Below are 53,056 nucleotides of genomic sequence, written 5' to 3' on the forward strand. Positions count from 1 at the left end.
TTGTGATCGGCGTGTCCCTCCTCGTGATCGTGGCCGTGGCTGTGGTCATCCTCGTGGCCCTCGCCGTCGTCGTGACCCTCCTCGACGCGATCGGATTCGCTCCCGTCGCGACCGGTCAGGTACACGTCGACGGTCGTCGAGGAAATGCCGCACTTGACCGTCTCGTCGATCCGGTACTCCACCTCGAGGGCGTCCGTGACGGTCTCGAGAACGGTCGGGTCGGCACCGGCGTCGAGCAACGCGGCGAGGATCATGTCGCCGCTTGCGCCCATGCGGCCGTCGAATGCGAGGATGCTCATAGGAGTACTGTCGGACGGAACGATTTACAGGTTTTCGTCCGTGCCGACGGTCGCGTAGCCAGTCGTTGGAGAGACCCCTCTCGTCCGTCGACTGCTCGCCTGTCGGTACCACCAAAACCCACCGATGCCGGTACATCTATGTAGCTTCCTGTCGCAGATTCATGTGGTAGCATCTAGCACAGGCAACGACGTGGGCTAGCAAAAAACCTATCCGCTCACGAAGCGGAGTAATTGACATCACCGTCTACCCCGAATCATGAATGAAGTTCAACTGGAGGTTGCGAAGGCATACCCGAACGACTCGGGTCGTGGTATCGCCCGACTCGACCCGGACACGCTGTTGCATCTCAAGCTGAGTCCGGGCGACATCATCGAAATCGAAGGTGCAGACACCACCGCGGCGAAGGTGTGGCGCGCCGACCGGCAGGACTGGAACACGGATACGGTCCGCATCGACGGCTTCACCCGGCAAAACGCCGATGTGGGGATCGGCGAACGGGTGACGATCCGGAAAGCCGAAGCGACCAAAGCGGACAAACTCGTCCTCGCACCACCGGAAGAAGCGTCGGTCCAGTTCGGTTCCGACGCGGCTGGCATGGTCAAACGCCAGATCCTCAAACGGCCGGTCGTCGGCCGCGACATCGTGCCCGTGATGTCCTCGACGAACCATCCGTTCATGCGGTCGCCGGGGCAGGCGATCCCCCTGATCGCCGTCGAAACCGAACCCGAAGGGGTGGTTCTCATCACCGAAGATACCGACGTCGAACTCCGCGAAGAGCCCATCTCGGGCTTCGAGAAGACCGGAGGCGGGATCACGTACGAGGACATCGGCGGTCTCCAGGGCGAGATCCAGCGCGTCCGGGAGATGGTCGAACTCCCGATGAAACACCCGCAGATCTTCAAGAAGCTGGGGATCGAGCCGCCACAGGGCGTCTTGCTTCACGGGCCGCCCGGCACGGGGAAGACCCTTCTGGCGAAAGCCGTCGCCAACGAAACCTCCGCGAGTTTCTTCTCCATCGCGGGGCCGGAGATCATCTCGAAGTACTACGGCGAGTCCGAACAGCAACTCCGAGAGATTTTCGAGGACGCGAGCGAGGAGTCGCCGTCGATCATCTTCATCGACGAACTCGACTCCATCGCACCGAAACGGGAGGACGTCACCGGCGAAGTCGAACGCCGCGTCGTCGCCCAGCTGCTGACGATGATGGACGGCCTCGAGGCGCGGGGCCAAGTTATCGTCATCGCGGCGACCAACCGCGTCGACAGCGTCGACCCCGCCCTGCGTCGACCGGGCCGGTTCGACCGCGAGATCGAGATCGGCGTTCCCGACGAGGTGGGTCGCGAGGAGATCCTCCAGATTCACACGCGCGGGATGCCCCTCTCGGACGACGTCAAGCTCGGCCACCTCGCCGACGAGACCCACGGCTTCGTCGGTGCCGACATCGAGTCGCTGACCAAAGAGGCCGCGATGAAGGCCCTGCGTCGGTACCTTCCGGAGATCGATCTCGACGAGGAGGATATCCCGCCGAGCCTGATCGACCGGATGATCGTCAAGCGCCAGGACTTCCGCGGCGCGTTGAACGAGGTCGAACCCTCGGCGATGCGGGAGGTGCTCGTCGAGTTGCCGAAGATCTCCTGGAACGACGTCGGCGGCCTCCACGACGCCAAAGAGCAGGTTCAGGAGTCCGTCGAGTGGCCGTTGAACAACCCCGAGCGCTTCGAACGGCTCGGGGTCGATCCGCCGTCCGGCGTGTTGCTCTACGGACCGCCCGGGACCGGAAAGACGCTGATGGCGAAGGCCGTCGCCAACGAGACCAACGCGAACTTCATCTCGGTGCGCGGCCCGCAACTGCTTAGCAAGTGGGTCGGCGAGTCCGAGAAGGCCATCAGACAGACCTTCCGCAAGGCGCGGCAGGTCTCGCCGACGGTGATCTTCTTCGACGAACTCGACGCGCTGGCACCGGGCCGGGGCAGCGACACTGGCTCGAACGTCTCCGAACGGGTCGTCAATCAGCTCCTCACGGAACTCGACGGGCTCGAGGAGATGGAGAACGTGATGGTCATTGGCGCGACCAACCGGCCGGACATGATCGATCCCGCGCTGTTGCGCTCGGGTCGGTTCGATCGCCTCGTCATGATCGGCCAGCCCGACGTCGACGGCCGCGAGCGAATCCTCGACATTCACACGGAGGAGACGCCGCTGGCCGCCGACGTCACGCTCCGCGAGATCGCCGAGATCACGGACGGCTACGTCGGCAGCGACCTCGAGTCGATCGCCCGCGAGTCGGCGATCGAGGCGCTGCGCGAGGACCACGAGGCCGACATCGTCGAGATGCGCCACTTCCGTCAGGCCATGGAGAACGTCCGACCGACGATCACCGACGACATCCTCGAGTACTACGAGCAGATCGAAGAGGAGTTCCAGGGTGGCGCCTCGGGTGGACCGGGTCCGGCGGGCCGTCGCGGCAGTCGGATCGGTTTCCAGTAACCGCTCGCCGATCGTCCGTTTCGGCTCTCGGTACTGTCACGGATCTTATTTGAAGGCCGCGTCTTCCGGCGGGTAATCATTGTTTTCCGGCAGTATCCATCGATTAGCGGCGCACTATCCTCGACGAACGGGTGACGGTGAGACGGCCGCTCGGCGACGAAAATCGCGACCTATCGGTTCAGACTCCCTAGTTGCGGTGAATCGTCCGCAACCGACTGAAACGGTCGCATCGATATATGCGCGGGGATAGTGATCCATGAAACACAGTTGACTAATTCGATGTCGAACCCGCCTTCCGCTCACGATCAGGACGCGACTGCCCGCGAGACGGCCGACGGACAGGAGAATGTCGACGGAGCGCTCGAAACCGTGGCGCCGACGCTCGCCGGACCGATTCGAATGGCGGGCTTTTGGGGAGCGATCGCGTTGCCGATTCTGTACCTTCCAGTGCTTGCGAACGGCCTTTCAACGTCGTTCGAGGCCGGACTCTTTCTCGGACTCATCCTCCTGAACCTCGTCGCGTTGTACGTCGGACACGCCCACCACCGTCGCCAGTAGCTCGCGCGTCGGCCATTGCCGCCAGTCAGGGGATTTCGCTCACTCGCTCGAGGTGCGTCGTCGAACGTACCCGAACTCCTCGCGCAGCGCTTTGCGCTTGACGAGGACGAAACCGGCGGCGATGAATCCGAATCCGATGGCGGTCGTTACGTCGATGACCTCCCCCAGATAGAGCCAGCCAACCAGCGCGGCGAAGATCGGCGCGACGTAGGAGACCATGTTGATCTCGACGGCACCGAGTCGCTCGAGCAGATCGAAGTAGAGGAGAAAGCCGATCGCGCTCGCGACGACCGCGAGATAGCCGAGCGCTCCGAGCGCTTCGGGATGGGTCCAGGCCGACGGCTCGATCGGCTCGGCCAGCGCGAAACTCACACCGTGCATCAGGAGGGCACCGCCGAGCATCGACCACGCTTCCATCGTCTCGATCGGGATCGCGGCGTCGATACGGCGGGTGAGGACGCCGCCGAGTGCGAACGCGGTTGCCGCAGCAAAGACCAGCGCCGTCGCGATGACGTCCGTCGTCAGCAGGTTCGACGGATCGGGTTGGGCGATCACGCCGACGCCGACCAGACCGAGGAGGAGGCCGGCGACGCCGACGGTCGACAGCGCGTCGGACGGGACGAGTACTCGAGCGAAACCGGTCGTCAGAACGGGTGACAGGCTCACGACGATCGCGGCCGCGGCTGCCGTCGTGTTCTGCTGACCGACGAACAGGAAGGCGTGATAGGCCGCGATCAACAGCGTCGCCCCGACGGCGACCAGCAGCCACTCGTCACGGCCGCTCGGATACCAGTCGTCGACGGCGGCGGCCGCGTACGCGAGCATGAGGACGCCCGCGATGTCGTAGCGCAACGCTGCAAACAGTACCGGTGGAAAGTACTCGAGACCCGCGCTGATTGCGACGAACGCAGTGCCCCAGATGCCTGCGAGGGCCACGAAGAGTGCGAGATTCCGATACCGACTCATATCGAACGTCTCGCCAGTGCGCTTCTACATGTTTCGATTTAAAATTCGATCGACGGCTCGCTGGAAGCGGTGCCGCTTCGGTTTCGCCGTTCGAAACGGCGGGCGGAATCGATGGAGTAGTGCTGATCGCGGATACGGGTAAAAACGACGGGCGCCGGAGGAACCGGCTCAGAGCGACGGCAGCTGGCGGATTTCGGGGTCTTCCTCGGTCTGTTTGAACTGCTCCAATAGCGGCTTGATGTCGTCGAACCCGTTCGCGAGGACGACGTCGCCGCTTCGCAGATCGTACTCGATGATGCCGTAATCCTCGAGTCGCGGCAGGTGGTTGTGAACCAGCGAGACGTAAAGCCGCTGCCTGGTCTCCTTGTCGATGTGAGACGGACGCACGTCGTATTCCCAGGCGGCGATCTGGGCCACGACGTCCTCGAGGTTCGTCTCTCGGTGTTCCGCCAGTTGATAGAGCAGGTACCGACGCTCGGATTCCGCGAGGAGAGAGCAGGCTGCTTCCATCCGGGTGGCGTTTGCGTCGTTCATACTCGTTCATGGCACCCGGCCATATTACACCTGCTGCCAACACAGATTGGTTTCGTAATCCGAACGGTCGCCCTTTGTTACTCGTAAATGCGTTAATTCCGGGCGTTACAGCGAGTCTAACGGGGTTCGTTAAAAAGAGCCGTCGGTCTCCGCTCGCCCCGGTTTAACTTCTATCTGTTATGTCTGCGAGTCCGGTTCGCCGGTCTTTCCATGGAGGTGGTAAACGGCCGGGTGAGATCCATCCGCGAGATCCGGATTGGAGCCGTCGACTTCCGGCGGCGTCGGTTTGGACAGTGGAGAACCGAACCCACTCAGGACGTCGGTTATACTATCCATGTTGTCGACGGCGGAGTCCATCGACTGTCGAAATTCCAGACTGTCGAACGGCTCGACCTCGTTTTTCATCGGCAGGAAAATGGTGCGGAACGACGTCACTTCCAGACTCGGGCGTCGTCGGGTTCTACGTCTCGACGCCGTTAGGTTGGACTTAGTCGATGAAGGTTGTCTCGTCGGCCAGCAACGAACTTACGCGACCGGAGTCGGAACGTTCGCCTTCGAAGATCAGCTCCTCGAGGTCCGGGACGTCGCCCAGTTGCCTCGGTAAGTTCACCAACGTACGTCGATAGATACTCTGGTTGACAGCACCTTTCATATCCCGTAGAATGCCAGATGATTGGTTGCAGATATTGGGGTCTAGCGGCCGTTATACAGTGGTCCACACACTAAGGTACGATTCCGTACGTCGAACCCACAGTATAAATCATCCGTCGGTCTGTCGCACGGACCGATTTCTGGCATAACTTTAAGAAACCTACGACTCGTACTACGAGTATGGCCGCTCACGGCCGGTCCGCACTGCGTGACCTGTTCGACGAGTCGCCCACACCACATATCGCCCACCCCCCACACACCCATCATCGTGACTTCTACGTCGCTACTGATGGGTCGTTTCGGGAGTCGGGCGGTGGACTGGGCGCCGTCATCGAAACGCGCGACGGCACTCGCGTTGCCCGCGTCGCGACGGCGGATACCCCGCCCGACAACAACGTGGCCGAGTATCGAGCCCTCCACCTCGGACTCGACGTACTGGCCGCTCGCGCTCCGCGAGACGCCTGCGTCGGTGTCCTCATCGATCACGACGCACTCGCCAGCAACGTTAACGCCACCATTCTCGCGACGAATCACCCGGACGGGAAAGCGCCGCGACCCGTTTCGGTTCCCGCCGCAACGCGTCATCACTGGCGCGGGATTCAGGCCCGACTCAACGGCTTCGCCGAGGTCCGGGCCGCACGCATCGACAGCGACCAGAACCCTGCACACCCGCTTGCGAACACGCCCGAACACTACCAGCACGTCAACCGGGAATCCGACCGCTGCGTCCTCTCCGAGACGCCGGACCCGGCCGCAGCGGAGTTCCCACCGCCGTCCCGGGCCAACCGCAACGGCGGCGGACGCGCCTCGGACTGACGACCGCGTCGAGTCCGACCTCGAGTCACGTCTGCGAGGGACGTCGCAGAGTCGGCCGTTTCGGCGACCGGAACCGCCATCGTTATTTCGTCGTTCCGGCGATGCATAGTCGATGAGCCTTCGCGTCGCGGTCGCCGCCCCGTTCATCCAGAACGGTACCGAGTCCCTGCAGGAAAACGAATTCGTCGTCGCGCTCTCGCTCGATCGCGACTGGTTCTCGCCCGACCAGTCCAAGCGCCTGATCGACGTCGCGACGCGGGACGGCCTGCTCGAGCGAACCGACGACGGTCTCGAGGTGACGTTCGATCCCGCCGCGGTCACCGTTCCCGAGGAGTTCGTTCCCGACGAGGACCTCCTGCGGGAACGCTCCGCGTTCGAACGCGTCCTCGACGCGCTCGTCGCCGACGGTGTGGAGAAACACGAGGCGGTCGGCGCGATCAATACGCTCCAGCAGGAACTCGGGCTGACGATCGAGGTCGCCGCCGTCGTCTACGCCCGCCGGGAGGGAGTCGACGTAACCGACCTCGTCCCCATCGCTCGCTCGGCGTTGGACGGGAGCGATTCCGAAGCCGAAGGGCGTTAGTCTCCGGCCGACCGACCGGCACGTATGGTCGAGGAGCGCATCACCGACGGTCGCCGAATCGCCGAGTTACTCGCGTCCGAACTCGACGGCCGCGAGGACGGTCTACTCGAGTTCGTGCGCGTCACTAACGCCGATCGCGACGTCGAGCCGACGGCCGACGGATCGCGCGCGTACGACGTAACGTTCCGTGACGACCGAATCGCGCAGGCGTTCGTCCACGAGGACCGAGTCCGCCTCGAGTTCGAGAGGGGACAGGACGTCGCAGCCGAGACGGGCGACGAACTCGAGTTACGCGTACGGCCGAAAGCGACCCGGCCGCCACGAACGCTCGTTTTCGCCGAGAGCGGCGCGGCCGTCAAACGAGTGACGGACGTGGTCGTAGCCGTGAGCCGGTCGCTGTAGTCGCTTCGCTTCGTCGTCGTTCGCCTCAGCAGTCGTCGGACGGTACGCGGCCGGAACAGGCGTCGCCGAGCGGGGAACTCGAACGACGTGCCGTCTACCCTCTCAGTCGTCGGCGTCGTGCCACGGCATGTCTCCTTTCCACTCGTCGCCGGTCGCGCCGGCGCGCGGATAGCGGCTGAGGTACGACTGTTTGTCGTCGACGATCGCCCCGGCCGGCCCCTCGACGGTGACGTCGACGAGCAGCGTGTCGAACTCCCAGGCGTGGCGGCCGTCGACGAGGCGGCCAGCAGCGCGGGTGCCGTCGTCGCTGACCCACGTGCAGTCGTCTTCGATGGCCGCGCCGTTGTACGTCGACGGCTCGATGGGACCGTCCTCGATTTCGAAGTAGTAGTCGGTCGGCTCGTCCTCGCCCTCGGCGACGAATTCGTACGTGTGTTCGAACTCGCGTTCGTCCGCGCCGTCAACATCGTCATCGGCGTGCCACGGCATATCGCCCTTCCACTCGTCACCGGTCGCGCCGGGGAGGGGGTACCGATCGAGGTTCGACTGGACGTCGTCGACGATCGCCCCGGCCGGCCCCTCGACGGTGACGTCGACGAGTAGCGTGTCGAACTCCCAGGCGTGGCGGCCGTCGACGAGGCGGCCGGCAGCGCGGGTGCCGTCGTCGCTGGTCCACATGTAGTCGTCTTCGATGGCCGCGCCGTTGTACGTCGACGGCTCGATGGGACCGTCCTCGATTTCGAAGTAGTAGTCGGTCGGCTCGTCCTCGCCCTCGGCGACGAACTCGTACGTGTGGCGAAGGTCCTCGTGGTCGCCTCGAGCAGTGCTCGAACCACCGGAGCCGCCGGAAGCGGCCGCTTCGGGTGACGTTGGAACGCCGTCGGGGATCGAGAGATCCGGGTCGCTCGAGACGGCGCTGCCGACGGTGACGGTCGAACCGCTCGTGCGACGGATGTTGCCCCGGATCCCGCCGCTCTCGAAGGTGGCGCGTCCGGGGGAGCCGTTCGCTCCGGCGACGATCGCGGACGGATAGGGACCGTCGGCGAAGTGGGAGTCGCGGATCGTCACGGTGCCGCCGTTCCAGACCCAGACCGGGCGACCGTTCGTTTCGGAGTAGCCGCCGTAGCCGCGCCCGTAGTCGGTGTCATCGTTGTACGCGACGCAGCCGACGATCGCGTCGTCGGCGCTCGCACAGCGGAAGGTCGTCACGCCGTTGTTCTTGCCGAAGCAGTGCTCGAATCGGACGCTGCCGCCGTGGGCGGTGTTTGAACAGTAGAACCCGTTGTTCGGCCATCCCTGGACGTTGCAGTGGCGAAACGTCACGTCCGCGCTGTTGTTTCGGTGCATGAAAACCGCACCGGGTCCGTGGACGAAACTTTCCCCCTCCTTCGTCGAGCCGTCGCCGAGGTAGACGTTCTCGACGAGGATATCGCCGTACCCGGCGTCGATCGAGATCATGAACCCGTCGCCGCGGTGGAGTCCCTCGAACCCGATATTTCGGATCGTCGAGTTCGTTCCGGTCACGTACAACAACACCGAGTTGCCGTTCGTGAGGTCGATCAGTTTGTTCTCGAACGTCTCTCCCTGCCCGATCCGAATGGTCTGTCCCCGCGCCGTGATCACGTCGTAGTCCTCACCGGCGGCGCTCGCCGTCGATGCGAAGCCCGACGCCGCTGCGACACCGCCTGCGAATTTGAGGTACGAACGCCGATCGAAACGAGTGCGTACGGCCTCGCTCGAGGCGTCGCTTGCGTTGTTCACCGCTTCGTTCCCGTCATCCGTCGCTGCAGAATCGCGTGCCATGCGATCGTGTAATTCTGTTTTTCCTATATAAGCTTTCCCCAATTTTTGAATGAAATAACGAGATAGTCATACTATCCTGAACAAATGGTGAATTATAACGCTTAAATATCATTATACTTTATACGACGAAACGGCGCACATTCCAGGCTGACGGCGTGCGTTCGGTAGCGGCGGCGATCCGATCGCTCCGCTCGTCGGATGGCGGTCCGATCTAACGTTTACGAGCGTCTACAGAGCGGACCAGATCGATTTCTCGAGGCGTAGGAGGAAATTTGCTGGCAGCGTTGGAGGACACGCAGACGAACGAACGCACAAGAATCGAGTCCGCTTCTCACGTCCCGTTGCAGTACCGGGATGCGACGAGTGACGGAATTTTCGCCGCGACGTCGGCCTGGTGGACGTGGGCGACGGCACGCGGGTCGGGGTCGGGGCCGTCCTCGAGCAACACCTGTATGGCCTCCAGTCCGGCGTTCGTCGCGCCGTAGATGTCTGCTTCGACCTCGTCGCCGACGTAGATCGCGTCCTCGCGGTCGATGTCGAGTTCGCGGAGGATCGCGTCGAAGGCGCGACGGTCCGGTTTGCCGGCCTCGAGTTCGCCCGTCACGAGCGCGGCGTCGAAGGCGCGTTCCCAGCCGAGCGTGGTGATCTTGTCCCGCTGGGCGCGGACGGGACCGTTGGTGAGCAAGCCGACGCGATACTCGCGTCTGAGGTCCTCGAGCATGGATTCGACACCCGGTAAGGGCTCGAGCGACGCCGCGATCGTTTCGCGGTAGGCGTCGGCGACCGTCGCCGGATCGGCGTCCGTCTCCCGCCCCTCGAGCAGATCGGCGAAAATCGGTTCGCGCGTCTCGCGGGTGAGGTTCTGGCGATGGGCCTCGAGGTACTCCTCGCGGGTGAGCGCCGGCGCATCGGCGGCGGCGGTTGCCGCCTGCAGAATCGTCGCGCGGTCCTGCGTAGGCACGGCGAGCGTGTAGTCGAGGTCAAAGACGACCGCCCGTGGCATGGGTGTCCCCGGGGGCTCGAGGGGGTTGAAGCTATCCCTTTTCGCTCGCGGGCCGACGCGAGACGATCACGACCGTGAAACCCGAAGACGGCGCTCTTGCGATCAGTCGTCGCCCGGCTGTGGCGACGGCTCGGACCGTGACTCGAGCACCGGGACGACGGCGGCCTCGATCCTGTCGGAGTACTGCATGAGCGTCGTTCCGAGGATGCTCATGAACAGGACGTAGCCGACGGCGAAGGCGTAGAGGTCGTTCGCGACGCCCTCCGTGAGGCCGGTTCCCGCGCCGGCGAGAGCGAGACTCGCGATGATGAGCGAGAACTCGCCGCGGGTGACCATCCCGAGTCCGACGCGAAGCGAGCGGCGCTCGTCTAAGTCGTAAACTCGGCCGCCGATGTAGCCGCTGATCAGCTTCGTCGGTGTCGTGAACAAGACGGCGGCCGCGATGATCCAGAGGACGTCGTAGAACAGCGTCGGATCCGTGATCATGCCGATCCAGAAGAAGAACACGGCGGCGAACGTATCGCGGACCGGTTCGAGCAGGTTCTCGAGATCGTGGACGTGATCCGTCGAGGAAAAGGCCATCCCGACGAAGAACGCGGCCACGGCTTCGCTGACCCCGAGCGCGAGCGCCGCACCCGAAACGAGCACCGTGATTCCAAGCGCCCGGAGGACGATGAACTCGTGGGAGTCGGTCTCGAGGCTGCGCTGGAACCACGCGGTACCGAAGTACACCAGCAGGAGTAACCCGAGGATAAAGCCGACCGCGATCCCGATCTGACCCAGCGCCTCGCCGACGTCGCCGCCGCCGAAGACGAGCGCCGAAGCGATCGCCAGATAGACCGCGATGAACAGGTCCTCGTAGACCAACGTCCCGAGCATCGGGTTGGACTCGTCGTTTGCGATCCAGCCCAGATCGATCAGCGACTTCGTGATGATCGCGCTCGAGGAGATGTAGACGATCCCGGCGGTGAGGAAGGCAGCGAGGAACTCGCCGAACAGGAGCCAGCCGAGCGCGAACCCGATTCCGAAGTTGATCCCGAGATCCCACGTTCCGGCCGTCCCGATCTTCTTTTTGGCCGCGATCAGGCGATCGAGGTTGAACTCGAGGCCGAGGAAGAACAGGAGCAGGACGATCCCGAGTTCGGCACCGACGTAGATGAAGTCGGTTTCGACGAGCGCCAGCTCCGAGCCGTGCGGGATGGCCCCGTCGCCGAGCAGGGCCGGGAAATCGACTCGGCCGAGGACGTACGGACTGAGTATCATCCCGATAACGATGTAGAACGGAATCACCGACTGGTTGATCCGATTCGCGAGGAGTCCGGCGAGGCCGACGGCCGCAAAGAGGATCCCGAGATCGATCAGCGTGGTTTCAGTCGCCACTCTCGCTCACCTCCAGCGATGCCAGCATCGAGCGGTCAGGCCCCACTCTCGTCGCCGAGCAGTTTTTCGAACTCGGTACAGTCCTCGCGATCGCCGACGACGACGAGCGTGTCGCCGGGTTCGATGACGGTCTCCGGCGTCGGCGGCGTGATGAGTTCGTCGTCGCGCTGGACCGCGATGATCGAGATACCGACGCGCTCCCGAATTCGAGCGTCGCCGATGGTTTGACCGGCGATCTCGGCGGCTTCAGTGACGCCGTACCACTCGATGAACGTGTTATCCGAGAGCATCGTCTCCACCCGATCGGTCTGGACCGGTTGGAAGTACGCCCCCTCGAGAATCGTGCCGACCTTGCGTGCGAGTCGATCGGACACTTCGAACAGTTTCTCGCTGTCGGCGTCGGCGTCCGCTTTCTTGTAGACTTCCCGCTTCCCGGTGTTGTGGGTCACGATGACGAGCCGTTCGCCGCCCTCGAGTTCGACCTCGAATTTCTTCCCGACGCCGGGGAGGTCGCTCTCGTAAATAGTCATACGTGAAGATCCGGAGGCATCGCTAATAAATTGCGTGACACACCTCGTGTCGGTGAGCGCAGTGTATTACCGGCAAGCGGTGTGGATCGGTCGCTCGATGTCGACGCGGACGGCGGGGCATACGGTCTGCTGTAAGTCGTTTCCGGTACAGCCGGGACCCGTCATGCGGTTGTACCGGTAAATCGTTACAGCAGACCGTATCAGTCGGCGAGGCCTTCGATCAGGAACTCCGCGGACGCGAGGTTCGTCGCCAGCGCGGTGTCGTGAACGTCACAGATCCGGAGCAGTGCCGAGATGTCGGGCTCGTGGGGCTGGGCGCGCAGCGGGTCCCGGAGAAACACGACCCCGTCGAGACGGTCCTCCGCGATCTCGGAACCGATCATCAGATCACCGCCCAGCGGACCCGACTTCTTGCGCTCGATTTCGAGGTCTGTTTCCGCCATCAGGCGCTTGCCCGTCGTTCCGGTTGCGATCAACTCGTAGGCTCGCAGTTGTGATTCGTGGGCCCGTGCGAACTCGATGAGATCCGGCTTCTTCTCGTCGTGGGCAATGAGCGCGACGCGAGTCATACGCGGACTATCGACCGCCGGGGAAATATACTGTCGGGCGGCGAGATTCGCGCGGCGGTCGCCCTCGAGCGGAGCCGAATGGTTTTCCCGTCTGCTCTGACGATCACGTGGTATGACCGCCTCGACACTCAGCGCCCACCACGTCGGTATCACCGTCAACGACCTCGAGGAACTCCTGGCGTTCTACCGGGACGTCCTCGGACTGACAGTCGTCGACCGGTTCGCTGTCGGCGGCGACGCGTTCGCCGATGCCGTCGGCGTCGAGGAGGGACGGGCCGAGTTCGCCCACCTCGAAGCGGGCGGGATCCGAATCGAACTCGTCGAGTACGACCCCGAAGCGCGAGGCTCGCCGGCCGCGGGGCTCAACCAGCCCGGCGCGACACACGTCGGACTCGCGGTCGACGATCTCGAGGCCTTCTACGCGGATCTGCCCGAGTCAGTGTCGACGATCAGCGAGCCGCGGACGACCGAAAGCGGCACGTCGATCCTGTTCCTTCGCGATCCGGAGTCGAACCTGATCGAAGTGCTCGAGAGCTGATCTCGAGGACCGAACCCTGACGCGTGAACCGAACGCCCGAAAGGGTGCTGACGAGAGGAGACGGCGAGACGATCAGCAATCGGCTAGGATCGCATTACGGACGACTCGAGCGTCGACCGAACTTCCTCGACGGTGTCGTCACACGTCGAACAGACGCGCTTCTCGGAGTCGATGTAGACGGTTCCGCAGGTCGAACAGTGAAAGAGGTTCCCCGGCGCATCCGGGTTCGTCGGCGACGGATCGGTTACCGGCGCGTGATCCATGGCGTCGTCCGCCGGCGGATCTTCGCCGGCGAACAGCGTCGATCGAATCCGTTCTCGGAGACGGCCGAAGTGGGAGTTGGATTTTGCGTTGGTTCGAGAAGCCATACTGTAGACATCCAGTATACTATCCAAGTAGTTGCTGTCTAAAGGATTTGGAGGTGGAGCGATCGTTCCGGAACGATATCGATCCAAAAACGGTCGAATTTCCGCGCACCAGCGACCGTTAGGCCGGTTTCCGGTACACATCCGGTCGCGAACGAGTCCCATTGTTGGGACATCATACGGTTGACAGTATCCGGTTACCTCGGTCATACTCGAGTGTTCACTGACCGTCCCAACGGTATAGCAACCTTTTCGACCGCCGCGTGACCACACGCAAGCATGAACTTCTTCGATCGCCTGCACGACCGGATTCGGACGGTCGACAGCGTCGTCAGCATCGGCCTCGATCCCGATCCGTCGCGCATTCCCGACCACCTGGAGGAGTACGACCTCCCTCGCTGGGCGTTCAACCGCCGGATCATCGACGCGACCCACGAACACGCGGCCATCTACAAACCGAATGCCGCCTTCTACGAGGATCCCGACGGCTGGCGAGCCCTTCGAGAAACGGTCGCCTACGCCCACGGCAAGGGCGTGCCGGTCCTGCTCGACGCGAAGCGAGCCGACATCGGAAACACAACCCGACGGTACGCCGAGATGCTCGAGACCGTCGACGCGATTACGGTCAACCCCTACATGGGCCGAGATTCGCTCCAGCCGTTCCTCGCGGACGAGGAAGCCGGCGTGTTCATCCTCTGTCGGACCTCGAACCCCGGGGGCGCGGACATTCAGGATCTCGAACTCGAGACCGGCGAACCGGTCTACGAGCGCGTGGCCGCGCTGGCGGACCTCTGGAACGAGAACGACAACGTGGGACTCGTCGTCGGCGCGACGCAACCCGAGGAACTCGAGGAGTTGCGCGAGCAGGTCCCCGATCTGCCGTTCCTCGTGCCGGGGATCGGCGCACAGGGCGGCGACGCCGAAGCCGCGGTCGAGTACGGCCTCGCCAAGGGCGTCGGATTGGTCAACTCCTCGCGCGGGATCATCTTCGCGGGTGAAGACCAGGGAGAGGAGTTCGCGAAGGCGAGCGAGCAGGCCGCCAAGCGACTAAAAAAGCGGTTGAATCAGTACCGGTAGCGACCTCGAGACGGTGCTGATCAGGATTCACAGAGCGGCCAATCCGTCGACATCGTAGACAAGATCTCATCATCCCCGATCCGATAACTGAGCTGCAGGCAAGTCTGTTCGTCTCCCTGACCGAGTAACGATCCGGACGCTCGGTTATCGCTCACAACTGCGTGATACCCCGACCATTCGCGGTCCGATTCGGACTCGATAACGACCTCCCGGTAAGCGTCAGCATCGAGTTCAAAATCGTGCCATTCCCCGAGCCCGTCGTCGGATTCGAGCACGAAATGGAACGTGTGGAACTCGGCCGTCTGATTCGATAACTCGAGATGGAGCACTCGGAGCGGATCGGTATCCGTAGAATCACTACAGCCAGCGATTCCGAGCAGAAGTACAGCGCTGCCAAACGTAAACCGACGACGGCTGACGGGCATAGTGACCGATCTAACGAACGAAATAAAAACACCCGGTTTTCGGTCTGGTCACAGGGGATTCAGAAACAACAGCGCTCTCCGACCAGCAGTCTCCGTCACGACGACTCTGCCTCACACTCCGCACTGGTCACGCGCCCAGCGATCCGCCCGTCGACAATTCTATCGAGGAGTTCGACCGCGACCGGCTCAGTCGGCGGGTGATCCTCGAGGCGATCCACTCCCTCGACGACGGCGATATCCAGCGGACTCGAATCGCGCGGGTGCTCGGCGACGAGGACTCCGTCGCGCTCCTCGAGGGTGAGACAGAACCGCTCGCCGACGGCCAGCGAGTCGCCCAGCAGGTCGCGGATCGAGGTCATGGAGGCTAGAGCCGGTTAATGTCGACGTCTTCCGACTCCGACGGCGACGGTTGCGTCGGATCGGCCTGGCCGGCACACTCGACGCAGAGGCCCTTGCCCTCCTCGAAGTGGATCTCGCAGGCGAGCGTGCCGCAGTTCGCACACCGCTCCTGGGCCGGTCGGGACTCGCAGATCTGACAGAGGCCGCTGACGCTCATAGCGGACGTAGGGGCTCGACCGACTTGAAAGCGGGGCCGGAACCGTCCGGTTTCCGACGGCGATACGCTCGCGTCGGAGTTTACGACCCGCGGGTTCGAAGCGACTACGCAACCGTACGAGTACGTCCGTGCGCCGCATTCTCGTCGGGCGATCGGCTACATTCACGCCGAAGACCGACGGTCGGCGCGTTCTTGCGGTTCCAACCGATCATGCACCAGGGTAACAATGTACGGGAAGCCTTTTGCTATGTGGGACACTACCGGGGCACATGAGCCGTGACCGGGCTCTCCTCGAGCGAGCCCTGGACCGTGGCGAACAGGACGGTGGCAACGTCGAATTCAAGGAACGACTGTCACGCGACGTCCACCTCGAGGGTGGACGCCGGGAGAGTCTGGCCGCGCAACTGCGCCACCGGATCCTCTCGGGCGACGGCGAGGCGACGTACGTCGTCGGCGTGACGGACGACGGCGGCCTCGCCGGAATCGATCCGGACACGTTCTCCGAGACGATGGACGTCCTCTCCTTGCTCGCCGAAGAAGCCGACGCCCACATCGACGACGTACAGACGTGGGGCATAGAAGGCGGACTCGTCGGCGTCGCCATGGTGCAGGAGGGCGGCGTCCTCGAGACGGACGACGAACATGTCGTCGTCGGGACGGCGGGTCACGTCGACCACGGCAAGAGTACGCTCGTCGGCTCGCTCGTGACCGGCAAGCCGGACGACGGCGACGGCGCGACGCGTGGCTACCTCGACGTCCAGCCCCACGAGGTCGAACGCGGGCTCTCGGCGGACCTCTCCTACGCGGTGTACGGCTTCGACGAGGACGGTCCGGTCAGGGTCCGGAACCCGAACCGAAAGGCGGACCGCGCGGAAGTCGTCCAGAAGGCCGACCGACTCGTGTCCTTCGTCGACACCGTCGGCCACGAGCCGTGGCTCCGAACCACCATCCGCGGCCTCGTCGGCCAGAAACTCGACTACGGGCTTCTCGTTGTCGCGGCCGACGACGGGCCGACGCGCACCACTCGAGAGCACCTCGGCGTCCTCCTCGCCACGGATCTCCCGACGATCGTCGCCATCACGAAAACCGACGTCGTCGACGACGAGCGCATCGAGGAGGTCGAACGCGAGGTCGAACGACTCCTCCGCGAGGTCGGCAAATCGCCGCTTCGAGTCGCCCGTCACGGCATCGACGCCGCCGTCGAGGAGGTCAGCGAGCGCGTCGTCCCGATCGTCGAAACGAGCGCCATCACGATGGACGGCCTCGAGACCCTCGACGAACTGTTCGATCGGCTCCCGAAGACGTCCCAGGACACCGGCGAGTTCCGGATGTACGTCGATCGGAGCTACTCGGTGACCGGCGTCGGCGCGGTCGCCTCGGGGACGGTGATGTCGGGCGAAGTCGAGGCCGGCGACGAACTCCTGCTCGGGCCGATGCCGGACGGCCGGTTCCAGGCGGTCGAGGTCCGCTCGATCGAGATGCACTACCACCGCGTCGACAAAGCCCAGGCGGGCCGGATCGTCGGCATCGCGCTCAAAGGCGTCAAGGAGAGCGCCATCGAACGCGGGATGGCCCTGTTGCCGCGGGACGCCGACCCCGAACCGGTCCGGGAGTTCGAAGCCGAGGTCATGGTGCTCAACCACCCGACCCGGATCGGCGACGGCTACGAACCCGTCGTCCACCTCGAGACGATCGGCGAGGCCGCTGCGTTCCATCCCGACGACGGCCGCCTCCTGCCGGGCGACACGGGCGAGACCAGCGTCCGATTCAAGTTTCGCCCCTATCTCGTCGAGAAGGGCCAGAAGTTCGTCTTCCGCGAGGGCCGGAGCAAGGGCGTCGGGACAGTAACGAAGGTTCACCCGATGGAGTGATCGTTCGTCTCGATCCGCGGGCGGGCGCTAATAGTTGGTCGTCGAGCGGCCTCGTCTCGAGTTTCGTCCGAGCAGGAAGTACAGTACGAGTCCGAGCAGCGGCGCGAGGAAGACAACGATCGCCCACAGAAACGCCGGATGGTCGCTGTTCCGCTGTGCATCCGTGTAGACTCAGACGACCATCACGAGGAAGACGACTGTGAACAACAGGACGAACAGGAAGGCGATGCCGGCGCTTCCCTGTTATAATACCGTGTCGGAGAGCATGAGATAGTGGAGACACTCTGACATAATATGTTTTCTCGTTCACTAATTCGATCACGAAGGAGGACCTCATCGCCGCTGTGAACGCCGTACGTCCCGCGAACCCGCGGATTCACTCGAGCGGCCGGGTCGACGCAGTTGGGCGGTACCCTCCCTCGTCGACCCCCTCGACCGCATCCAGCAGCGCGGCCCGCTCGAGACCGGCGGATGGTTCGGGACCGGTTTGAACCGAACAGTTACAGGTCGAACGACTCGACTAACAACTCCTCGTCCGTCTCGCCGTGGACGTATGTCGGGCCGCCCAGAACGTCGATCGTTACCTTCGCGGGCGCAAAGAGATCCGCGGGGACCTCGGTGAAATCCCACTCGAGGTCGTCGAAGATCTCGCCGAACGGGCGACCGTGGCCCTCGGCGGCCGTCGACGGCACCGAGTCGAAGACGGCGGCGTCCTCGCGAACCGTGAGGTGTGCCGTGCCGCCGTAGGCGATGGCGTCGTTCGTGCGAGCGATCGCCGTCCGTTCGTCCGCCGCCACCGGCGCGACCGGTGCCCGGCCCGTCGCCGAGACGATATCGAGCGGATCGTACCCCAGTTCTGAGAGGCGGAAGGTCGCCAGTTCGGCCACGCGAGCGGCGTTCGTGATGCTCCCGACCAGACTCGCGGTCGGATAGGCCAACAGGAAGACGCTGCTGGTCTCGACCTCCGCGAGATCGGCGACCTGTTCGGCCGCGGCCGCGGTCGGGTCCTGGTCGGTCTCGAGCGCCAGCGCCGTCAGATCGAAGGCGTCCGTGTAGCCGACGCGGCGGAACTCCGTTTCCTCGGCGACCAGCGCCCGCGCGGGGCCGCTGCCCAGCCCCTCGAAGTCGTCGGTCGTCAGCTCCCAGCCCGCCTTCTGCGAACAGAGCAGCGAGAGCGCCGGCTGGTCGGTCGAGAGTTCGACGAACGGGATCGGCGCGCCGCCGATCTCGCCGAGTTGGTGACTCGGCGTCGCCATCCCCGCCGTCTGAATCTCCGTCAGTAACAGTCCCGCCTCGATTCCGCCGTCGAACTCGAGACCGAAGTCGAGGACCGTCGACTCGTTCTCGAGGTCGTAGCCGCCGATATTCAGCTCCTCGGCGTAATCGAGGGCCTCGTCGACCAGCTCGATCGCCATCCGATTGAGACTTTCCATACCGAAGGATTCACTCTCCGGCATAAAACAGTTTGTCAGTTCGCGCCTCGCCGGACCGCATTCGCGTCCGGGGCGCAGCCGCCAACGAGGTGATCGGAGTCTACGGTAGTACTTCGTAGCCCGCGTCGTTGATCGCCCCGCCGATCGTTGCCTCGTCGACGACCGCTTCGTCGTGTGCGACGCGCACCTCACCGGTCTCGTGGTCGGCCGTCGCCGACGAGACTCCGTCGAGCGCCTCGAGCACTTCGGTCACGGTCGCTTCACAGCCGTCACAGGCCATGCCTGTGACCTCGAGTGTCGTCCGTTCCATGCTCGGACGTCGGAACTCGAACGAATTGAATCTTCGGTTCCGGTCGTTTTACGGTCGAGTAATGGGCGGTTCGGTGCGCGAGCGGGACGTTCTCGGCTGTCCGAACGCAACCGAGAGCACCGACGGCGAACTGGTAACCGTCCGAGAACACCTCGAGTGCACGGAGACCGATGACACTGTCCGGATCGGGGCGATCCGGATGATTACGAGACGCGCGATATCCGCCTAGTCCTCCGTATTCGTCGCCGGTCGACCGAGGTGTTCCTCGACGGCGTCGACTTTTTCCGCCGCCGAGCTGTCGCGGTCGCGTTTGTCGTCGATCTTCAACACGGTGCTCACTCGATCGGCGTCGACCGCCTCGTGGGCCGCCTGCGCGGCCGCGAAGAGTTCGCCGATATCGTCGGTTTCGATCACCGTCCCCATCGGATTCGTCTCGTACTCGACGTCGTACGCCTCGAGCGCGTCGACGGCCGCCGCGATCTCGCCCGACATGCTGTCCTCGATCACCGGTGCAACGCTGAGTAGTCCGATTACCGTCATACGCGGTACTGTCGGCGGGGAGGGTCCTAAATCCGGACCATGCGGACCGACGGCCACGGAGCCGTCTTCGAGCGACCCCCGGCTCTCGGCAGTCACGACTCTCGATCGAGTATCAAAGACGGCGATGGATGCTAGCGACAAAAACCGACCGCAGGGCCCTCAGTTCGTTCGCGACGGATCAGTCGTGTCCGTCGGCGGGTAGACGATGACGTCGCCGTTCGCGTAGACGTACACTTCGTGCTCGAGGGCGGTGAAGGCGACGTGGCCGCCCGAGCGCTCGGTCCCGTCCGCCTTCTGCCGGAAGAGTCGATCGAGCGCGTCCGGATCGACGCTGTCGTACAGGGAGAACTCTCCCTGTGAGACGTCTGTATCCGCGATCGACGAGAGGGCGTGCACGATCGTCGTCGTAATCGTCGCACTGCCGTCCGTCTCGTGATGGAAGACGTAGCGGTCGTTTGTCTGGTCGTACTCGAGGTCGTCCGCATCGTCGGTGGGAGGAAGTTCCGTTTGCATTGCTCTATCAGCCGCCCAATTGTCCATTGACTCGTAGAAACTCGGAGTATAAAAGACAATCGCAGGCGAGATCGGTTACTGATTGTGACTTAAAATTCGAAGAGGAGTTCAAGAGTCCGTACTTATATCTGTCGCTGGGGTTCCGGAGTCGTAATCGATTCACACCGGTCAACCGGGAGCGGGTACGAAATATCGCGTTACTCGCGTTCACCGATCGGATCGACGGCGCTACGGTTCGGGATCGTGAACGAAAACGTAGATCCCTCGCCGGATTCGGACTCGACCCAGATCTCGCCGCCGTGGCGCTCGACGGTGCGTTGACAGAACGCGAGTCCGATCCCCGAGCCGGCGTGTTCGTTGGACGTGTGTAGTCGCTCGAAGAGTTCGAAGATCTGGCGTTGATCGGCGGGCGGGATACCGATCCCCTCGTCACGAACCGAAATCACCCACTCCAATTCCCGTTCCGCCGACGCCGTCTCGCGTCGTTCGCTCACGACCTGGACCCGCGGCGGCTCGTCGCCGCTGTACTCGAGCGCGTTCGTGAGCAGGTTCTGGAACAGTTGTCGTAATTGCGTCTTGTCACCGTGTACGCGCGGAAGCGATTCCGCCTCGATCGTGGCGTCGCTCTCGTCGATCCGCACCTGCAGGTCCGTGAGCGCGTCCGCGAGGACATCGTCGAGGTCGACCGAAGCGAACGGATCCCCCTGCGTTTCGATCCGCGAGTACTCCAAGAGATCGTCGACCATCGTCTGCAGCCGCTCGGCACCGTCGAGCGCGTACGCGATGAACTCTTGACCGTCGTCGTCGAGGTCCTCCGCGTATCGGTCCTCGAGGAGGCCCAAATACTGCGAGATCATGCGAAGGGGTTCCCGGAGGTCGTGCGAGGCGGTCGACGCGAACTGATCCAACCGCTCGTTCGAGGCCTCGAGCTGCGTCACCGCGTCCTCGAGTTCCATCCGGATCCGAGACAACTCGTCGTTTCGCTGCTCGAGTCGGTCCTGTGCGCGCTGTAGTGCGTGGTTGTGTTGTCTGATCTCGCGTTCGCGGGTGATCGCACGCGCCTCGTGAATTCCGATCCCGAGACCCGCGACGGAACCGATGGAGAGCGCGACTGCTCGCGTCCCGAACGAGAAGGTGGTCGCCACATCGGGATGGATCGCGCGCAGAAACAGAAATATGAACATCACGCTGACGCCGCCGAAACACCAGCCGACGATTCGCCGATAGAGTGTGGAGTCGATATCGCTGTCCGTCAGCCAACTTCCGACGAACACGACCAGCAGTCCGCAGATGCTTATCACGACGAAATCGAGCATTGCCCCCAGAAGCGAGCCGCCACCGGCCACCTTCAGCGCGGACTGCCCCGTCGCAATCACGAGCAACAGGAGGCCGAACACGGAAACGAATCGCGACCAGCGGGACATGCTTTGCCAATGTACGCAGCCACCGAATATGAGCAACACGGTTAGCGCCGCTCTGACCGCTCGAACGGAAGGATATTCGGCTCGGAGCGACTTTCGGACGATCCGGTACGATCGCGACGCGGTGCTCGCCAAAATCGTTCGTCGGAGAAATGCGCTGGCTGGGATTTGAACCCGATGCAAATCCTCGCTTCGCTCGGATTTCCGTGGTTCAAATCCAGTGGAACTTCACGGCTCACAGATGACGAGCACACGCTACGCGGTGCTCGTCGGAATTGTTCGCCGTAGAAGTGCGCTGGCTGGGATTTGAACCCAGGTTGTGACCATGGCAAGGTCACGTGATACCACTACACTACCAGCGCCCTGTTGCATTCATACCTACTCTCGGAATGGTGTATAAGGGTTGCGAATCGACACGGCATCGGCATGCTTGCACATGGGGGTCCCCGACCGCCTGCTATCGGTTCTCGAGTCGACTCGGTTACAACTCGCTACCGTACTCTCGAGATTTGAAACGGATCTATCATGACACGTGAGTGTGTGCCTGTTCACCACGAATTCGCGAGTGTGAGGCGTTCACAGCCGGGATCGAATCCGCTACCCTTTTAAGACATTACCCGCAACACATCGCTACAGTCTAGTGACGCGGCGCCGAAGCGTTTCGGCATGACCGTCAGCGTACTCGTCCCATCGTCGCTCACCCGTGAAGCCGAGGACAAACGCGAGGCCACTCGCAAACTCGGATACGTCGCCCGCGCGGCGACGGTCTTCCGGGCTGATCGCCTGCTCATCTTCGCCGACGAAGAAGGTGAACACGGCCACTTCGACGGTGGGTTCGTCGAAACCGTCTTGCGGTACGCCGCAACGCCGCCATACCTCCGCAACGAGGCATGGGGGATGCGGGACGAACTGGAGTACGCGGGCATCCTGCCGCCGCTCCGCGCCATGTCACAGACCGGCTCCGAATCTGACGATTCGGGGTCGTCAAGACAAGGAATCGTGACCGAGGTCGGACCTGAAGGGCGCGTCCGGGTCAATTGCGGCTTGCAACACCCGATCTCCCTCAACGTTCCTCCGAAAATGGAGGTCGAGGAGGGGGAGCGCGTGACCGTCAGGATCTCTTCGCGACGACCGGTCCGGGCGAAACTCGTCGACGAGCCCCTCCCGGGGCTGTCGGTCGAGCGGACGGACCTCTCCGCAGCACTCGGCCGTGAGGATGCCGGCGTCTGTATCGCAGCCTCCCGATTCGGTGAAGAACTCACCGTCGGGCGGCTCAAGACGCTGGCCGGACGCACCGAACGAGACGGGATGACCGTCGTGTTCGGCGCGCCCGAGAGAGGGCTGCCGGATATCCTCGGAATCGAGGAATCGGCTGTCGAAGCGTCGTCGGGACAAGACGGCGCGATCGACCCGTCGTCCGGCGAGGACGATGCGATCGAGTCGTCATCCGCCGCGGGTGACACAGCCGATGACGGAGTCGAACCCACTGCCGATCCGGGGTTCGACCTCTGGCTAAACACGGTTCCGGATCAGGGAAGCAAAGTCGTTCGAACGGAGGAGGCTCTGTTCGCGACGCTTGCTCCCCTCTCACTGAGAGAGTGATAGAATGCCACAAGCAAATTCACCACGCAAAGGCTCACTCGGGTTCGGCCCACGACAGCGTGCGACCAGCGAGGTCCCACGCTTCAACTCGTGGCCGGACGACGACGGACAGCCGACGCTCCAGGGCTTCGCGGGCTACAAGGCCGGCATGACCCACGTCGTTATGGTCGACGATAAAGCGAACTCGCCGACCGAGGGGATGGAACAGACCGTCCCCGTAACGATCGTGGAGACGCCGCCGATGCGCGCCGTCGCTCTGCGAGCATACGAAGACACGCCGTACGGTATGAAGCCGATAACTGAGGTCTGGACCGACGAGTTCGTTCCCGAACTCGATCGCGTTCTGGACCTTCCCGGTGACGATTACGACACCGACGCTGCGACGGACGAACTCCGTGGCTACCTCGAGGAGGGGCGCGTCGATGACGTCCGCGTCATCACCCACACGGTACCGGGGGACATTCCCTCGATGCCGAAGAAGAAACCGGACGTGATGGAAACTCGCGTCGGCGGCGGCTCCATCGAGGACCGCGTCGACTTCGCCCTCGAGACGGTCGAGGAGGGCGGCGAACACGTCATGAACGACATGTTCCGCGCCGGCGAGTACGTCGACGCAAGCGGCGTCACGAAAGGGAAAGGGACGCAGGGTCCCGTCAAACGCTGGGGCGTCCAGAAACGCAAGGGCAAACACGCCCGGCAGGGCTGGCGTCGCCGCATCGGTAACCTCGGCCCGTGGAACCCGAGCCGCGTTCGCTCGACGGTTCCACAGCAGGGCCAGACCGGCTACCACCAGCGAACTGAACTGAACAAACGCCTCGTCGATATCGGCGACGGCGCAGACGCGACGGTCGACGGTGGCTTCGTCAACTACGGCGAAGTCGACGGACCGCACGCGCTGATCAAGGGCTCGCTCCCCGGGCCGAACAAGCGCCTTCTGCGCTTCCGCCCGGCGATCCGACCCGGAGACCAACCGCGCCTCGATCCCGAGGTGCGCTACGTCTCCACCGCATCCAACCAGGGATAACACATGGAAGCAACAGTACGCGACCTGGACGGCGACGACGCGGGCTCGGTTACGCTCCCGGCGGTCTTCGAGACCACCTACCGACCGGACCTGATCGGTCGTGCCGTTCGCGTCGCTCAGGCAAACCGGAAACAGGACTACGGCGCCGACGAGTTCGCGGGCATGCGCACGCCTGCGGAATCGTTCGGTAGCGGCCGCGGTATGGCCCACGTGCCACGACAGGACGGACGCGCACGACGCGTCCCGCAGGCTGTCAAGGGACGCAAGGCCCACCCGCCGAAAGCCGAGAAGGACCAGTCCGAATCGATCAACACGAAAGCAAAGAAACTGGCCGTCCGCAGTGCGATCGCAGCGACGACCGACGCCGAACTGGTCGCCGAGCGCGGTCACCAGTTCGACGAGGATACCGAGATTCCAGTCGTCGTCTCCGACGAGTTCGAGGACCTCCAGAAGACGGCGGAGGTCGTCGACTTCCTCGAGGCCGCCGGCCTCGCGGACGACATCGAACGCGCCGACGAGGGTCGGAGCGTCCGCTCTGGTCAGGGGAAAGCCCGCGGCCGGAAGTACAAGACGCCCACCTCGATCCTCTTCGTCACCTCGAGCGAGAACGGCCCGTCACGAGCGGCCCGTAATCTCGCCGGGGCGGACGTCACGACGGCCACCGAGGTCAATGCGGAGGATCTCGCCCCCGGTGCACAGCCGGGGCGACTGACCGTCTGGACCGAAAGCGCGCTCGAGGAGGTGGCTGACCGATGAGTTCGGTCATCGAACACCCCCTCGTGACGGAGAAGGCGATGAACGACATGGACTTCGAGAACAAGCTCCAGTTCATCGTCAACCCGGACGCCGCCAAACCCGAGATTCGCGACGAAGTCGAAGCGCGCTTCGACATCTCGGTCGACAACATCAACACGCAAGTAACGATGAAGGGCAAAAAGAAAGCAATCGTCAAGCTGTCCGAGGACAACGACGCCCAGGAAGTCGCCTCACGAATCGGGGTGTTCTGAGAATGGGACGTCGCATTCAAGGACAACGACGCGGTCGCGGCACGTCGACGTTCCGCGCCCCGTCCCATCGCTACAAGGCGAAACTCGACCACAAGAAAGAGGAGGACGACGACGTCGTCCGCGGCACGATCGTGGATATCGAACACGACCCGGCCCGTTCGGCACCGATCGCCGCCATCGAGTTCGAAGATGGCGATCAGCGACTCGTGCTGGCTCCCGAAGGCGTCGCCGTCGGCGAGGAGATTCAGGTCGGCGTCTCGGCGGAGATCAAGCCGGGTAACACGATGCCGCTCGCGGAGATCCCCGAAGGGGTTCCGGTCTGTAACGTCGAAGCGAACCCGGGCGACGGCGGTAAGTTCGCCCGTTCCTCCGGCGTCAACGCGGACCTGATCACCCACGACCGCAACGCGGCGGTCCTTCAGCTGCCAAGTGGCGAGGTCAAGCGCCTCGACCCACAGTGTCGAGCCACCATCGGCGTCGTCGCCGGTGGCGGTCGAACGGAGAAGCCGTTCGTCAAGGCAGGGAACAAGTACCACAAGATGAAAGCACGGGGCACGAAGTGGCCTCGAGTCCGCGGTGTTGCGATGAACGCCGTCGACCACCCGTTCGGTGGCGGCGGCCGACAACACCCCGGCAAACCGAAGTCCGTCTCGCGGGATGCCCCGCCGGGACGGAAGGTCGGTGACATCTCCTCGCGCCGGACCGGCCGAGGTGGAAACAAATGAGCCAGGAGTACAGAACCGGCCGTGAAGGTGAGTTTACCTACCGCGGCCACACGGTCGAGGAACTGCAGGATCTGGAGCTTGAGGATGTTGCAGAACTGCTACCCGCTCGGAAGCGGCGAAGTATCAAACGCGGTCTCTCCGTCGAGAAGCAAAAGCTACTCGAGGAGGCCCGCGAGAAGGACGAGGAAGAGACGGCGAACGCGCCGATCCGAACGCACCTGCGGGATATGCCGATCCTGCCGGAGTTCGTTGGACTGACCTTCGAGGTCTACAACGGACAGTCGTTCGAGCGCGTCCGCGTCGAACCCGAGATGATCGGACACTATCTCGGCGAGTTCCGGCTGACCCGAACGTCCGTCGAACACGGGCAGGCAGGGATCGGTGCGACTCGTTCCTCCAAGTTCGTCCCACTGAAGTGATCATCGTATGGGAATCAACTACTCAGTCGACGCCGATCCGGACGCCACTGCAAAAGCGATGCTCCGGGAGCGTCACATGAGCAACAAGCACAGCAAGGAAGTCGCACGCGAACTCAAGGGCCGAACCGTCGAAAACGCCCAGGACTACCTGCAAGACGTGATCGACAAGAAGCAGTCGGTCCCGTTCAAGTCACACAACGCCGGCGCGGGCCACCGCTCCGACATCGACGGCTGGGACGCCGGGAAGTACCCGGAGAAGGTCTCGAACGCGTTCCTCGAACTGCTCGAGAACGTCGAGGCGAACGCCGACCACCAGGGCTTCGACGGACAATCGATGGAGATCGTCCACGTCGCCGCCCACAAGGTCGGCGAATCGGTCGGTCGCAAGCCCCGCGCGATGGGGCGTGCCTCGGCCTGGAACACGCCACAGGTCGACGTCGAGATCGTAGTCGAGGAACCCGACACCGAGGACGACGAGGAAGATAACTAATGGCTGACGAACACCAGTTCATCGAAAACGGCCTCCAGCGGTCACAGATCGACGAGTTCTTCCAGGAAGAGCTCGGCCGCGCGGGCTACGGTGGCATGGACGTCGCCAAGACGCCGATGGGAACCCAGATCGTCCTCAAGGCAGAGAAGCCCGGGATGGTCATCGGCAAAGGCGGCGAGAACATCCGGAAGGTCACGACGGCTCTCGAGGAGAAGTTCAACCTCGAGGACCCACAGATCGACGTTCAGGAGGTCGACGAACCCGACCTCAACGCGCGAATCGTCGCGGACCGACTGGCCAACGCGCTCGAGCGTGGCTGGTACTTCCGGAAGGCCGGTCACACGACGATCGACCGGATCATGGACGCGGGCGCGCTCGGTGCCGAGATCGTCCTCTCCGGGAAGGTCACGGGCGCACGATCGCGCGTCGAGAAGTTCAACCGTGGCTACATCAAGCACAACGGCGAACCCGCCGAGGACGTCGTCGACCACGGACAGGGCGTTGCGGTCATGAAGCTCGGAACCATCGGGGTTAACGTCAAGATCATCCCGCCGGGTGCCGAGTTGCCCGACGACTTCGGCGTCCACGAAGATATGGACCCCGAAGAGGTCGTTCCCGACGCCGTCGAAGCCAACGCGGCCGAAGGCGTCGAGGAACTCCTCGAGGGCGAACCCGAGGACGCAGAGGCGACCGAATCCGGCGCAGAGGCTCCGGCCGAGGACGCCGTCGAACCCGAGGCCGACCTCGACGAAGACGTCGTCGAGGAGGTCATCGAAGCGGAAGTCGAGTCCGAGGAGGACGAAGACGTCGACGTTCCCGACGAGTCCCCGATCGAGGAGGACCTCGACGAACTCGAGGAGGACGTCGAGGCCGAAGCCGAAGAACTCGTCGCGGAGATGGACGAGGAAGCTGCGGCCGACGCGGACGAAAAAGCCGAAGCGGACTCCGACGCAGACGAGGGAGGTGACGCCTGATGGCGATCCTCCACGTCGAAGAGATCCGCGACATGACGCCCGCCGAACGGGCGGAAGAGCTCGAGGAACTCGAGACGGAACTGCTGAACCAGAAGTCCGTCCTCGCCGCCGGTGGTGCCCCGGAGAACCCGGGCCGCATCGGCGAACTGAGTCGCACTATCGCCCGGGTCAAGACGATCCAGGGTGAGGAAGGCGATCTCGAATGAGCGCAGTCCGTAAGGAAGGCGACCTCGAGGGCGAGACGTCTCGAAACGAAGGCGGAGAATCCGCCTGAGACGACGAATAAGACTACCAATGGCACTGACACCCGAAACGCTGCCGCGACACGAACTCAACGGGCTTCCCGTACGAGTCGTCGAGAGCGACGACTCCTCGCGAGTTGACCTCGAGGGGCGAGTCGTCATCGAGACGACTAACACCCTTTCGATAGAGGTTCGAGAGAACGGCGAGTCTCGGGTCGTCATGGTGCCAAAGTCGGGCTCGACGTTCGAGTTCGCGATCACAGATGAAGCCGCCGACTTCGCGAAGGAGTCGGGGACCACATCCAAACTGGCCGATACCCAACCCGACTCGTCCGATACCCCGGGCGAGTCGGACCGAGCCGGCGGCGATGCCGCCGACTGTCGTGGCGATGATCCCTCGCGGGACCCCCGCCACGCCGCTGGCGAGAATGTGGCCTACGTTACGGTCGATGGATCGCGGTTGCTCTCACGACCCGCCCGACGCACGGAAACTAGTGGTGATTCACCATGGCAATAGGACTAGACGTTGAAACCCCTCCGGAACCGGAAAACCCGGAGGAATACGACTACGAGACGTGTCCGTTCTACGGCGAGCTTCCCGTTCGAGGACAGATCCTCGAAGGGCAGGTCGTCTCGACGGACATGGACAAGACCGTAGTCGTCGAGCGAGAGTACGATGTCGCGGTTCCGAAATACGACCGCCTCATGAAACGTCGCTCGCGCATCCCGGCACACGTGCCGGGCGTGCTCGAGCCACTCTCGGTCGGTGACACGGTCAAGATCGCAGAGACCCGACCACTGTCGAAGACGAAATCGCACGTGGTCGTCGAAGTAACCGAAGAAGCGACTGCAGAGGACATCGCAGCGCTGACCGGCGAGGCCGAACCGGACCCACAGCTTTCGGCCGAAGATATCGCCAGCGAGGGTGATGAGTGATGGAGGCGATGAAAGCCGACGTCACCCAGGGACTCAAGAAAGGGTCGCTGGTCACGTGTGCCGACAACACCGGCGCACGCGAGCTCAAAGTCATCAGCGTTGCGGGCTACCACGGCACCAAGAACCGCCAGCCGAAGGCGGGACTCGGTGACAAAGTGACCGTCTCGGTCACCAAGGGTACGCCCGAGATGCGCCGTCAGGTCCTCGAGGCCGTCGTCGTCCGCCAGCGTCAGTCGGTTCGCCGACCGGACGGGACGCGACTGAAGTTCGAGGACAACGCGGCGGTCATCATCGACGAGAACGAAGAGCCCCGCGGAACGGAGATCAAGGGCCCGATCGCCCGCGAAGTCGCGGAACGCTTCGGAGCGATCGCGAGTACCGCAACCATGATCGTATAGACCATGAGTAAACAACCAACCAAACAGCGAAACGAAACTGCGCGTGCACCGCTGCACAAGCGACAGAAGCAGCTTCACGCGACGCTGTCCGATGAACTCCGGGAGGAGTACGGCACCCGTCGAACCCGCGTCAACGCGGGCGACACGGTCGAGGTTATGCGCGGCGACCACGCCGGCGAAGAAAGCGAGGTCCTCCGTGCGATCCTCGAGGACGGGACCATCCACGTCGAGGACGTGACGGTCGAGACGGCAGACGGCGAAGAGGTGCCGCGGCCGCTTGCCCCCTCGAACGTCCGTATCACGGACCTCGATCTGGAGGACGAGCGTCGCGAAGCACGCCTCGAAGGTGATAGCGAATGACGAAACACCAGAAACGACTGTCAGTACCGAAGTCCTGGCCGGTCGAGCGCAAGACGGAGACCTTCACGGTCAAAGCCGGCGCTGGACCACACGGGAAGGAGGGCGTTCCGCTCGTCGTCTTGTTGCGGGACGTACTCGGCTACGTGGACTCGAAGAAGGAAGCGCGATACGCTCTTTCCGAGGATGCGATCCTCATCAACGGGGAGCCGATCAACGACGAACAGCGCCCGATCGGCATGTTCGACATCGTCGGCTTCCCCGGCCGAGCGGAGTACTACCGCGTCTTCCCCGACGAAGGCGGTCGGCTCGCGCTGACCGAGATCGACGAGGAGGCCGCCGGAAGCCGCCTCGGAAAGATCGCTGGCAAACAGCAGACCTCCGGTGGGGACACGCAGATGACGCTGCACGACGGTACGAACGTCCTCCTCGAGGATGCAAGCGACTACAACACGAACGACTCGGTCGTCGTCGACAACGAGGACAAGTCGATCGTCGCCCACTTCCCGTTCGAAGAGGGCGCACTCGTAACGGCCGTCCGTGGCAACCACGGCGGCAAGATCGGTGAGATCGACGCGATCGACATCACCCCTGGCAGCGGCCCGAACACCATCGGCGTCTCGATGGACGACGACGACGGGTTCGAAACCATTCAGGAGTACGTTGTCGTCATCGACGAGAACTTCACAGGCGACGAAGGTGATGACGAATGAGCGAAGCTGAGGCCGGCGAGTTCCACGAGATGCGTAAGCCACGCGTCGAGAAAGTCGTCGTCCACATGGGCGTCGGCCGCGGTGGCCGCGAACTCGGGAAGGCCGAGGACATCATCGAGAAGGTCACGAGTCAGGAGAGCGTCCGTACGCAGGCCAAGCGGACCGAACCCGACTTCGGCATTCGTCAGGGCGATCCGATCGGCGCGAAGGTCACCCTTCGCGGCGAGGACGCCGCCGCGTTCCTCGAGACGGCACTGCCGCTCGCGAACCTCTCTGCGAGCCAGTTCGACAACACTGGCAATTTCAGCTTCGGCATCGAGGAACACACGGCGTTCCCGAGCCAGGAGTACGACCCGAACGTCGGGATCTACGGCATGGACGTCACCGTCAACCTGGTGCGTCCGGGCTACCGCGTGGCCAAGCGAGACAAGGCCAACCGGTCGATCCCGTCGAGCCACCGACTCACTCCCGAGGACGCGATTGCGTACCTCGAGGCCAACTTCGACGTGAGCGTGGAGGACAGCGATGAGTGAAAGTGAAACAGACGTAGAAAACGAGCAGACGGGCGAGCACGCAGCAAAGCGGACGGGCCAGGAAGCGGCCTGCCAGCGCTGTGGCCGCAAGCAAGGACTCGTCGGCAAGTACGACATCAATCTCTGTCGACAGTGCTTCCGCGAGATCGCTCGTGACATGGGATTCAGGAAGTATCGATAACATGACCGGAAACGATCCACTCAGCAACGCGCTCTCGGGACTCGACAACGCCGAGAGCGTGGGGCATCTCAGCCACGAGGTAACACCCGCCTCGAACGAGATCGGCAGCGTGCTCGAGGTCTTCTACGACCGCGGGTACATCGACGGCTTCGAGTACGTCGACGACGGTAAAGCCGGTCAGTTTGAGGTCGAATTGAAAGGAGCGATCAACCAGTGTGGTCCCGTCAAGCCCCGCTACGCCGCAGGTGCCGAAGACTTCGAGAAGTGGGAGAAGCGCTATCTCCCCGCTCGAGACTTCGGTGCGCTCGTCGTCACGACGAGCAGCGGCATCATGAGCCACTACGAGGCTCGTGAGCAGGGTATCGGGGGCCAGGTTATCGCATACGTCTACTAACCATGCGAGTCGAACTGGAAATTCCCGAAACCGTATCAGTCGAGGTCGATCATCTCGACGTGCAGGTCGATGGACCGGAAGGCACCGTCTCACGACGACTCTGGTACCCCGACGTGACCGTCGAGGTCGAAGACGACACCGTGGTAATCGAAAGCGAAGCCGAGGACGCGAAAACGAACGCGACCGTCGGAACCTTCGAGAGCCACATCCGGAACGCGTTCCACGGCGTGACCGCGGGCTGGGAGTACAAGATGGAAGTCTTCTACTCTCACTTCCCGATGCAGGTCCGCGTGGAGGGCGACGACGTCGTCATCGAGAACTTCCTCGGCGAAAAGGCACCGCGACGTACGACTATCCACGGTGAAACTGAGGTCTCCGTCGACGACGAACGGCTCGTCCTCTCCGGCCCGAACAAGGAGAACGTCGGGCAGACGGCGGCAGACATCGAGCAGCTGACCCGAGTCAGCGGCAAGGACACCCGCGTCTTCCAGGACGGGGTTTACATCACCGAAAAACCCGCCAAAGGAGGTGCCTGATAGATGGCAGACGACGAAGAACAATCGCAGGACGCCTCGGACGAACCACAGGAACTCGAGGACATCAGCGGAGTCGGCGCGAGCAAGGCAGAAGCCCTGCACGAAGCCGGATTCGAGTCTATCGAGGACGTCAAAGAGGCCGACCAGGACGAACTGGCCGAAGCCGATGGCATCGGGAACGCACTCGCGGCCCGTATCAAAGCCGACGTCGGCGATCTCGAGGTCTCCGAAGAGACCGACGCCGAGATCGAAGACGAAGGCGCTGACGAAGAGCCCGAGGAAGACGTCGAAACCGAACTGCAGCCCCGCGGACTGACCGAGAAGACGCCCGACCTCTCCGACGAGGAAGCGCGACTTCTCAACCGTCGTCGAAGCGAGGGCAAACCGCAGTTCAACCGACAGGACTACCACAAGAAAAAGCGGACGCCCGAATCCTGGCGCCGTCCACGCGGCCAGCTCTCGAAGCAGCGCCGCGGTGTCAAGGGCAAGGGACAGAAGGTCGCAGCCGGCTTCCGCACCCCGAAAGAAGTCCGCGGGAAACACCCCAGCGGCTTCGAAGAGGTCTACGTCGAGAACACGGACGACCTCGAGGGCGTCGATGGCGACAGCGAGGCGGTTCGAATCGCCTCCGCAGTCGGTGCCCGCAAGCGCGAGCGGATCGAGGAACTCGCCGAGTCGGAGGGCGTTCGCGTCCTGAACCCAACCTACGAAGAAGTCGAGGTGGACTCCGATGACTGATCTCTCCGCACAAAAGCGACTCGCAGCCGACGTTCTGGACGTCGGGCAGAACCGCGTCTGGTTCGACCCCGACGCGCAGGGAGACATCGCCGAAGCGATCACGCGCGACGAGATCCGCGATCTCGTCGACGAGGGTCGCATTCAGGCCGAAGACGCCAACGGCAACTCCCGCGGCCGTGCCCGTGAGCGCAACGCGAAACGCGCCTACGGTCACCAGAACGGCCCCGGCAAGCGCCGCGGCAAGAAAGGCGCACGCCAGAACGAGAAAGAAGAATGGCAGAGCAAGATTCGTGCACAGCGACGGAAGATGCGTGAACTCCGCGACAAGGGCGAGCTGACGCCCACACAGTACCGCGAGCTTTACAAGAAGGCTGGCGGTGGCGAGTTCCGCAGCGTCCAATACCTGTTGAACTACATTGACGAAAACTACGGTGAGCAATAATGGCGACAGGACCACGATATAAGGTACCGATGCGGCGTCGCCGTGAGGTCCGAACGGACTACCATCAGAGGTTGCGCCTGCTAAAATCGGGCAAGCCCCGCCTCGTTGCTCGCAAGAGCAACAAGCATACTACGGCGCAGCTGATCACGCCGGGACCTCAGGGAGACGAGACGCTCGCAAACGCACACTCGAACGATCTCGAAGAGTACGGCTGGGAAGCTCCAACGGGGAACATCTCCGCAGCCTACCTGACCGGCCTGCTGGCCGGCAAACGAGCCGTCGATGCCGGTCTCGAGGAAGCGGTCCTCGATATCGGACTCAACACGGCGACACCCGGCAACAAGGTGTTCGCGGTTCAGGAGGGCGCGATCGACGCCGGCCTCGAGATCCCCCACAACGACAGCGTGCTCGCAGACTGGTCGCGTACGCGCGGCGAACACATCGCCGAGTACGCCGAACAGCTGGACGAGCCGCTGTATAGCGGGGAGTTCGACGCAACAGACCTCCCAGAACACTTCGACGAGGTACGAGAGGCGATTCTCGAATGAGCAACTACAACGACAGCGGATGGGAACCCGTCACCCGTCTCGGTCGGAAGGTCCAAGAGGGCGACATCGACGATATGGAGACCGCCCTCAAATCGGGACTCCCGCTGAAGGAGCCCGAGATCGTCGATCAGCTCCTTCCGGGGCTCGACGACGAAGTGCTGGACATCAACATGGTCCAGCGGATGACCGACTCCGGACGCCGCGTGAAGTTCCGATGCGTCGTTGCGGTCGGTAACCGCGACGGCTACGTCGGCTACGCGGAAGGCCGGGACGACCAGGTCGGATCCGCCATCCAGAAGGCGATCGGTATCGCGAAACTGAACATCATCCAGGTTCCCCGCGGCTCCGGTTCGTGGGAGGACCGTTCGGATCGGCCCCACTCGCTGACCCGGAAGACGACCGGCAAAGCCGGCTCCGTCGAGGTCGAAGTCATCCCCGCCCCCGAAGGGCTGGGTCTGGCCGCGAGCGACACCGTCCGTCACGTCCTCGAACTGGCCGGCATCGAAAACGCCTGGACCAAGAGCCACGGCAACACTCGAACGACCGTGAACCTCGCGAAAGCGACGTACAACGCGCTCGAGAACGCCTCGCAGTCGCGTCACCCACAGCGCCGTCCCAACCGAGAGGAAGCCGAGGTGGCTGACCAATGAAAGCGATCGTTCAGGTTCGCGGTGAAGTGAACCGCCAGCAGGACGTCCAGGACACGCTGGAGATGCTCAACATCCACAGCGTCAACCACTGTGCGCTCGTCCCCGAAACCGACACCTACGGCGGGATGATCACGAAGGTCAACGACTACGTTTCCGTCGGTGAGCCGAGCGCAGACGTCCTCGAGACGCTGCTCGCGAAGCGAGCGGAGCCCCTCGAGGGGAGCCAATCCGACGTCGACGAGGAGTGGCTCGCCGAGAACACCGACTACGACGACTTCGGTGCGCTCGCCGAGGCGCTGCTCGACGAAGAGACCACGCTTCGTGACGAGGGACTGTCGCCAACGCTGCGACTCCACCCACCACGAGGTGGCCACGACGGCATCAAGAAGCCGACCGTCGAGGGCGGACAACTCGGAAAACATACAACTGAGGAGATTGATGACCTCCTAGAATCGATGCGATAACAATGACGAGTAAAAAACGACGCCAGCGCGGATCGCGTACCCACAGCGGCGGCACCCACAAGAATCGGCGTGGTGCGGGCCACCGTGGCGGTCGCGGTCGTGCCGGGCGGAGCAAACACGAGTTCCACAACTACGAACCGAAGGGGAAACACGGCTTCAAGCGGCCACACGACATCCGCAAAGATGTCGCAGAGATCGACGTCCAGAAGCTAGACGAGGACGCGATCCTCTACGCCGCCGATGATCTCGCCGAAGAGACCGACGACGGCTACGCACTCGACGCTCGCGATATCGTCGAGGACGGCCACGAGGTCGACATCGTCAAGGTCCTCGGCTCGGGACAGGTCCGCAACCAACTCGAGGTAACGGCGGACGCCTTCTCCGAAGCTGCACAGGAGAAACTCGAGGATGCCGGCGGCGAGGCAGTGCTCTCGGAGCGAGGGCAGGCGGCTGCCGAAGACGCCGCCGAGGACGAAGAAGCCGACGACGAATCTGAACAGGAGTAATACATGGGATGGAAGGAAGCCGCTGAACCGGTCTTGACGCGGATGCCCGAGGTGCGCCGTCCGGAGGGACACGTCCCCTTCAAGCGCAAGCTACTGTGGACTGCCGGCATCCTCGTGCTGTACTTCTTCCTGACGAACATCACGCTGCTCGGCAGTGCCGAAGGAGCAACCGACATCTTCGGCCAATTCCGCTCGATTGTCGCCGGTGAGCAGGGATCGCTCCTGCAAGTCGGCATCGGACCGATCGTCACCGCAAGCATCGTCTTGCAGCTACTTGGCGGCGCAAACCTGCTCGGCCTCGACACGGACGACCCGCGAGACCAGGTGCTCTACCAGGGGCTGCAGAAGCTGCTCGTCGTCATCATGACGGTGCTGACCGCGCTCCCGATGGTGTTCGCCGGCGGCTTCCTGCCAGCTCAGCAGTCACTCACTCTCGGCGGATTCGAGTTCGGCTACACGCAAGTCCAGACGCTGATGTTCGTCCAGGTGTTCGTTGGCGGGATCCTCATCCTGTACATGGACGAGGTCGTCAGCAAGTGGGGGATCGGCAGCGGGATCGGCCTGTTCATCATCGCCAGCGTGAGCCAGCGACTCGTCGCCGGGTTCGTTCAGCCCAGATCTGAAGGGTTCTTCTACGACTGGTACCGAATCCTCACGGGGCGGGTCGAGGTCGGCTCGCTCGTCTCCGGCGACGGGTTGTACACGCTGTTCCTCCAGGAAGGACACGTCATCGCCTTGCTGACGACGCTGTTGATCTTCGCCATCGTCGTCTACGCGGAGTCCGTGCGGATCGAAATTCCGCTCAGCCACGCCCGCGTCAAGGGTGCCCGCGGTCGCTTCCCGGTGAAGCTCATCTACGCGAGCGTCCTGCCGATGATCCTCGTTCGAGCACTGCAGGCCAACATCCAGTTCATCGGGCAGATCCTCAACAGCCAGTGGGCCGGAATGCCCGGCTGGCTCGGGACCTACGGCGGAGAGGGTCAGGCGACCGGCGGATTCTTCTACTACGTGTCCCCGATCTACAGACCCGAAGATTGGATGTGGTGGACGGGAACCGTCACCCAGGATATGTGGCAGGTGCTCATCCGGATATCGATCGACCTGACGTTCATGGTCGTCGGTGGCGCGGTCTTCGCCGTCTTCTGGGTCGAGACCACCGACATGGGTCCAAAATCCACGGCAAGACAGATCCAAAACTCCGGGATGCAGATTCCCGGATTCCGACAGAACGTCGGCGTTATCGAGAAAGTCATGGAGCGGTACATCCCGCAAGTGACCGTCATCGGTGGCGCGCTGGTCGGGCTGCTCGCCGTCTGGGCGAACATGCTCGGGACCATCGGCGGCGTGACCGGAACCGGCTTGCTGCTCGCCGTCTCCATTACGTACAAGCTGTACGAGGAGATCGCCGAGGAGCAGATGATGGAAATGCATCCGATGATGCGCGAAATGTTCGGCGGCGGGAAGGACTGACGCGTCCAGCGTTCGCCGATCGATGGTTCCGTTCTTATTTATTCACGTGACACAGCGATGCGGTCGCTGCAACTCTCGAGGAGGGAACAGATCCTTCCCCTCCGTAGACCGGTGTGAGCATGGGAACCAAACAAGCACGCACTCATCGCTGGTTTGGTTCGGCAACCGCTTCCCGTTTCAGATATTTATCCGAACCTCGCAACGGCGGTGAAAACTGGCTTCGAGTCGGAGGTCCGTTCGTTCGATCGGTGCGCTGGAATAGGAACAGACGACAGTAGTCACTGCACACCAATCGCAGCTGCGGTTCTCGCTCCCCCGTTGTTCCACGGCTCTCAGGGCTCGCCGTCTGCTCACGGCCGCTGTACGCCCGTTCGCATGGTTCGCGGGATCTCCGATCCCACGCTATTCGCGTTCCCGCGGTTCTTACTCACTCCGTTCGCTCCGAACCGCGCTCCCCTCGTGCGATCCGTGTGTGAACCGCTTCAGTTGTTACTAGCGTCTCGCAGTCGGTGCCGGCAGCACCGGTGGCTCGAGTGCGGTCGACGAGCGAAGCCCGTCCCGGTGTTCGACGAGACCAACTCTGCGGACGGCCCCAGTCCGTCCCAGTTACGGCCGACCGAGACACACCGTTCGTCGGCGTGCTCGCTCGAGGAGCAACGATTCAGGCGTCGAACCGAATCACCGGTAGAAGGAACGCGGAGTAGAACGCCCGGATACGCGGAAGAAAGAGCGGGTATTACTGGATGGAGTAGCCCGCTGCGATCGTCAGCAGGAACACCATGAATACGGCAGTCGCCATCATATAGGTGATCGAACGTGGCTCTTCCCGCAGGTGCTGGAAGTAGCCGGCGATCAGGAGCGCCTTCGTCACCGCGAGAACGATCGTCGCGCTTATCGCTACCTGATACGTGAAGATTTCGTCGAAGTGGAAGAATACGAACTTACCCGTGCCGAGGGACATCAGTACCACGTATATGAGGGCGTATGTCCGGACTTCAGCCATTGATCTACAATGGGGATGACGGCCACTTATACCTTCCTCATACGATCGGTGGCAGGGGTTCGATGAGACCGCTCACGTGGCCCGCTCGCCGAACATCATCGGGTTCTCCGTCGGGTAAAACGACACGTAAATGGGGCCATAGACCAAGACTCGAGCAATGAGTAGACGGTCGGCTCTCGCCCGCCGAACCGGTATCGCCACCGCCCTCGTCCTCGTGACGCTCGCCGTCGGTGCCGGCGTGGTCGCGGCGAGTAACGTCGCGGTCGGTCTTTCGGAGCAAAGCGGTGATACGTCGGTTCCGACGTGGCTGTATCTCGCGACGGGTGCCGGCGTTATCGGCGCTTCGGCGCTGTTGACTATGCTCATGACCGACCGCGGGGTCATCGGAAGCTTTCACGACGACGCGGTTGGCTTCTCCGTGGAACGGCTCCGCGAGGCAGGATCGTTACTGCTCGGCACGCTCGGGATCGCTGGGCTCCTGTTCGTTATCGTCGTCGGCCTCGTCGGCCCGCAGATCGGAAACTTCAGCGCAGCCGTGTTGTTGACGTTCGTCGGTGGCCGGGCGCTGTTGACGATCGTCGCATACACCGTCGGCAACCCGTGGCCCGCGCTCAACCCGTGGCGACGGATCGCGAGCGCGCTTCCGAACGGATACGCTACCTACCCACCGTGGCTCGGCTCCTGGCCCGCCGTTGGGTCGTTGCTGGTGCTCATCTGGGCCGAACTGGTCGCACCGCTGAGTAGCTCCCCACGCGCGCTCGTGGCCGCTATTCTCGCGTATTCGGCGTTCACGATGGCTGGTGCGATCGCGTTTACCCCCGAAACGTGGTTTCGGAAGGGCGATCCGATCTCGGTCTGGTTTCGCCTCTACGGTTCGGTTGCGCCCATCCAGCGGACTGACGACGGCCTCGAGGTGTGCTATCCGGGATCGAGGCTCAGCGACGACGACGTCATCACGGACGTCTCCGGGGTAGCGTTCATCCTCGTGCTCGTCTGGGAGTTGACCTACAGCGGATTCATCGTCACGTCGCCGGGAGTCCGAACCGTCGACGCGCTCGTTGGTATCGGAATACCACCCTTGCTCATCTACCTCGGGTTGTTGCTTGCCGGGTTTGCACTCTTCTGGAAGGTGTACTGGTTCGCCGCCGCCCGGACCCGACGTCGCGCCGAGACGTACCTCTCGTACCGGTATCTCGCCATTCGATTCGCGCCGCCGCTGCTCGCGATCGCGGCCGGCTACCACTTCGCCCACTACGCCGGGTTCTCGATCTCGCTGTGGCCGTCGCTTCTCGATACGATGGCCGCACCGCTGAACCCACCCGAGAATCCGACCCAGTACGCGCTGACGTCGTGGTTCGGGTACGTCGAAATCACCGGCATTTTGCTCGGACACATGCTCGCCGTCTGGATCACCCACTCCGTCTCGTTCGAACTCTTCCCGGGAAAGCTACAGGCGCTTCGGAGCCAGTACCCCTTCATTATCATCATGATCCTCTTTACCGTCGTGAGCCTCTACCTCGTCTCGCTTCCCTCGATGGCAGCGGTGTACGTTCCCGACTGACCGTCGCCGTCTCGATCGGTGGAGTGTTCACTACCCGAACACCGATACACACTTTATCGGGCCGCCACAACGCACGTCCAACGAATGACTGTCGGACCGGCTCTCGACCTCGAGTTGTATCCGGAGACCGTCACGGAGTACGAGTACGACGTGCCGGCAGACGAGACGCCCGCGACGACTTGTCCGTACTGTGAGCGGCCGTTTCGCTCCGAACGGTACGTGACGTATCATCTCGGCGTGTCTCATCCCGAGGAGCTCACCGACGACGAACGAGCGGCGTTCGAGGACGAACGTGAAGACGAGGAGTTCGATCTCCTGACGTTCCACGTGAAGGCAGCCGTGACCGTTTTTATGACGTACTTCGTGTTTACGTTCCTCTACGCGCTCGTGTGGGCCGGGTAAAGCACCGAAGCCCTCCGGTTCGCACGTCGGGTAACGCGACGAGTTCTCCGCAACCGCCGGCTAGCCGCTCTCAGCGGTTGCGTTCGATTCGAACCGAATCCGAAGCCGACAGAACAGGTTAGTGAGCCAGAATCTCTTCATCTGGTGACTGCCCAGTTGACGTATCATGGCGGTCCGCCTCGCGAACGCGAGTGAGGGAGTGAACCGTACGCTCTGCGTCGTCTTCGTCTGTCTCCTGCTCGTGACGTCGCTTTCGGTTCCGGTCGTCGCTGTCACCGCTGGGTCAGAACCCGAGAGCGTTCGGAACGAGGTCCCCACACGCCAGTTTCACGACCACGGCGGTGAGTCGATCGAGATTGGCGATGGGCTCGAGTCGGCCGACGGAACCCTCGAGGTCGTCGTTCGCTTCGAAGAGGCGACGATTCCGGACTCCGCAACCGAGACCGGATCCGAGGAACGACTCGAAGATCACGCTGATGAAACGCAGGCACCGGTGCTCGAGTACGTCGACTCGACCCCCGGCGTCAGCGTCGAAACGGAGTTCTGGGTGACCAACGCCGTGTTGCTCGAGGTCGACACCGACCGGGTGGCACTCGAGACGTTCGGGGAATTTCCGGCGGTCGAGGCGATCCACGAGAACTTCGAACTCACCGTACCGGAGCAGCCGGTGGTGAACACGACGGATCGATCGGGACCAACGTCGGGGGTCGAGAGCGAAACCGAAATCCGGGCACAGCAACCGACGCGAGGCGTCGAGCTACTAAACGCACCCGACGTCTGGGAGGCGTACGATACACGCGGCGATGGCGTCCGGGTTGCGGTCCTCGATACCGGAATCGACGCCGACCATCCGGACCTCGAACTCGCGACGGACGACCCGTCGGACCCGACGTATCCGGGCGGCTGGGCGGCGTTCGATGCGACGGGCGATCGCATCGAGGGATCGACGCCCCACGACACCGGAACGCACGGAACGCACGTCAGCGGGACCGTCGCTGGTGGCGCGGCAACGGCCACCCAGATCGGCGTCGCTCCCGACGCAGAGCTGCTCCACGGACTCGTTTTGAGCGATACGAGCGGCTCGTTCGCACAGGTCATCGCCGGTGTGGAATGGGCGCTCGAGGAAGACGCCGACGTGATCAGCATGAGCCTCGGGTCTGCTGGGAGACATCGACAGTTGATTGATCCGGTACGGAACGCCGTGGATAGCGGTACCGTCGTCGTGGCGGCGGTCGGTAACGACGGCGTGGAGACCTCCGACTCGCCGGGGAACGTCTACGATTCGATCGGCGTCGGTGCGGTCCACGAAAGCGGTGCAGTCCCCTCGTTTTCCGGTGGCGAGTGGATCAACCGAAGCGACTGGCAATCAGCGCCGTCGTCGTGGCCGTCATCGTACGTCGCCCCTGACGTCGTGGCCCACGGCGTCGGGGTCGTGAGTACCGTTCCCGGCGGCGACTATCGGGCCATGCCCGGGACATCGATGGTGACGCCGCACGTCTCCGGGGCGGTTGCACTGATGCTGTCGGTCGAACCCGACGCGACCCCCGAGGAAATCTCGACGGCACTGTATAAGACCGCCTGGAAACCCGGACAGACGGGTGCACCGACGAACGGCCCGGCGACGGATGTTCGGTACGGGAACGGGATCGTCGATGCGAAAGCCGCCACTGATTCGCTCGTCGCGGCCCACAGCGACATCGATCCGACAACTGGCGGGGGTGCAGACGAGACGAGCGCGATGATCCCTCGAGCCACGCCGGCGTTCAGCGGACCGGTCATCGTCGCAGTGTCGATCGTCGTCCTCGCCGTCAGTGTCGGATCGCTCCTCACGGCGCGGTCGATCGCTCGAGAGACGGACAACGGTGACCGTTAGAGCAGGCGTTTCGAGCAGGTCCTCGGGTCGCAGACACGACCGATCTCCGAGTACCACCGTCGACGGGGACCGAGGACGAACGCCGTGTGCTCGAGGAATCGATAGCTGCACCGAGTCAAAACTGGTTGCGATGACGATCCGAGCGGACGGCTATCTGTTGCTCGAGGTGGCGAAGCGGCGACGGAGCAAAAAACGCGAACGGAACCCGCGTAGCGGGTGAGCGCTACATCAGGTAGAACAGTGGGAACAGGAACACCCACACGATATCGACGAAGTGCCAGTAGAGTCCGAAGAACTCGACCGGACGGTGGTCCTCGAGATAGGCGTCGACGCTGATGATCCGGTAGATCATGAAGACGGCGACGAGCAATCCGAGAATCACGTGCAGCGCGTGGAGTCCCGTGGTGACGAAGTAAATCGAGTACTCGATGCCGTTCCACCAGTAGTCGCCGTGGGAGAACTTGACGCTGTACTCGTAGGCCTTTACGCTCATGAACGCGAGTCCGAGCAAGAGCGTCGCACCCATCGCGGTCAGCAGTCCCTTCTTGTTCTGGCGCTCGGCGAAGACGAGCGCGAGGATGACCGTGAAGCTCGAGGTGAGCAGGATGTAGGTGTTGAGCAGGCCGGGCCAGGAGGCGAACGGCACCGTTGTCCACTCGCTCCAGCCGGTGTGGATACGCATGAAGATGAACGCGCCGATCGCGGCACCGAAGACGACGACGTCGGAGGCGAGGAACACCCAGACGCCCATCTTGGTGTTGCCGACGCCCTCGAACGGCCAGCGTTCGGCAACGGGCATCTCCGGCGCGTTGAACTCCTCGACGCCGAACTTGAACAGGGTGACCGCGAGGATCGCCAGTCCGGCCGCGATGAGGGCCGGATAGAGGATGCTCGTCTCGGCTCCGGTTCCGACGCCCTCGAGACCGCGTTCCGTCGCGAAGCTGACCGTGTACGGGGTAATCCCCGTCAGCCCGAGGAAGAACACGAAGGTCCCGAGACCGATGCCGAGCGGCCAGATGCTGGCGTGATCCGCGTGTACGTCTTCGTGAGCGGACTCCGTCGTCGTCTCTGCGTGTCCGGTGGCGACACCGCCGTCGGTGGCGGCCGCCGAGTCGTCGACGAACTCGAGGCGACCGCTGGCGTAGCTCGGACGGCCGTCCCAGTTCTCGAGCGGCGGGGGCGACGGAATCGCCCACTCGGCGGTTCGGGAGAACTCCCACGGGTTATCGGGGGCGTCGGGACCCGATACCCAACTCTTTGCGAGCGTGAAGAACATGATCAGGAACGACGAGCCGAGGACGAACGCCCCGACGGTCGCCATCTGGTGGTAGATCTGCATTCCCTCACCGTAGTTGAAGACGCGACGCGGCGTCTCCCAGGCGAGGAACATCGGGAAGTACAGCAGGTTGAACCCGATGAAGTAGACTGCGAAGTTGAGTTTTCCCAGCGTCTCGGAGTACATCTTCCCGGTAATTTTGGGCCACCAGTAGTAGAGGCCCGCGATCAGCGCGGTTACTCCGGAGACCATCACGTAGTGGAAGTGGGCGACGACCCAGTAGGTGCCACGGAACTCGTAGTCCAGCACGACGGCTCCGAGGAAGACCCCGGTGATTCCGCCGAGGATGAATAGGACGAGCGCACCGAGACTGAACAGGAACGGCGTGGTAAACCGAACGCGTCCCTTGACCATCGTGTAGATCAGCGCGAAGACCATCAGGTCGAAGGGCAGCGAAATCCCGATCGTCGTCGCCATGAACAGCGTCGTGATCTCGAGGTTGATGGTGGTCAGGAACATGTGGTGCATCCAGACCAGGAAGGACTGGACGGCCACGAGGACCATCGCGATGATGACCCATTTCCGACCGACGAGTCGCCGACCGGTGAAGGTCTGGAACGTCTCGAACATGATCCCCAGCGCGGGGAAGAAGACGATGTACACCTCCGGATGGCCGAAGAACCAGAACAGGTGCGCCCACAGCAGGCCCGAGCCCTGGTCGGTCGCGAAGTACTGCGTCAGGAAGATGCGGTCGATCGACAACAACAGCAGTGCGGCGAGCAGCGCGGCGAAGGCGAACAGCATCATCCAGACCGTCAGCAGCCACGACCAGGTGAACATCGGCATGTTCCAGAGGCCGAGTCCCTCCGCACGGGAGCGATGGATGGTGACGAGGAAGTTCACCGTCCCGATCGTGATCGAGAAGACGAACAGCAACAAGGCGAGAACCGTCGCATTACCGCCGGTCGTCGCCTCCATCGCGGGCGTATACGTCGGCACGTTCAACGGGGCGTACATCGTCCAGCCACCGGCGAACGAGCCCTGCTGGAAGAACGAAATGGCAATGAGAATTCCGGAGAACAGGTAGAACCAGTAACTCAGGGCGTTCATTCGAGGGAACGCGAGGTCGTCCGCCCCGATCTGTAGCGGAACGAAGTAGTTCGCAAAGCCGGCTGCGAACGGCGAGAGGAACCAGAAAACCATCAACAACCCGTGGGTCGAGACGGCCTGGTTGAACTCGTTCCCCGAAAGGAGACCCGTACCGCCGGCTTCCCAGAGGTGTGCACGGAACACTAACGCGAGGACGCCGCCGAACAGCAAGAAGAACAGCGCCGTCGCCAGATAGAGGACCCCGACGTCCTTGTGGTTCGTCGTAACGAACCACCGCTTGATGGACGTCATTGGTGGAAGATCACTCATGAGTCCTCACCGCCATCGTCCGTTTCGTTGTTAGTTCCGTTTTCATCGCCTTCAGCGTCCGCGTTCGGCTCTTCGACCGTGTAGGTCTCGCTTGCCGGACTGGTGACGTCGAGGGTTTCTTCGATCGTCTCGTACTCCTCGTCCTCGAACTCGATCGTCAGATTGTACTCGCCGCCCTGTTCGAGGTCCTGGATGGAGATCGAGCCGTTTTCGAAGTCGTCCTCGGTGTACGTGTACGTGAGGTCCTCCTCGTACTCGTCGTTGTTCTGGTGGACGAGTTCGAGTTCGAGCGCGCCAGTCTCGTTGAGCGGCTCTTCGTCCGCATTCTCGAGCGTGATATCGACGTATAGCTGTTCGGCGAGCCACTGGTCGAACTCCTCTTGTTCCATGACCTCGACGGTGCCGGTCATGCCGGAGTGGAAGTCACCGCAGAGTTCGTAACACTTGATCTCGTGTTGTTGACCAGCTTCGGGTGCGACGAACCACGTCTCGTCGTACTCGCCCGGGATGGCGTCCGCTTTCACACGTAAGTCCGAGACCCCGAAGCTGTGCCAGACGTCGCCGGAAGTCGTCCTGATTTCGACCGGATAATCCGCCGGGACGCGCATGGTGCTCGTTCCTTCAGCACCGTTTTCGTATTCGAAATGCCATGCGAAGCCCTCGCCGACGACCTCGATCTCGACCGGATCTTCCTCGAAGTCGTCCGACGGGTCCTCCACGACGAGGAGCATCCCGTAGGTCCACATAACCAGCGAAATAACGATGATCGCGCTGATTCCGAACGATAGGAATAGTTTCTTTCCACCCGTTCCGCCTGTCGGTAACTCCCCGACCGTAGGTAACGAATCGTCGGCTTTCGCGTCGTCGTTATCGCGGTACTTGTACGCGTTGTACAAGGTGTATGCGATCACGACGACACCGACGAGCGTGCCGAGTCCGAGGAACACCAGGAAGATGCTCTCGAAGATGTCAACACGCGTCCGCGCTACCTGCATCGGAGTCGTAAGTGCGCTGTAGATTGTGTTCACCTCGTTTGTAAACCGCTTATATTTCGGAGGATGATGGCCGGGGGCACTTATCTATTTGGAAACGGTTCCAACGGACCCGTTTCAGCAGGGGATCACTCCCGCGAACAACACCGTTCTATTCCAGTGCCACAGGGCCACTACTCCTCAGTCCCTCACCATCCGCTTGGAGTCGAGAACCTTTTTTCTATCGCTGCAGCTCGGAGTTCGTATCTCCGGAGGGACAGATTACCGCGTGAAAACCGCTCGAGGGCGAACGTGTTCGGATGGAAAACGACGGGATCGTGTCACGGTCGTTGATTTGGCGGCGCGTAGCGGATCGTATCGCTCGCGCGCGCAACGCGAATGACAGGCGAATCGTAGTGTCCGTAAACGGAATACATCGATCAACCCCGAGGAATACCGCGCTCGAGTTACAGCGTTCGAAGCGAAACGCGTTCCGAAAGCATCCCGTGATCGCTCGGCGAAACGTTCTATATCAGTCACCCCGAAGGTTACGTATGCCAGAAGAGGTTCTCTTCAAATTCGAACGGCGCATGGGACGCGACGAAATCGCAGACTACCTCCGTTCCGTCGCCGATACACTCGAGGGCGACGGTCCGATCTCCCTCGAAGCCGGCGGGGAATCGGTGACGATGACGCCACCAGCGCGGCCGACCTTCGAGGTCAAGGCCGAGCGAGAAACGTCGAGTTCGGCCCCCGACGGGCCGGGCGAACTCGGCCTCGAATTCGAACTCGAGTGGAAGGAAGGCGACGGTGGGGACGACGACGGCAGCGGCGAACTCTCTATCGAGTAACGACCGAACCGATTCGTCGGTCTCGAGTCGGGTGGTGGCCGGGACTACAGTTCGACGACCCAGACGCGGAATTCCGACGGCAGTTCGTAGACTCGGCGAAATATCGCATCGAGGCACTGGGCGATCCGATTCGGATCCGCCTTCGCGCTAACGTGAACGTTGATGCCCTCGGCATCGTCGGGACGACGTATCTCGTCGATCTTGAACGCCGGAAACTCCCCGAGGACGGACTTGAGCGACTCGAGTTCCGTATCGGTACAGTCGAGGTTGATGAGTCCGTCGCCGAACTGGATCCACGGCGCGCCGAGTTCGGAGTCGGGAGCGTCGTGCTCGCTGTCAGCGGCGCTTTCGCTCCCGTCGATCGCCGGTTCGTCGTCGGCCGTCGCGAGCGCGCCGTCGTCGACCTCGAGGGTCACGAACCCGCTCCCGCGTTGGCGGTGGGCCGTGATGGCATCGACGTACAGTTTTCGTCGGTCCGCCGGATCGGCTGCGTCGAAACGCGTCATACACGACTGGATGTGGCCATTTCTTTAAGCCTTTATGCGACGCCGATCAAGGGTGGGGTATGGCACAACCACGAATTCTGATCCTGGGTGCACCCGGGGCCGGAAAGGGGACCCAGAGTGCAAAGATCACCGACGAGTTCGACCTCGAGCACATCACCACCGGTGACGCACTTCGTGCGAACAAGGAGATGGATATCTCCGAGATGAACACGGAGTACGATACGCCGCGAGAGTATATGGACCAGGGCGAACTCGTCCCCGATGCGGTTGTCAACGCCATCGTCGACGAGGCGCTCTCCCAGGCCGACGGCTTCGTCCTCGACGGCTACCCGCGGAACCTCGAGCAGGCCAAGGAACTCGAGAATATGACGGATCTGGACGTCGTGCTCTACCTCGACGTCGACGAAGCGGAACTCGTTCACCGGCTGACGGGTCGTCGACTGGACCCCGAAACGGGCGACATCTACCACGTCGAGTACAACCCGCCGGAGGACCCGGACGTCGAGGCGCGACTCGAGCAGCGCGACGACGACACCGAGGAGACGGTGAAAGAGCGACTGCGCGTGTTCCGAGAGAACACCGAACCGGTTATCGATTACTACGAGGACGAGGGGGTGCTCGAGCGCGTCGACGGCGAACAAACTCCTGACGAGGTCTGGGAGGACGTGAAGACGACGATCGAAAACGCGGCGACGTAACGCTCCCTCGTAATAGAAGCGGCGTCTCTTACCAGCAACGGGACAGCGGACGACGTTCGATCGGTGGCGAACGGTTTTTAACGAGTTCAACGGATGACTTGATTTCGGCAAGAACGAGCGGTCGGTCAGTCGTTCGTGATGTCGATAGCGTGGTTGGTGATATTCAGGTAGATCAGATCCGGCGGTGCCTGTACGCGCTCGTTGATTTTGGGCTCGAGATCGGAAAGCGCGGGATCGTGAGTGATGGTCGGGTTCCCGTTGAGTTCGACCGATCCTCCGACCAGTGAGCCGTACACGTCCGGATTCCCGGCCGCTGTTTCGACCATGCTTCCCCCGCCGGAGGACGGCGCGTAGACGACCCCCTCGTAGTATCCGTTCCCTCGAATCGTAAACTCGAACGACGAATCGCCGTACACCTGAATGCGGGCCGGATTCTTGCCGCTACCGTCGGGTTTCAGTTCGTTGTTAGCCACGTCGAGACCGCCCGACGTGTAGACGTAGAACGCGTGTTCGCCGTCGTGGTTCTCGACGAGGACGTCGTCGTCGATGGTCACGATACCCTCGGTGACGAGAACGACGTCACCGTTCGCGAGATCGACGTTGTTGCCGAGAGAGACGTCTCCGTCCGCGTAGTACGTCCCGTTCTCGATCGTACTCGAGGGGTCGAGTTCGTCGTAGTCGTCCGTCGTTTCGTCGATCCGTGCCGCGATTTCGTCGTCGATGTTCGCTAACGGCTCTACGCCTTCCTCGTGGCCGTCCTCGTAATTACCGCTCTCGTCGACGGAGCCGGCAGCCATGACGGACCCTTCCACGACACCGGCACCGCCACCCGCCCAGTTGAGATCACCGCCCGCTCGCACCGCCTGTGAGAACTCGCTCGGGTGGCTGATCTGTCCGAGGTTTACCGTCACCGACTTTTTGTCGGTGCCGTCGACGGGTTCGGTCGTCACCGCCCACGGGGCCCCCGTTTCCTCGATGAAATACGTCTCCCACCCGCTCCAGTACTCGCTCGTTACTTCGATCTCGACTCGCTGGTTCTCCTCGACTCGATGTTCGGAGTCGATCCGCTGGTTCCCGAAGGAGATCGATCCGGACTCGAGGTCCTGTTCGCCGGAAGCGATGTCGACGATCGGGAACGTGAGCGTGTCGCTGTCCTCGTCGTACTGGAACTGCGGTGCGGAGACGAGGCGAGTTTCCGCTCCCTCCTCGCGGAACACGGCCCCCGCTTCGTACGCCAGTTTCGAACCGTCGCTACCCGTGTACTCTATCGATCCGAACGAGATATCGTCGATGATCGGGTCGTTCGAACTCGCCTCGCGGATTTCGATCGCTCCGGTGTCCTCCCGCGTGATCGCGCCGTGGTCACCGACGTCGAAGTCGATCGATCTCGAGGTGTCGTCGGTTACCGCAGCATCCGTCATCTTCTGACTCATCTCGATGAACGCCTGTTCGACCCGCTCGTTTTCGGATTGCTGTTCGGCACCGTTAATGGCCGCTCCACCGACGAGAAGGATGCTACAACTCCCAGCAGCGACCATTCCGATCAACAGGACGACCCCGATCAACGTCGACTGGGCCCTCCCCGACGATCTCTTCGGTTCGTGCCCGCGTGGCGCTCTCATACGCGATTACTCGACAATACTCACAAGAAAACAGTCGTCCGATCAAATACTTCAAGACCGTTTACATTCGTTCACGAACGGTCTGTTCCACGAGGAGATGTCGAGAGCAGTAGCGCCAGGACGCTTGTACCGGGAGAATTCGGTAAACAGTCGCGGGAGACGAATTCCGTGGCGGCTGCGGACGGGAACCGGGCAATCAGTAGACACGTATCGCAAAAAGCGGAATTCGGCGGAGCGCGGAAGATAAACACTTGTATACCGAACGCGCCCTAGCCACAAGCAGATGACGCGTACAGCGGAGAAGATCAACGGTCTCGTTCGCGAGGACTCCTCGATGGCAGACGCCCTCGAGGCGATTCGCGAGGAAGCCGACAGGAACGGAGGCGAGGTCCAGTGGGCCGACGTCAACGATACCCTGTCGAGTGGACAATGGGGTCGTCTGATCGAAAAAGGCGTACTGGTCGACGGCGACGAAGGATTCGAAATCGCCGACCGCGAGGCCTACGACGAGGCACTCGACGGGGACGGCGACGGCGAGAGTTACGACGCCGACGTCGAAATCGACGCCGAACAGTCCAAGTGGTCACAGTGGGATAAACTGGCCGGTGTCGGCTCGCTCCTGTTGATGTTCGGCTACTGGATCGGGTCCGTCCGGGATGCGGTCGGCTCGACGCTCGACATGGTACTGGGTCCGCTCGATGCCGCGTTGCCGTTTTACGCCGTGATTCTGTCCGTAGCGCTGCTGACCGGCCTGTACTCGACGCTGTTGCAGGCGAACCTGATGAATCCCGAGATCATGGGAAAGTATCAGGAGCGGATGAAGGCGATGCAGGAGAAACAAAAGGACGTCCGCGAGCGCAAGGAGGACGCCGAAGAGCGCGGTGCCAGCGAGGCCGAACTCGAACGACTCGACGACGAACTCGAGGAGGCCCGCGAAGAGCAGATGGAGGCCATGGCCGAGAACCTCGGAATGTTCAAAGAGCAGTTGCGCCCGATGGCGTGGATCATGCTGTTTACCATTCCGCTGTTCCTCTGGATGTACTGGAAGATCCAGACCGTCGGCATCGACGGTGCAGAAGCGACCGTAATCATGCCGATAGCCGGAGAAACGACCTGGAACTCGGGACTTCTCGGACCGATGCCGGCCTGGATCGTGTGGTACTTCTTGTGCTCGATGGGCTTTACGCAGCTGTTGCGCAAGGCACTGAACATCGACATGACGCCGTCTGGAACCTGAAATCGGCCGGGATCTCGGAGTCCGTGTGCTGACGCTCCCTCGTTGTACACGTGTTGGGGATTCCGTAGATCGCAGCCACGATATCCACAACTCGTTCCGTCTTTCGCCCGTCGAACGATTCAAAACCCATTTTACCGGTCGCCGCGCAGTTCGGATATGTTACTCACCGTCTCCGGTCCGCCGGGAAGCGGGAAGAGCACGACTGCGGAGTTGCTCGCCGACACCTTTGATCTCGACCACGTCAGCGGCGGTGACATCTTTCGAGACCTGGCGGACGAACGCGGCTATACGCCGCTCGAGTTCAACAAACTCGCCGAGGAAAACGATCAGATCGATCGGGACCTCGACCGGCGGCTTCGAGATATCGCCATCGAGCGGGACGACCTCGTGATCGAGTCCCGGTTGGCCGGCTGGCTGGCCGGCGAACAGGCCGATTTCCGTTTCTGGCTCGATGCACCACCGCGTGTTCGTGGCGAACGAATCGCCGAACGGGAGGGGAAAGATCCAGCGCGAGCAACCGAGGAGACGAAAGCCCGCGAAGCGAGCGAAGCGAAACGCTATCAGGAGTACTACGGAATCGATATTCGGGATCTGACGATCTACGATCTCTCAATAAACACGGCTCGCTGGGATCCCGACGCCGTCCTCGACATGCTCGTGACCGCCGTCGGAGAGTACGACGCTGACGGCGACGAAGGACAGGCCGTCGTTTCCATCGAGTACGAGCTCTGAGCGTGATGGCTCAGCGCTCCCGTCTCCGCGGTCCGCCGGACGATCGCACGCCCGCCGAACTGCTCACCTTCGGCGTCGTCAACCTCGACAAGCCCCCCGGCCCGTCGTCACACCAGATCAGCGGCTGGTTGCGGGATGCCGTCAACGAGACGCTTTCCGAGCGCGACGCTGGCATGTCGATTGATAACGCAGCCCACGCCGGGACGCTCGACCCCAAAGTGACCGGCTGCCTCCCCGTTATGCTCGGCGAGGCGACCCGCCTCGCACAGGTCTTTCTCGAGGGCTCGAAGGAGTACGTTTCCGTTCTCGAGTGTCACGCCCCGGTCCCGGCGGACGCCGAGTCGGTCATCGCCGAGTTCGAAGGTCCGATCTACCAGAAGCCACCGCGCAAGAGTGCGGTGTCGCGACGCCTCCGCGTGCGCGAAATCTACGATCTCGAGGTGCTCGAGACCGACGAGCGACGGCTCCTCTTGCGCATTCGATGTGAAAGCGGCACCTACGTCCGAAAACTCTGTCACGATCTGGGCCTCGCACTCGGAACCGGCGGCCACATGGGTCATTTGCGCCGGTCGGCGACGAGTCCGTTCGACGATACGGATCTGTACAACGCTCACGAGTTCCTCGACGCGCTCGCGTTCTGGCTCGAGGACGACAATCCCGAACCCCTCTCCGAGATCGTCGATCCCGCCGAGCGGATCCTCGGCGGGATCCCGTCCGTGACGATCGCCGAAAACGCCGCTCGAGAGGTGGCAAACGGTGCCCCGGTGTACGCGCCCGGCGTCCTCGAGATCGACGCTGGCGTTTCCACGGGCGATCTCGTCGCCTGTTACACGCCCAACGGAGCTGCCGTCTGTCTCGGAGAGTACGTCGGGAAGCCGGACGCAGAGCGTGGGACTGTGGTATCACTCGAACGCGTGCTGGTCTGAGCGAGCGCTGTGTGTCCGGACTGGACGTAGCCCGCGTACACTCGATCTGAAACGACACGCTTAAACAGCAGACGGCCATCGATTCACGTACGGGACCGTGGGGTAGTGGTATCCTCTGCGGATGGGGTCCGTAGGACCCGAGTTCAATTCTCGGCGGTCCCATTTTTCTGACGTAACGAGCGAGGGAGCACAGCGACCGTTGCGATATGAGGAGATCAGGGAGCAGTTTCGCTGCGACCGTGGTCCCACTCGAAATTATCTACGCGTTCAACTCTTAGCGGCTCGTACCCCTGAGCGTACGAAAAGCCGATTTCCGGCTTCGATACAGTACCGCAGATCCGCCAGGTCACATGGAAACGGTCTGCGTGACGGTCGCTCCGTGGCCATTAGCCACAATCGACGAGCAGTTTCCCCTACCCCGTCGAGGGATTCGAAACGGCAGTGGTAACGCCTCGAGCGGGACTAAACGGCGGATACGGTGTCAATCGATCAGAAACCCGCACGCGGATACCGTGAATCCGATCACGAAGAGGGGGTAGCCGGGGTCGATAGCGAATCCGAGAAGCGTCACTTGAAGCCCGAGGATCGCTACTTTGAGTCCGTCCTGGTTCCTCTGGGCCGTTGCCATCGTACGTGAACTCTCAGCCACCTGTATTAAAACTGATCAGATCTCGATTTCGACGACGCCGTTGCGTACGCGATCCGGAGGCGTAATCGCACGAGGTCACGCTCGAGGAGAACGCCGAAACCGACATCGGGTCGGTCGAGTCTGGCGTGGGAAAGGATCGGTCCCGCCTCGGGACTTGCCAGAAGACAACCGGCTCTCGAAGACGGTATCGACGGCGTCCCAGGGCTGTGGATACTGCTGTTCGTCGTCGGTAGCTTCGCCATCAGCGTCGTCACTGATCGCGTCGCTATCACCGCCCGTGCTCTCGAGAGTCCCCGATGATTTCGAACGACTCTCCTCCGCAGGAACACCGGGTACCTGTCCCGATCGGT

At 62.7% G+C, this 53,056-nt stretch carries 65 protein-coding genes, 2 tRNA genes and 1 pseudogene (1 of these 68 only partly in view); 43 read left to right on the forward strand and 25 right to left on the reverse strand.

The window, feature by feature from the left end; genetic code table 11:
• Positions 1 to 299 carry the start of a nickel pincer cofactor biosynthesis protein LarC gene (larC, locus tag DWB23_RS19935; protein WP_121744539.1) on the reverse strand. The gene continues 1,093 nt to the left of window position 1, outside the view, so the window shows 299 of its 1,392 coding nt (coding positions 1-299); its start codon is at positions 297 to 299; its stop codon lies beyond the left edge, outside the window.
• Between the two features lie 256 nt (positions 300 to 555).
• Here larC and DWB23_RS19940 point away from each other — a divergent pair, with 256 nt between their 5' ends.
• Together DWB23_RS19940 and DWB23_RS19945 are read left to right on the forward strand one after the other, a co-directional pair.
• Positions 556 to 2,787: a CDC48 family AAA ATPase gene (locus DWB23_RS19940; RefSeq protein ID WP_121744540.1), complete on the forward strand. Its 2,232-nt coding sequence runs from the start codon at positions 556 to 558 to the stop codon at positions 2,785 to 2,787.
• 279 nt (positions 2,788 to 3,066) lie between these two features.
• Positions 3,067 to 3,345, forward strand: a complete 279-nt coding sequence (locus tag DWB23_RS19945) for a hypothetical protein (RefSeq protein WP_121744774.1) — start codon at positions 3,067 to 3,069, stop codon at positions 3,343 to 3,345.
• 39 nt (positions 3,346 to 3,384) lie between these two features.
• Here the strand turns inward: DWB23_RS19945 and DWB23_RS19950 are convergent, their stop codons facing one another.
• The 3 genes from DWB23_RS19950 to DWB23_RS23800 form a co-directional block, all read right to left on the reverse strand.
• Positions 3,385 to 4,311 (reverse strand): DMT family transporter, encoded by a 927-nt coding sequence (locus tag DWB23_RS19950; RefSeq protein ID WP_121744541.1) that lies wholly within the window; start codon positions 4,309 to 4,311, stop codon positions 3,385 to 3,387.
• Positions 4,312 to 4,479: 168 nt separating this feature from the next.
• Positions 4,480 to 4,845, reverse strand: a complete 366-nt coding sequence (locus DWB23_RS19955; RefSeq protein ID WP_121744542.1) for a DUF7344 domain-containing protein — start codon at positions 4,843 to 4,845, stop codon at positions 4,480 to 4,482.
• A 487-nt stretch (positions 4,846 to 5,332) separates the two neighbouring features.
• The gene (locus tag DWB23_RS23800; RefSeq protein ID WP_275086328.1) at positions 5,333 to 5,455 is read right to left on the reverse strand and encodes a hypothetical protein; all 123 of its coding nucleotides are present in this window, start codon (positions 5,453 to 5,455) and stop codon (positions 5,333 to 5,335) included.
• Between the two features lie 221 nt (positions 5,456 to 5,676).
• Here DWB23_RS23800 and DWB23_RS19965 point away from each other — a divergent pair, with 221 nt between their 5' ends.
• The 3 genes from DWB23_RS19965 (at position 5,677) to DWB23_RS19975 (ending at position 7,297) form a co-directional block, all read left to right on the forward strand.
• Positions 5,677 to 6,312, forward strand: a complete 636-nt coding sequence (locus DWB23_RS19965) for a ribonuclease H family protein (RefSeq protein WP_121744543.1) — start codon at positions 5,677 to 5,679, stop codon at positions 6,310 to 6,312.
• A gap of 112 nt (positions 6,313 to 6,424) precedes the next feature.
• Positions 6,425 to 6,895, forward strand: a complete 471-nt coding sequence (locus tag DWB23_RS19970; RefSeq protein ID WP_121744544.1) for a DUF2240 family protein — start codon at positions 6,425 to 6,427, stop codon at positions 6,893 to 6,895.
• A 24-nt stretch (positions 6,896 to 6,919) separates the two neighbouring features.
• Positions 6,920 to 7,297, forward strand: a complete 378-nt coding sequence (locus tag DWB23_RS19975) for a hypothetical protein (protein ID WP_121744545.1) — start codon at positions 6,920 to 6,922, stop codon at positions 7,295 to 7,297.
• A gap of 102 nt (positions 7,298 to 7,399) precedes the next feature.
• On the opposite strand, the gene DWB23_RS19980 is transcribed toward DWB23_RS19975, so the two are convergent.
• The 5 genes from DWB23_RS19980 to DWB23_RS20000 all read right to left on the reverse strand — a co-directional run bounded on the left by DWB23_RS19980 (position 7,400) and on the right by DWB23_RS20000 (position 12,582).
• Positions 7,400 to 9,100: a twin-arginine translocation signal domain-containing protein gene (locus tag DWB23_RS19980; RefSeq protein WP_238717519.1), complete on the reverse strand. Its 1,701-nt coding sequence runs from the start codon at positions 9,098 to 9,100 to the stop codon at positions 7,400 to 7,402.
• Positions 9,101 to 9,431: 331 nt separating this feature from the next.
• The gene (locus DWB23_RS19985; RefSeq protein ID WP_121744546.1) at positions 9,432 to 10,103 is read right to left on the reverse strand and encodes an HAD family hydrolase; all 672 of its coding nucleotides are present in this window, start codon (positions 10,101 to 10,103) and stop codon (positions 9,432 to 9,434) included.
• A 102-nt stretch (positions 10,104 to 10,205) separates the two neighbouring features.
• A complete protein-coding gene (locus tag DWB23_RS19990) occupies positions 10,206 to 11,483 on the reverse strand; it encodes a cation:proton antiporter (protein ID WP_121744547.1) in 1,278 nt (425 codons plus the stop codon).
• A 35-nt stretch (positions 11,484 to 11,518) separates the two neighbouring features.
• Positions 11,519 to 12,013, reverse strand: a complete 495-nt coding sequence (locus DWB23_RS19995; RefSeq protein ID WP_121744548.1) for a cation:proton antiporter regulatory subunit — start codon at positions 12,011 to 12,013, stop codon at positions 11,519 to 11,521.
• A 200-nt stretch (positions 12,014 to 12,213) separates the two neighbouring features.
• The gene (locus DWB23_RS20000) at positions 12,214 to 12,582 is read right to left on the reverse strand and encodes a methylglyoxal synthase (RefSeq protein WP_121744549.1); all 369 of its coding nucleotides are present in this window, start codon (positions 12,580 to 12,582) and stop codon (positions 12,214 to 12,216) included.
• Between the two features lie 112 nt (positions 12,583 to 12,694).
• On the opposite strand from DWB23_RS20000, the gene DWB23_RS20005 reads away from it, so the two are divergent.
• Complete coding sequence (locus DWB23_RS20005; protein ID WP_121744550.1) at positions 12,695 to 13,120, forward strand: VOC family protein; 426 nt, start codon at positions 12,695 to 12,697, stop codon at positions 13,118 to 13,120.
• 83 nt (positions 13,121 to 13,203) lie between these two features.
• Here the strand turns inward: DWB23_RS20005 and DWB23_RS20010 are convergent, their stop codons facing one another.
• Positions 13,204 to 13,488 carry a hypothetical protein gene (locus tag DWB23_RS20010; RefSeq protein WP_121744551.1) on the reverse strand — a complete coding sequence of 95 codons (285 nt, stop codon included), beginning with the start codon at positions 13,486 to 13,488 and terminating at the stop codon, positions 13,204 to 13,206.
• Between the two features lie 276 nt (positions 13,489 to 13,764).
• Here DWB23_RS20010 and pyrF point away from each other — a divergent pair, with 276 nt between their 5' ends.
• Positions 13,765 to 14,562 carry an orotidine-5'-phosphate decarboxylase gene (pyrF, locus tag DWB23_RS20015; protein WP_121744552.1) on the forward strand — a complete coding sequence of 266 codons (798 nt, stop codon included), beginning with the start codon at positions 13,765 to 13,767 and terminating at the stop codon, positions 14,560 to 14,562.
• Between the two features lie 520 nt (positions 14,563 to 15,082).
• Here the strand turns inward: pyrF and DWB23_RS20025 are convergent.
• Together DWB23_RS20025 and DWB23_RS20030 are read right to left on the reverse strand one after the other, a co-directional pair.
• Entirely contained in the window at positions 15,083 to 15,346 is a 264-nt protein-coding gene (locus DWB23_RS20025; RefSeq protein WP_121744554.1) for a hypothetical protein, read from the reverse strand.
• A gap of 5 nt (positions 15,347 to 15,351) precedes the next feature.
• Entirely contained in the window at positions 15,352 to 15,543 is a 192-nt protein-coding gene (locus tag DWB23_RS20030; RefSeq protein WP_121744555.1) for a hypothetical protein, read from the reverse strand.
• A 269-nt stretch (positions 15,544 to 15,812) separates the two neighbouring features.
• Between DWB23_RS20030 and DWB23_RS20035 the strand changes: the two genes are divergently transcribed.
• Positions 15,813 to 17,414 (forward strand): GTPBP1 family GTP-binding protein, encoded by a 1,602-nt coding sequence (locus DWB23_RS20035; RefSeq protein ID WP_121744556.1) that lies wholly within the window; start codon positions 15,813 to 15,815, stop codon positions 17,412 to 17,414.
• Between the two features lie 27 nt (positions 17,415 to 17,441).
• Here the strand turns inward: DWB23_RS20035 and DWB23_RS24060 are convergent.
• From DWB23_RS24060 to DWB23_RS20050, 3 genes and pseudogenes are all read right to left on the reverse strand, one after another.
• Positions 17,442 to 17,642, reverse strand: a pseudogene (locus DWB23_RS24060) (PLDc N-terminal domain-containing protein).
• 272 nt (positions 17,643 to 17,914) lie between these two features.
• A complete protein-coding gene (gene mch / locus DWB23_RS20045; RefSeq protein WP_121744557.1) occupies positions 17,915 to 18,847 on the reverse strand; it encodes a methenyltetrahydromethanopterin cyclohydrolase in 933 nt (310 codons plus the stop codon).
• Positions 18,848 to 18,947: 100 nt separating this feature from the next.
• The gene (locus tag DWB23_RS20050; RefSeq protein WP_121744558.1) at positions 18,948 to 19,157 is read right to left on the reverse strand and encodes a heavy-metal-associated domain-containing protein; all 210 of its coding nucleotides are present in this window, start codon (positions 19,155 to 19,157) and stop codon (positions 18,948 to 18,950) included.
• A gap of 61 nt (positions 19,158 to 19,218) precedes the next feature.
• On the opposite strand from DWB23_RS20050, the gene DWB23_RS20055 reads away from it, so the two are divergent.
• Positions 19,219 to 19,386: a hypothetical protein gene (locus DWB23_RS20055; protein ID WP_162989883.1), complete on the forward strand. Its 168-nt coding sequence runs from the start codon at positions 19,219 to 19,221 to the stop codon at positions 19,384 to 19,386.
• On the opposite strand, the gene DWB23_RS20060 is transcribed toward DWB23_RS20055, so the two are convergent.
• The 4 genes from DWB23_RS20060 to DWB23_RS20075 all read right to left on the reverse strand — a co-directional run bounded on the left by DWB23_RS20060 (position 19,383) and on the right by DWB23_RS20075 (position 21,993).
• On the reverse strand, positions 19,383 to 19,697 hold the full coding sequence (locus tag DWB23_RS20060) for an MTH1187 family thiamine-binding protein (protein WP_121744560.1): 315 nt from the start codon (positions 19,695 to 19,697) through the stop codon (positions 19,383 to 19,385). The two genes, DWB23_RS20055 and DWB23_RS20060, sit on opposite strands and share 4 nt — an antisense overlap.
• Before the next feature lie 159 nt (positions 19,698 to 19,856).
• Positions 19,857 to 20,210: a HalOD1 output domain-containing protein gene (locus DWB23_RS20065; protein ID WP_121744561.1), complete on the reverse strand. Its 354-nt coding sequence runs from the start codon at positions 20,208 to 20,210 to the stop codon at positions 19,857 to 19,859.
• Positions 20,211 to 20,407: 197 nt separating this feature from the next.
• Complete coding sequence (locus tag DWB23_RS20070; RefSeq protein WP_121744562.1) at positions 20,408 to 21,634, reverse strand: ATP-binding protein; 1,227 nt, start codon at positions 21,632 to 21,634, stop codon at positions 20,408 to 20,410.
• Between the two features lie 288 nt (positions 21,635 to 21,922).
• Positions 21,923 to 21,993, reverse strand: a tRNA-Gly gene (locus DWB23_RS20075).
• Between the two features lie 304 nt (positions 21,994 to 22,297).
• Between DWB23_RS20075 and DWB23_RS20080 the strand changes: the two genes are divergently transcribed.
• From DWB23_RS20080 to secY, 25 genes are all read left to right on the forward strand, one after another.
• Positions 22,298 to 23,233, forward strand: a complete 936-nt coding sequence (locus DWB23_RS20080; protein WP_121744563.1) for a putative RNA uridine N3 methyltransferase — start codon at positions 22,298 to 22,300, stop codon at positions 23,231 to 23,233.
• A 4-nt stretch (positions 23,234 to 23,237) separates the two neighbouring features.
• A complete protein-coding gene (locus tag DWB23_RS20085; RefSeq protein ID WP_121744564.1) occupies positions 23,238 to 24,257 on the forward strand; it encodes a 50S ribosomal protein L3 in 1,020 nt (339 codons plus the stop codon).
• A 3-nt stretch (positions 24,258 to 24,260) separates the two neighbouring features.
• A complete protein-coding gene (gene rpl4p / locus DWB23_RS20090; RefSeq protein WP_121744565.1) occupies positions 24,261 to 25,013 on the forward strand; it encodes a 50S ribosomal protein L4 in 753 nt (250 codons plus the stop codon).
• On the forward strand, positions 25,010 to 25,264 hold the full coding sequence (locus DWB23_RS20095; protein ID WP_121744566.1) for a 50S ribosomal protein L23: 255 nt from the start codon (positions 25,010 to 25,012) through the stop codon (positions 25,262 to 25,264). Before rpl4p ends, DWB23_RS20095 begins: the two co-directional genes overlap by 4 nt.
• The gene (locus tag DWB23_RS20100; RefSeq protein WP_238709351.1) at positions 25,261 to 25,989 is read left to right on the forward strand and encodes a 50S ribosomal protein L2; all 729 of its coding nucleotides are present in this window, start codon (positions 25,261 to 25,263) and stop codon (positions 25,987 to 25,989) included. Before DWB23_RS20095 ends, DWB23_RS20100 begins: the two co-directional genes overlap by 4 nt.
• Positions 25,986 to 26,408 carry a 30S ribosomal protein S19 gene (locus DWB23_RS20105; RefSeq protein ID WP_121744568.1) on the forward strand — a complete coding sequence of 141 codons (423 nt, stop codon included), beginning with the start codon at positions 25,986 to 25,988 and terminating at the stop codon, positions 26,406 to 26,408. The genes DWB23_RS20100 and DWB23_RS20105 overlap by 4 nt, the downstream gene beginning before the upstream one ends.
• Positions 26,409 to 26,415: 7 nt before the next feature.
• Positions 26,416 to 26,898 carry a 50S ribosomal protein L22 gene (locus tag DWB23_RS20110; protein ID WP_121744569.1) on the forward strand — a complete coding sequence of 161 codons (483 nt, stop codon included), beginning with the start codon at positions 26,416 to 26,418 and terminating at the stop codon, positions 26,896 to 26,898.
• A complete protein-coding gene (locus DWB23_RS20115) occupies positions 26,898 to 27,872 on the forward strand; it encodes a 30S ribosomal protein S3 (RefSeq protein WP_121744570.1) in 975 nt (324 codons plus the stop codon). The genes DWB23_RS20110 and DWB23_RS20115 overlap by 1 nt, the downstream gene beginning before the upstream one ends.
• Positions 27,872 to 28,078 (forward strand): 50S ribosomal protein L29, encoded by a 207-nt coding sequence (rpmC, locus tag DWB23_RS20120; protein ID WP_121744571.1) that lies wholly within the window; start codon positions 27,872 to 27,874, stop codon positions 28,076 to 28,078. The genes DWB23_RS20115 and rpmC overlap by 1 nt, the downstream gene beginning before the upstream one ends.
• 88 nt (positions 28,079 to 28,166) lie before the next feature.
• Positions 28,167 to 28,631 (forward strand): ribonuclease P protein component 1, encoded by a 465-nt coding sequence (locus DWB23_RS20125; RefSeq protein ID WP_121744572.1) that lies wholly within the window; start codon positions 28,167 to 28,169, stop codon positions 28,629 to 28,631.
• Positions 28,622 to 29,050, forward strand: a complete 429-nt coding sequence (locus tag DWB23_RS20130; RefSeq protein ID WP_121744573.1) for a 30S ribosomal protein S17 — start codon at positions 28,622 to 28,624, stop codon at positions 29,048 to 29,050. Before DWB23_RS20125 ends, DWB23_RS20130 begins: the two co-directional genes overlap by 10 nt.
• Positions 29,050 to 29,448 carry a 50S ribosomal protein L14 gene (locus tag DWB23_RS20135; RefSeq protein ID WP_121744574.1) on the forward strand — a complete coding sequence of 133 codons (399 nt, stop codon included), beginning with the start codon at positions 29,050 to 29,052 and terminating at the stop codon, positions 29,446 to 29,448. The genes DWB23_RS20130 and DWB23_RS20135 overlap by 1 nt, the downstream gene beginning before the upstream one ends.
• A gap of 3 nt (positions 29,449 to 29,451) precedes the next feature.
• Complete coding sequence (rplX, locus tag DWB23_RS20140) at positions 29,452 to 29,808, forward strand: 50S ribosomal protein L24 (protein WP_121744575.1); 357 nt, start codon at positions 29,452 to 29,454, stop codon at positions 29,806 to 29,808.
• Entirely contained in the window at positions 29,805 to 30,518 is a 714-nt protein-coding gene (locus DWB23_RS20145) for a 30S ribosomal protein S4e (RefSeq protein WP_121744576.1), read from the forward strand. The genes rplX and DWB23_RS20145 overlap by 4 nt, the downstream gene beginning before the upstream one ends.
• Entirely contained in the window at positions 30,515 to 31,051 is a 537-nt protein-coding gene (locus DWB23_RS20150; RefSeq protein WP_121744577.1) for a 50S ribosomal protein L5, read from the forward strand. Before DWB23_RS20145 ends, DWB23_RS20150 begins: the two co-directional genes overlap by 4 nt.
• Positions 31,044 to 31,232 carry a 30S ribosomal protein S14 gene (locus DWB23_RS20155; RefSeq protein WP_121744578.1) on the forward strand — a complete coding sequence of 63 codons (189 nt, stop codon included), beginning with the start codon at positions 31,044 to 31,046 and terminating at the stop codon, positions 31,230 to 31,232. The genes DWB23_RS20150 and DWB23_RS20155 overlap by 8 nt, the downstream gene beginning before the upstream one ends.
• Position 31,233: 1 nt before the next feature.
• On the forward strand, positions 31,234 to 31,626 hold the full coding sequence (locus DWB23_RS20160) for a 30S ribosomal protein S8 (RefSeq protein WP_121744579.1): 393 nt from the start codon (positions 31,234 to 31,236) through the stop codon (positions 31,624 to 31,626).
• A gap of 2 nt (positions 31,627 to 31,628) precedes the next feature.
• The gene (locus DWB23_RS20165) at positions 31,629 to 32,162 is read left to right on the forward strand and encodes a 50S ribosomal protein L6 (RefSeq protein WP_121744580.1); all 534 of its coding nucleotides are present in this window, start codon (positions 31,629 to 31,631) and stop codon (positions 32,160 to 32,162) included.
• A gap of 3 nt (positions 32,163 to 32,165) precedes the next feature.
• Complete coding sequence (locus tag DWB23_RS20170) at positions 32,166 to 32,900, forward strand: 50S ribosomal protein L32e (RefSeq protein ID WP_121744581.1); 735 nt, start codon at positions 32,166 to 32,168, stop codon at positions 32,898 to 32,900.
• Positions 32,893 to 33,342 carry a 50S ribosomal protein L19e gene (locus DWB23_RS20175; RefSeq protein ID WP_121744582.1) on the forward strand — a complete coding sequence of 150 codons (450 nt, stop codon included), beginning with the start codon at positions 32,893 to 32,895 and terminating at the stop codon, positions 33,340 to 33,342. Before DWB23_RS20170 ends, DWB23_RS20175 begins: the two co-directional genes overlap by 8 nt.
• Positions 33,342 to 33,890 (forward strand): 50S ribosomal protein L18, encoded by a 549-nt coding sequence (locus tag DWB23_RS20180; RefSeq protein ID WP_121744583.1) that lies wholly within the window; start codon positions 33,342 to 33,344, stop codon positions 33,888 to 33,890. Before DWB23_RS20175 ends, DWB23_RS20180 begins: the two co-directional genes overlap by 1 nt.
• Complete coding sequence (locus DWB23_RS20185) at positions 33,887 to 34,540, forward strand: 30S ribosomal protein S5 (protein WP_121744584.1); 654 nt, start codon at positions 33,887 to 33,889, stop codon at positions 34,538 to 34,540. Before DWB23_RS20180 ends, DWB23_RS20185 begins: the two co-directional genes overlap by 4 nt.
• Complete coding sequence (rpmD, locus tag DWB23_RS20190; protein ID WP_121744585.1) at positions 34,537 to 35,004, forward strand: 50S ribosomal protein L30; 468 nt, start codon at positions 34,537 to 34,539, stop codon at positions 35,002 to 35,004. Before DWB23_RS20185 ends, rpmD begins: the two co-directional genes overlap by 4 nt.
• Positions 35,005 to 35,006: 2 nt before the next feature.
• A complete protein-coding gene (locus tag DWB23_RS20195) occupies positions 35,007 to 35,510 on the forward strand; it encodes an uL15m family ribosomal protein (RefSeq protein ID WP_121744586.1) in 504 nt (167 codons plus the stop codon).
• Between the two features lie 3 nt (positions 35,511 to 35,513).
• The gene (secY, locus tag DWB23_RS20200; RefSeq protein WP_121744587.1) at positions 35,514 to 36,980 is read left to right on the forward strand and encodes a preprotein translocase subunit SecY; all 1,467 of its coding nucleotides are present in this window, start codon (positions 35,514 to 35,516) and stop codon (positions 36,978 to 36,980) included.
• Between the two features lie 736 nt (positions 36,981 to 37,716).
• On the opposite strand, the gene DWB23_RS20205 is transcribed toward secY, so the two are convergent.
• A complete protein-coding gene (locus DWB23_RS20205) occupies positions 37,717 to 37,983 on the reverse strand; it encodes a cytochrome C oxidase subunit IV family protein (RefSeq protein ID WP_121744588.1) in 267 nt (88 codons plus the stop codon).
• Positions 37,984 to 38,140: 157 nt separating this feature from the next.
• Between DWB23_RS20205 and DWB23_RS20210 the strand changes: the two genes are divergently transcribed.
• From DWB23_RS20210 to DWB23_RS20220, 3 genes are all read left to right on the forward strand, one after another.
• Entirely contained in the window at positions 38,141 to 39,544 is a 1,404-nt protein-coding gene (locus DWB23_RS20210) for a hypothetical protein (protein ID WP_121744589.1), read from the forward strand.
• An 84-nt stretch (positions 39,545 to 39,628) separates the two neighbouring features.
• Positions 39,629 to 39,946 (forward strand): DUF7410 domain-containing protein, encoded by a 318-nt coding sequence (locus DWB23_RS20215; protein ID WP_121744590.1) that lies wholly within the window; start codon positions 39,629 to 39,631, stop codon positions 39,944 to 39,946.
• A 166-nt stretch (positions 39,947 to 40,112) separates the two neighbouring features.
• Positions 40,113 to 41,819 (forward strand): S8 family serine peptidase, encoded by a 1,707-nt coding sequence (locus DWB23_RS20220; protein ID WP_121744591.1) that lies wholly within the window; start codon positions 40,113 to 40,115, stop codon positions 41,817 to 41,819.
• Between the two features lie 223 nt (positions 41,820 to 42,042).
• Here the strand turns inward: DWB23_RS20220 and DWB23_RS20225 are convergent, their stop codons facing one another.
• Positions 42,043 to 44,514, reverse strand: a complete 2,472-nt coding sequence (locus DWB23_RS20225; protein WP_121744592.1) for a cbb3-type cytochrome c oxidase subunit I — start codon at positions 44,512 to 44,514, stop codon at positions 42,043 to 42,045.
• Entirely contained in the window at positions 44,511 to 45,509 is a 999-nt protein-coding gene (gene coxB, locus DWB23_RS20230) for a cytochrome c oxidase subunit II (RefSeq protein ID WP_121744593.1), read from the reverse strand. Before coxB ends, DWB23_RS20225 begins: the two co-directional genes overlap by 4 nt.
• Before the next feature lie 530 nt (positions 45,510 to 46,039).
• Here coxB and DWB23_RS20235 point away from each other — a divergent pair.
• Positions 46,040 to 46,336: an amphi-Trp domain-containing protein gene (locus tag DWB23_RS20235; RefSeq protein ID WP_121744594.1), complete on the forward strand. Its 297-nt coding sequence runs from the start codon at positions 46,040 to 46,042 to the stop codon at positions 46,334 to 46,336.
• Positions 46,337 to 46,380: 44 nt separating this feature from the next.
• On the opposite strand, the gene DWB23_RS20240 is transcribed toward DWB23_RS20235, so the two are convergent.
• Complete coding sequence (locus DWB23_RS20240) at positions 46,381 to 46,842, reverse strand: hypothetical protein (protein WP_121744595.1); 462 nt, start codon at positions 46,840 to 46,842, stop codon at positions 46,381 to 46,383.
• Positions 46,843 to 46,901: 59 nt separating this feature from the next.
• On the opposite strand from DWB23_RS20240, the gene DWB23_RS20245 reads away from it, so the two are divergent.
• The gene (locus DWB23_RS20245; protein WP_121744596.1) at positions 46,902 to 47,540 is read left to right on the forward strand and encodes an adenylate kinase; all 639 of its coding nucleotides are present in this window, start codon (positions 46,902 to 46,904) and stop codon (positions 47,538 to 47,540) included.
• A gap of 125 nt (positions 47,541 to 47,665) precedes the next feature.
• Here the strand turns inward: DWB23_RS20245 and DWB23_RS20250 are convergent, their stop codons facing one another.
• Positions 47,666 to 49,162 (reverse strand): DUF7289 family protein, encoded by a 1,497-nt coding sequence (locus tag DWB23_RS20250; protein WP_162989884.1) that lies wholly within the window; start codon positions 49,160 to 49,162, stop codon positions 47,666 to 47,668.
• Between the two features lie 283 nt (positions 49,163 to 49,445).
• Here DWB23_RS20250 and DWB23_RS20255 point away from each other — a divergent pair, with 283 nt between their 5' ends.
• The 4 genes from DWB23_RS20255 (at position 49,446) to DWB23_RS20270 (ending at position 52,219) form a co-directional block, all read left to right on the forward strand.
• Positions 49,446 to 50,399, forward strand: a complete 954-nt coding sequence (locus DWB23_RS20255) for a DUF106 domain-containing protein (protein WP_121744598.1) — start codon at positions 49,446 to 49,448, stop codon at positions 50,397 to 50,399.
• A 156-nt stretch (positions 50,400 to 50,555) separates the two neighbouring features.
• Positions 50,556 to 51,131, forward strand: coding sequence for a (d)CMP kinase (gene cmk / locus DWB23_RS20260; protein ID WP_121744599.1), 576 nt, complete (start codon positions 50,556 to 50,558; stop codon positions 51,129 to 51,131).
• Positions 51,132 to 51,136: 5 nt separating this feature from the next.
• Complete coding sequence (locus tag DWB23_RS20265; RefSeq protein WP_121744600.1) at positions 51,137 to 52,057, forward strand: RNA-guided pseudouridylation complex pseudouridine synthase subunit Cbf5; 921 nt, start codon at positions 51,137 to 51,139, stop codon at positions 52,055 to 52,057.
• Positions 52,058 to 52,148: 91 nt separating this feature from the next.
• Positions 52,149 to 52,219, forward strand: a tRNA-Pro gene (locus tag DWB23_RS20270).
• Between the two features lie 319 nt (positions 52,220 to 52,538).
• On the opposite strand, the gene DWB23_RS23205 is transcribed toward DWB23_RS20270, so the two are convergent.
• Positions 52,539 to 52,685 (reverse strand): hypothetical protein, encoded by a 147-nt coding sequence (locus DWB23_RS23205; protein ID WP_162989885.1) that lies wholly within the window; start codon positions 52,683 to 52,685, stop codon positions 52,539 to 52,541.
• Between the last annotated feature and the right edge of the window lie 371 nt (positions 52,686 to 53,056).

The sequence above is a fragment of the Natronorubrum halophilum genome, assembly GCF_003670115.1.
In the GTDB taxonomy this organism is placed as follows: Archaea; Halobacteriota; Halobacteria; order Halobacteriales; family Natrialbaceae; genus Natronorubrum; species Natronorubrum halophilum.

Coding starts and splice junctions, on each gene's coding strand:
- cmk (WP_121744599.1), top strand. CDS start 50,556: ATGTTACTCACCGTCTCCGGTCCGCCGGGAAGCGGGAAGAGCACGACT.
- DWB23_RS20220 (WP_121744591.1), top strand. CDS start 40,113: ATGGCGGTCCGCCTCGCGAACGCGAGTGAGGGAGTGAACCGTACGCTC.
- DWB23_RS20205 (WP_121744588.1), bottom strand. CDS start 37,983: ATGGCTGAAGTCCGGACATACGCCCTCATATACGTGGTACTGATGTCC.
- DWB23_RS20155 (WP_121744578.1), top strand. CDS start 31,044: ATGAGTGAAAGTGAAACAGACGTAGAAAACGAGCAGACGGGCGAGCAC.
- DWB23_RS20250 (WP_162989884.1), bottom strand. CDS start 49,162: ATGAGAGCGCCACGCGGGCACGAACCGAAGAGATCGTCGGGGAGGGCC.
- DWB23_RS19980 (WP_238717519.1), bottom strand. CDS start 9,100: ATGGCACGCGATTCTGCAGCGACGGATGACGGGAACGAAGCGGTGAAC.
- DWB23_RS20050 (WP_121744558.1), bottom strand. CDS start 19,157: ATGGAACGGACGACACTCGAGGTCACAGGCATGGCCTGTGACGGCTGT.
- DWB23_RS20180 (WP_121744583.1), top strand. CDS start 33,342: ATGGCGACAGGACCACGATATAAGGTACCGATGCGGCGTCGCCGTGAG.
- DWB23_RS20195 (WP_121744586.1), top strand. CDS start 35,007: ATGACGAGTAAAAAACGACGCCAGCGCGGATCGCGTACCCACAGCGGC.
- DWB23_RS20060 (WP_121744560.1), bottom strand. CDS start 19,697: ATGACGGTAATCGGACTACTCAGCGTTGCACCGGTGATCGAGGACAGC.
- DWB23_RS20145 (WP_121744576.1), top strand. CDS start 29,805: ATGACGAAACACCAGAAACGACTGTCAGTACCGAAGTCCTGGCCGGTC.
- DWB23_RS20225 (WP_121744592.1), bottom strand. CDS start 44,514: ATGAGTGATCTTCCACCAATGACGTCCATCAAGCGGTGGTTCGTTACG.
- DWB23_RS20165 (WP_121744580.1), top strand. CDS start 31,629: ATGCGAGTCGAACTGGAAATTCCCGAAACCGTATCAGTCGAGGTCGAT.
- coxB (WP_121744593.1), bottom strand. CDS start 45,509: ATGCAGGTAGCGCGGACGCGTGTTGACATCTTCGAGAGCATCTTCCTG.
- DWB23_RS20135 (WP_121744574.1), top strand. CDS start 29,050: ATGGAGGCGATGAAAGCCGACGTCACCCAGGGACTCAAGAAAGGGTCG.
- DWB23_RS20170 (WP_121744581.1), top strand. CDS start 32,166: ATGGCAGACGACGAAGAACAATCGCAGGACGCCTCGGACGAACCACAG.
- DWB23_RS19995 (WP_121744548.1), bottom strand. CDS start 12,013: ATGACTATTTACGAGAGCGACCTCCCCGGCGTCGGGAAGAAATTCGAG.
- DWB23_RS23205 (WP_162989885.1), bottom strand. CDS start 52,685: ATGGCAACGGCCCAGAGGAACCAGGACGGACTCAAAGTAGCGATCCTC.
- DWB23_RS19965 (WP_121744543.1), top strand. CDS start 5,677: ATGGCCGCTCACGGCCGGTCCGCACTGCGTGACCTGTTCGACGAGTCG.
- DWB23_RS19955 (WP_121744542.1), bottom strand. CDS start 4,845: ATGAACGACGCAAACGCCACCCGGATGGAAGCAGCCTGCTCTCTCCTC.
- DWB23_RS20035 (WP_121744556.1), top strand. CDS start 15,813: ATGAGCCGTGACCGGGCTCTCCTCGAGCGAGCCCTGGACCGTGGCGAA.
- rplX (WP_121744575.1), top strand. CDS start 29,452: ATGAGTAAACAACCAACCAAACAGCGAAACGAAACTGCGCGTGCACCG.
- DWB23_RS20085 (WP_121744564.1), top strand. CDS start 23,238: ATGCCACAAGCAAATTCACCACGCAAAGGCTCACTCGGGTTCGGCCCA.
- pyrF (WP_121744552.1), top strand. CDS start 13,765: ATGAACTTCTTCGATCGCCTGCACGACCGGATTCGGACGGTCGACAGC.
- DWB23_RS20240 (WP_121744595.1), bottom strand. CDS start 46,842: ATGACGCGTTTCGACGCAGCCGATCCGGCGGACCGACGAAAACTGTAC.
- DWB23_RS19950 (WP_121744541.1), bottom strand. CDS start 4,311: ATGAGTCGGTATCGGAATCTCGCACTCTTCGTGGCCCTCGCAGGCATC.
- rpmD (WP_121744585.1), top strand. CDS start 34,537: ATGAAAGCGATCGTTCAGGTTCGCGGTGAAGTGAACCGCCAGCAGGAC.
- DWB23_RS20110 (WP_121744569.1), top strand. CDS start 26,416: ATGGGAATCAACTACTCAGTCGACGCCGATCCGGACGCCACTGCAAAA.
- DWB23_RS20265 (WP_121744600.1), top strand. CDS start 51,137: ATGGCTCAGCGCTCCCGTCTCCGCGGTCCGCCGGACGATCGCACGCCC.
- DWB23_RS20000 (WP_121744549.1), bottom strand. CDS start 12,582: ATGACTCGCGTCGCGCTCATTGCCCACGACGAGAAGAAGCCGGATCTC.
- DWB23_RS20130 (WP_121744573.1), top strand. CDS start 28,622: ATGGCAATAGGACTAGACGTTGAAACCCCTCCGGAACCGGAAAACCCG.
- DWB23_RS20115 (WP_121744570.1), top strand. CDS start 26,898: ATGGCTGACGAACACCAGTTCATCGAAAACGGCCTCCAGCGGTCACAG.
- DWB23_RS20005 (WP_121744550.1), top strand. CDS start 12,695: ATGACCGCCTCGACACTCAGCGCCCACCACGTCGGTATCACCGTCAAC.
- secY (WP_121744587.1), top strand. CDS start 35,514: ATGGGATGGAAGGAAGCCGCTGAACCGGTCTTGACGCGGATGCCCGAG.
- DWB23_RS20025 (WP_121744554.1), bottom strand. CDS start 15,346: ATGACCTCGATCCGCGACCTGCTGGGCGACTCGCTGGCCGTCGGCGAG.
- DWB23_RS20080 (WP_121744563.1), top strand. CDS start 22,298: ATGACCGTCAGCGTACTCGTCCCATCGTCGCTCACCCGTGAAGCCGAG.
- DWB23_RS20215 (WP_121744590.1), top strand. CDS start 39,629: ATGACTGTCGGACCGGCTCTCGACCTCGAGTTGTATCCGGAGACCGTC.
- DWB23_RS20010 (WP_121744551.1), bottom strand. CDS start 13,488: ATGGCTTCTCGAACCAACGCAAAATCCAACTCCCACTTCGGCCGTCTC.
- DWB23_RS20150 (WP_121744577.1), top strand. CDS start 30,515: ATGAGCGAAGCTGAGGCCGGCGAGTTCCACGAGATGCGTAAGCCACGC.
- rpmC (WP_121744571.1), top strand. CDS start 27,872: ATGGCGATCCTCCACGTCGAAGAGATCCGCGACATGACGCCCGCCGAA.
- DWB23_RS19985 (WP_121744546.1), bottom strand. CDS start 10,103: ATGCCACGGGCGGTCGTCTTTGACCTCGACTACACGCTCGCCGTGCCT.
- DWB23_RS20095 (WP_121744566.1), top strand. CDS start 25,010: ATGAGTTCGGTCATCGAACACCCCCTCGTGACGGAGAAGGCGATGAAC.
- DWB23_RS20255 (WP_121744598.1), top strand. CDS start 49,446: ATGACGCGTACAGCGGAGAAGATCAACGGTCTCGTTCGCGAGGACTCC.
- DWB23_RS20235 (WP_121744594.1), top strand. CDS start 46,040: ATGCCAGAAGAGGTTCTCTTCAAATTCGAACGGCGCATGGGACGCGAC.
- DWB23_RS20070 (WP_121744562.1), bottom strand. CDS start 21,634: ATGTCCCGCTGGTCGCGATTCGTTTCCGTGTTCGGCCTCCTGTTGCTC.
- DWB23_RS20210 (WP_121744589.1), top strand. CDS start 38,141: ATGAGTAGACGGTCGGCTCTCGCCCGCCGAACCGGTATCGCCACCGCC.
- DWB23_RS19975 (WP_121744545.1), top strand. CDS start 6,920: ATGGTCGAGGAGCGCATCACCGACGGTCGCCGAATCGCCGAGTTACTC.
- DWB23_RS20055 (WP_162989883.1), top strand. CDS start 19,219: ATGGGCGGTTCGGTGCGCGAGCGGGACGTTCTCGGCTGTCCGAACGCA.
- DWB23_RS20175 (WP_121744582.1), top strand. CDS start 32,893: ATGACTGATCTCTCCGCACAAAAGCGACTCGCAGCCGACGTTCTGGAC.
- DWB23_RS20030 (WP_121744555.1), bottom strand. CDS start 15,543: ATGAGCGTCAGCGGCCTCTGTCAGATCTGCGAGTCCCGACCGGCCCAG.
- DWB23_RS20245 (WP_121744596.1), top strand. CDS start 46,902: ATGGCACAACCACGAATTCTGATCCTGGGTGCACCCGGGGCCGGAAAG.
- DWB23_RS20160 (WP_121744579.1), top strand. CDS start 31,234: ATGACCGGAAACGATCCACTCAGCAACGCGCTCTCGGGACTCGACAAC.
- DWB23_RS20125 (WP_121744572.1), top strand. CDS start 28,167: ATGGCACTGACACCCGAAACGCTGCCGCGACACGAACTCAACGGGCTT.
- DWB23_RS19940 (WP_121744540.1), top strand. CDS start 556: ATGAATGAAGTTCAACTGGAGGTTGCGAAGGCATACCCGAACGACTCG.
- mch (WP_121744557.1), bottom strand. CDS start 18,847: ATGGAAAGTCTCAATCGGATGGCGATCGAGCTGGTCGACGAGGCCCTC.
- DWB23_RS20185 (WP_121744584.1), top strand. CDS start 33,887: ATGAGCAACTACAACGACAGCGGATGGGAACCCGTCACCCGTCTCGGT.
- DWB23_RS19970 (WP_121744544.1), top strand. CDS start 6,425: ATGAGCCTTCGCGTCGCGGTCGCCGCCCCGTTCATCCAGAACGGTACC.
- DWB23_RS20105 (WP_121744568.1), top strand. CDS start 25,986: ATGAGCCAGGAGTACAGAACCGGCCGTGAAGGTGAGTTTACCTACCGC.
- DWB23_RS19945 (WP_121744774.1), top strand. CDS start 3,067: ATGTCGAACCCGCCTTCCGCTCACGATCAGGACGCGACTGCCCGCGAG.
- DWB23_RS20065 (WP_121744561.1), bottom strand. CDS start 20,210: ATGCAAACGGAACTTCCTCCCACCGACGATGCGGACGACCTCGAGTAC.
- rpl4p (WP_121744565.1), top strand. CDS start 24,261: ATGGAAGCAACAGTACGCGACCTGGACGGCGACGACGCGGGCTCGGTT.